The 57,671-nt window shown below is 64.7% G+C and carries 48 protein-coding genes and 1 pseudogene (2 of these 49 cut by a window edge); 28 read left to right on the top strand and 21 right to left on the bottom strand.

All coding sequences use genetic code 11. The features are described from left to right. Positions 1-2,824, top strand: partial view of a DNA polymerase I gene (gene polA / locus AB7M16_RS22070; RefSeq protein ID WP_453945218.1) — the 3' portion only. It extends 269 nt beyond the left edge of the window; the window shows 2,824 of its 3,093 coding nt (coding positions 270-3,093); its start codon lies beyond the left edge, outside the window; the stop codon is at positions 2,822-2,824. Between the two features lie 254 nt (positions 2,825-3,078). Beyond that, positions 3,079-3,714 carry a LysE family translocator gene (locus AB7M16_RS22065; protein WP_453945217.1) on the top strand — a complete coding sequence of 212 codons (636 nt, stop codon included), beginning with the start codon at positions 3,079-3,081 and terminating at the stop codon, positions 3,712-3,714. 170 nt (positions 3,715-3,884) lie between these two features. Here the strand turns inward: AB7M16_RS22065 and AB7M16_RS22060 are convergent, their stop codons facing one another. Continuing rightward, positions 3,885-4,511, bottom strand: a complete 627-nt coding sequence (locus AB7M16_RS22060) for a glutathione S-transferase family protein (RefSeq protein WP_453945216.1) — start codon at positions 4,509-4,511, stop codon at positions 3,885-3,887. Positions 4,512-4,682: 171 nt separating this feature from the next. On the opposite strand from AB7M16_RS22060, the gene pyrE reads away from it, so the two are divergent. Together pyrE and AB7M16_RS22050 are read left to right on the top strand one after the other, a co-directional pair. Then, on the top strand, positions 4,683-5,246 hold the full coding sequence (gene pyrE, locus AB7M16_RS22055) for an orotate phosphoribosyltransferase (protein ID WP_036014130.1): 564 nt from the start codon (positions 4,683-4,685) through the stop codon (positions 5,244-5,246). A 245-nt stretch (positions 5,247-5,491) separates the two neighbouring features. Further along, complete coding sequence (locus AB7M16_RS22050; protein WP_453945215.1) at positions 5,492-6,268, top strand: DUF2865 domain-containing protein; 777 nt, start codon at positions 5,492-5,494, stop codon at positions 6,266-6,268. Between the two features lie 118 nt (positions 6,269-6,386). Here AB7M16_RS22050 and AB7M16_RS22045 read toward each other — a convergent pair whose 3' ends face one another. The 7 genes from AB7M16_RS22045 to AB7M16_RS22015 all read right to left on the bottom strand — a co-directional run bounded on the left by AB7M16_RS22045 (position 6,387) and on the right by AB7M16_RS22015 (position 13,988). Further along, positions 6,387-6,818, bottom strand: coding sequence for a hypothetical protein (locus AB7M16_RS22045; protein ID WP_036041807.1), 432 nt, complete (start codon positions 6,816-6,818; stop codon positions 6,387-6,389). A 267-nt stretch (positions 6,819-7,085) separates the two neighbouring features. Next, positions 7,086-7,757 (bottom strand): ligase-associated DNA damage response endonuclease PdeM, encoded by a 672-nt coding sequence (gene pdeM / locus AB7M16_RS22040; RefSeq protein WP_453945214.1) that lies wholly within the window; start codon positions 7,755-7,757, stop codon positions 7,086-7,088. A 42-nt stretch (positions 7,758-7,799) separates the two neighbouring features. Next, a complete protein-coding gene (locus AB7M16_RS22035; RefSeq protein WP_453945213.1) occupies positions 7,800-10,385 on the bottom strand; it encodes a ligase-associated DNA damage response DEXH box helicase in 2,586 nt (861 codons plus the stop codon). A gap of 77 nt (positions 10,386-10,462) precedes the next feature. Then, the gene (locus AB7M16_RS22030) at positions 10,463-10,828 is read right to left on the bottom strand and encodes a nuclear transport factor 2 family protein (protein WP_172786680.1); all 366 of its coding nucleotides are present in this window, start codon (positions 10,826-10,828) and stop codon (positions 10,463-10,465) included. A 113-nt stretch (positions 10,829-10,941) separates the two neighbouring features. Further along, the gene (locus tag AB7M16_RS22025; RefSeq protein WP_130363611.1) at positions 10,942-11,292 is read right to left on the bottom strand and encodes a RidA family protein; all 351 of its coding nucleotides are present in this window, start codon (positions 11,290-11,292) and stop codon (positions 10,942-10,944) included. A gap of 116 nt (positions 11,293-11,408) precedes the next feature. After that, the gene (locus AB7M16_RS22020; protein ID WP_172786679.1) at positions 11,409-12,329 is read right to left on the bottom strand and encodes an alpha/beta hydrolase family esterase; all 921 of its coding nucleotides are present in this window, start codon (positions 12,327-12,329) and stop codon (positions 11,409-11,411) included. Next, complete coding sequence (locus AB7M16_RS22015) at positions 12,330-13,988, bottom strand: FAD-binding dehydrogenase (RefSeq protein WP_453945212.1); 1,659 nt, start codon at positions 13,986-13,988, stop codon at positions 12,330-12,332. It abuts the gene before it with no gap. A 267-nt stretch (positions 13,989-14,255) separates the two neighbouring features. Here AB7M16_RS22015 and AB7M16_RS22010 point away from each other — a divergent pair, with 267 nt between their 5' ends. The 7 genes from AB7M16_RS22010 (at position 14,256) to AB7M16_RS21980 (ending at position 19,502) form a co-directional block, all read left to right on the top strand. After that, positions 14,256-14,777: a Clp protease/crotonase-like domain-containing protein gene (locus AB7M16_RS22010; protein WP_172786677.1), complete on the top strand. Its 522-nt coding sequence runs from the start codon at positions 14,256-14,258 to the stop codon at positions 14,775-14,777. A 215-nt stretch (positions 14,778-14,992) separates the two neighbouring features. Next, a complete protein-coding gene (locus AB7M16_RS22005) occupies positions 14,993-15,118 on the top strand; it encodes a hypothetical protein (RefSeq protein ID WP_453945211.1) in 126 nt (41 codons plus the stop codon). Positions 15,119-15,142: 24 nt separating this feature from the next. Then, the gene (locus tag AB7M16_RS22000; protein ID WP_453945210.1) at positions 15,143-15,733 is read left to right on the top strand and encodes an SCO family protein; all 591 of its coding nucleotides are present in this window, start codon (positions 15,143-15,145) and stop codon (positions 15,731-15,733) included. A gap of 89 nt (positions 15,734-15,822) precedes the next feature. Then, on the top strand, positions 15,823-16,770 hold the full coding sequence (locus AB7M16_RS21995; RefSeq protein WP_439402073.1) for a transporter substrate-binding domain-containing protein: 948 nt from the start codon (positions 15,823-15,825) through the stop codon (positions 16,768-16,770). A gap of 199 nt (positions 16,771-16,969) precedes the next feature. After that, positions 16,970-17,887 (top strand): sulfite exporter TauE/SafE family protein, encoded by a 918-nt coding sequence (locus AB7M16_RS21990; RefSeq protein WP_172786673.1) that lies wholly within the window; start codon positions 16,970-16,972, stop codon positions 17,885-17,887. Then, a complete protein-coding gene (locus AB7M16_RS21985; RefSeq protein ID WP_212259447.1) occupies positions 17,884-18,654 on the top strand; it encodes a TIGR02186 family protein in 771 nt (256 codons plus the stop codon). The genes AB7M16_RS21990 and AB7M16_RS21985 overlap by 4 nt, the downstream gene beginning before the upstream one ends. 287 nt (positions 18,655-18,941) lie before the next feature. After that, positions 18,942-19,502, top strand: a complete 561-nt coding sequence (locus AB7M16_RS21980) for a group I truncated hemoglobin (RefSeq protein ID WP_453945209.1) — start codon at positions 18,942-18,944, stop codon at positions 19,500-19,502. 152 nt (positions 19,503-19,654) lie between these two features. Here AB7M16_RS21980 and AB7M16_RS21975 read toward each other — a convergent pair whose 3' ends face one another. Next, a complete protein-coding gene (locus tag AB7M16_RS21975; RefSeq protein WP_172786670.1) occupies positions 19,655-20,566 on the bottom strand; it encodes a DMT family transporter in 912 nt (303 codons plus the stop codon). Between the two features lie 109 nt (positions 20,567-20,675). Here AB7M16_RS21975 and AB7M16_RS21970 point away from each other — a divergent pair, with 109 nt between their 5' ends. Continuing rightward, positions 20,676-21,539, top strand: coding sequence for a LysR family transcriptional regulator (locus AB7M16_RS21970; RefSeq protein ID WP_212259444.1), 864 nt, complete (start codon positions 20,676-20,678; stop codon positions 21,537-21,539). A gap of 11 nt (positions 21,540-21,550) precedes the next feature. On the opposite strand, the gene AB7M16_RS21965 is transcribed toward AB7M16_RS21970, so the two are convergent. Then, a complete protein-coding gene (locus AB7M16_RS21965; protein WP_453945208.1) occupies positions 21,551-21,784 on the bottom strand; it encodes a hypothetical protein in 234 nt (77 codons plus the stop codon). Between the two features lie 204 nt (positions 21,785-21,988). Here AB7M16_RS21965 and AB7M16_RS21960 point away from each other — a divergent pair, with 204 nt between their 5' ends. Both AB7M16_RS21960 and AB7M16_RS21955 read left to right on the top strand, forming a co-directional pair. Then, on the top strand, positions 21,989-24,505 hold the full coding sequence (locus AB7M16_RS21960; RefSeq protein ID WP_212259442.1) for a glycogen/starch/alpha-glucan phosphorylase: 2,517 nt from the start codon (positions 21,989-21,991) through the stop codon (positions 24,503-24,505). A 196-nt stretch (positions 24,506-24,701) separates the two neighbouring features. Further along, a complete protein-coding gene (locus AB7M16_RS21955; RefSeq protein ID WP_453945207.1) occupies positions 24,702-25,517 on the top strand; it encodes an acyl-CoA thioesterase in 816 nt (271 codons plus the stop codon). A 196-nt stretch (positions 25,518-25,713) separates the two neighbouring features. Here AB7M16_RS21955 and AB7M16_RS21950 read toward each other — a convergent pair whose 3' ends face one another. The 3 genes from AB7M16_RS21950 to AB7M16_RS21940 form a co-directional block, all read right to left on the bottom strand. Continuing rightward, positions 25,714-27,330 carry a phosphoenolpyruvate carboxykinase gene (locus AB7M16_RS21950; RefSeq protein ID WP_212259440.1) on the bottom strand — a complete coding sequence of 539 codons (1,617 nt, stop codon included), beginning with the start codon at positions 27,328-27,330 and terminating at the stop codon, positions 25,714-25,716. Between the two features lie 285 nt (positions 27,331-27,615). Further along, entirely contained in the window at positions 27,616-30,210 is a 2,595-nt protein-coding gene (locus AB7M16_RS21945) for a CHAT domain-containing tetratricopeptide repeat protein (RefSeq protein ID WP_453945206.1), read from the bottom strand. A gap of 64 nt (positions 30,211-30,274) precedes the next feature. Continuing rightward, positions 30,275-31,024 carry a HugZ family pyridoxamine 5'-phosphate oxidase gene (locus AB7M16_RS21940; protein ID WP_453945205.1) on the bottom strand — a complete coding sequence of 250 codons (750 nt, stop codon included), beginning with the start codon at positions 31,022-31,024 and terminating at the stop codon, positions 30,275-30,277. A gap of 242 nt (positions 31,025-31,266) precedes the next feature. On the opposite strand from AB7M16_RS21940, the gene AB7M16_RS21935 reads away from it, so the two are divergent. The 5 genes from AB7M16_RS21935 (at position 31,267) to AB7M16_RS21915 (ending at position 35,247) form a co-directional block, all read left to right on the top strand. Next, a complete protein-coding gene (locus AB7M16_RS21935; RefSeq protein WP_008542552.1) occupies positions 31,267-31,968 on the top strand; it encodes a response regulator transcription factor in 702 nt (233 codons plus the stop codon). A 112-nt stretch (positions 31,969-32,080) separates the two neighbouring features. After that, positions 32,081-33,877, top strand: a complete 1,797-nt coding sequence (locus tag AB7M16_RS21930) for a sensor histidine kinase (RefSeq protein ID WP_172786662.1) — start codon at positions 32,081-32,083, stop codon at positions 33,875-33,877. Continuing rightward, complete coding sequence (locus AB7M16_RS21925) at positions 33,874-34,398, top strand: HPr kinase/phosphorylase (protein ID WP_172786661.1); 525 nt, start codon at positions 33,874-33,876, stop codon at positions 34,396-34,398. The genes AB7M16_RS21930 and AB7M16_RS21925 overlap by 4 nt, the downstream gene beginning before the upstream one ends. A 133-nt stretch (positions 34,399-34,531) precedes the next feature. Beyond that, positions 34,532-34,933, top strand: a complete 402-nt coding sequence (locus AB7M16_RS21920; protein WP_007597752.1) for a PTS sugar transporter subunit IIA — start codon at positions 34,532-34,534, stop codon at positions 34,931-34,933. Then, positions 34,930-35,247, top strand: a complete 318-nt coding sequence (locus tag AB7M16_RS21915) for an HPr family phosphocarrier protein (protein ID WP_036014186.1) — start codon at positions 34,930-34,932, stop codon at positions 35,245-35,247. The genes AB7M16_RS21920 and AB7M16_RS21915 overlap by 4 nt, the downstream gene beginning before the upstream one ends. Before the next feature lie 124 nt (positions 35,248-35,371). Here the strand turns inward: AB7M16_RS21915 and AB7M16_RS21910 are convergent, their stop codons facing one another. Further along, positions 35,372-36,997 carry a glycosyltransferase family 39 protein gene (locus AB7M16_RS21910; RefSeq protein WP_453945204.1) on the bottom strand — a complete coding sequence of 542 codons (1,626 nt, stop codon included), beginning with the start codon at positions 36,995-36,997 and terminating at the stop codon, positions 35,372-35,374. Between the two features lie 113 nt (positions 36,998-37,110). Between AB7M16_RS21910 and lepA the strand changes: the two genes are divergently transcribed. The 3 genes from lepA (at position 37,111) to AB7M16_RS21895 (ending at position 41,762) form a co-directional block, all read left to right on the top strand. After that, positions 37,111-38,922, top strand: a complete 1,812-nt coding sequence (gene lepA, locus AB7M16_RS21905) for a translation elongation factor 4 (RefSeq protein ID WP_453945203.1) — start codon at positions 37,111-37,113, stop codon at positions 38,920-38,922. 176 nt (positions 38,923-39,098) lie between these two features. Continuing rightward, positions 39,099-40,157 carry an ABC transporter substrate-binding protein gene (locus AB7M16_RS21900; RefSeq protein ID WP_453945202.1) on the top strand — a complete coding sequence of 353 codons (1,059 nt, stop codon included), beginning with the start codon at positions 39,099-39,101 and terminating at the stop codon, positions 40,155-40,157. A 276-nt stretch (positions 40,158-40,433) separates the two neighbouring features. Next, positions 40,434-41,762 carry an IS1182 family transposase gene (locus AB7M16_RS21895; protein ID WP_212257604.1) on the top strand — a complete coding sequence of 443 codons (1,329 nt, stop codon included), beginning with the start codon at positions 40,434-40,436 and terminating at the stop codon, positions 41,760-41,762. A 136-nt stretch (positions 41,763-41,898) separates the two neighbouring features. Here AB7M16_RS21895 and AB7M16_RS21890 read toward each other — a convergent pair whose 3' ends face one another. The 3 genes from AB7M16_RS21890 to AB7M16_RS21880 form a co-directional block, all read right to left on the bottom strand. After that, positions 41,899-42,315 (bottom strand): SRPBCC family protein, encoded by a 417-nt coding sequence (locus tag AB7M16_RS21890; protein WP_453945201.1) that lies wholly within the window; start codon positions 42,313-42,315, stop codon positions 41,899-41,901. Positions 42,316-42,538: 223 nt separating this feature from the next. Next, a complete protein-coding gene (locus tag AB7M16_RS21885; protein ID WP_453945200.1) occupies positions 42,539-43,501 on the bottom strand; it encodes a tetratricopeptide repeat protein in 963 nt (320 codons plus the stop codon). 33 nt (positions 43,502-43,534) lie between these two features. Further along, on the bottom strand, positions 43,535-44,488 hold the full coding sequence (locus AB7M16_RS21880) for a tetratricopeptide repeat protein (protein WP_453945199.1): 954 nt from the start codon (positions 44,486-44,488) through the stop codon (positions 43,535-43,537). Between the two features lie 291 nt (positions 44,489-44,779). On the opposite strand from AB7M16_RS21880, the gene AB7M16_RS21875 reads away from it, so the two are divergent. Beyond that, the gene (locus tag AB7M16_RS21875) at positions 44,780-45,721 is read left to right on the top strand and encodes an ABC transporter substrate-binding protein (protein ID WP_453945198.1); all 942 of its coding nucleotides are present in this window, start codon (positions 44,780-44,782) and stop codon (positions 45,719-45,721) included. A gap of 140 nt (positions 45,722-45,861) precedes the next feature. Here the strand turns inward: AB7M16_RS21875 and AB7M16_RS21870 are convergent, their stop codons facing one another. Continuing rightward, the gene (locus AB7M16_RS21870) at positions 45,862-47,115 is read right to left on the bottom strand and encodes a serine hydrolase domain-containing protein (RefSeq protein WP_453945197.1); all 1,254 of its coding nucleotides are present in this window, start codon (positions 47,113-47,115) and stop codon (positions 45,862-45,864) included. Positions 47,116-47,358: 243 nt separating this feature from the next. Between AB7M16_RS21870 and AB7M16_RS21865 the strand changes: the two genes are divergently transcribed. After that, positions 47,359-48,576, top strand: a complete 1,218-nt coding sequence (locus AB7M16_RS21865; protein ID WP_453945196.1) for an MFS transporter — start codon at positions 47,359-47,361, stop codon at positions 48,574-48,576. A gap of 139 nt (positions 48,577-48,715) precedes the next feature. On the opposite strand, the gene AB7M16_RS21860 is transcribed toward AB7M16_RS21865, so the two are convergent. Together AB7M16_RS21860 and AB7M16_RS21855 are read right to left on the bottom strand one after the other, a co-directional pair. Continuing rightward, complete coding sequence (locus AB7M16_RS21860; protein ID WP_453945195.1) at positions 48,716-49,999, bottom strand: GTP pyrophosphokinase; 1,284 nt, start codon at positions 49,997-49,999, stop codon at positions 48,716-48,718. Positions 50,000-50,253: 254 nt separating this feature from the next. After that, a complete protein-coding gene (locus AB7M16_RS21855) occupies positions 50,254-52,419 on the bottom strand; it encodes an EAL domain-containing protein (protein ID WP_453945194.1) in 2,166 nt (721 codons plus the stop codon). Positions 52,420-52,870: 451 nt separating this feature from the next. Here AB7M16_RS21855 and mepA point away from each other — a divergent pair, with 451 nt between their 5' ends. The 4 genes from mepA (at position 52,871) to modC (ending at position 56,242) form a co-directional block, all read left to right on the top strand. Beyond that, on the top strand, positions 52,871-53,815 hold the full coding sequence (mepA, locus tag AB7M16_RS21850; protein ID WP_453945193.1) for a penicillin-insensitive murein endopeptidase: 945 nt from the start codon (positions 52,871-52,873) through the stop codon (positions 53,813-53,815). Between the two features lie 239 nt (positions 53,816-54,054). After that, the gene (gene modA / locus AB7M16_RS21845; protein WP_453945192.1) at positions 54,055-54,840 is read left to right on the top strand and encodes a molybdate ABC transporter substrate-binding protein; all 786 of its coding nucleotides are present in this window, start codon (positions 54,055-54,057) and stop codon (positions 54,838-54,840) included. A gap of 41 nt (positions 54,841-54,881) precedes the next feature. After that, on the top strand, positions 54,882-55,577 hold the full coding sequence (gene modB / locus AB7M16_RS21840; protein WP_212259424.1) for a molybdate ABC transporter permease subunit: 696 nt from the start codon (positions 54,882-54,884) through the stop codon (positions 55,575-55,577). A gap of 2 nt (positions 55,578-55,579) precedes the next feature. Beyond that, a complete protein-coding gene (modC, locus tag AB7M16_RS21835) occupies positions 55,580-56,242 on the top strand; it encodes a molybdenum ABC transporter ATP-binding protein (RefSeq protein ID WP_453945191.1) in 663 nt (220 codons plus the stop codon). A 234-nt stretch (positions 56,243-56,476) separates the two neighbouring features. On the opposite strand, the pseudogene AB7M16_RS21830 reads toward modC, so the two are convergent. Next, positions 56,477-57,671: pseudogene (locus AB7M16_RS21830) on the bottom strand (potassium/proton antiporter) (it continues 600 nt past the right edge of the window).

Below are 57,671 nucleotides of genomic sequence, written 5' to 3'. Positions count from 1 at the left end.
GAAGCTGCTCCGCGAGATGCCCGAAGACAACCGGCCGACGCATCTGGCGATCGTGTTCGACAAGTCGGAGATCACCTTCCGCAACAAGATCTATCCGGACTACAAGGCGCACCGCCCGCCCGCCCCCGACGATCTCATTCCGCAATTCGCGCTGATCCGCGAGGCGGTGCGCGCCTTCGACCTGCCCTGCCTGGAACAGACCGGCTTCGAGGCTGACGATCTCATCGCGACCTATGTGCGACAGGCCTGCGAGCGCGGTGCCAGCGCCACCATCGTGTCCTCCGACAAGGACCTGATGCAACTCGTTACCGATTGCGTCACCATGTACGACACCATGAAGGACCGCCGCATTGGCATATCAGAGGTGATCGAGAAGTTCGGTGTGCCGCCGAACAAGGTGGTCGAGGTGCAGGCGCTCGCGGGCGATTCCACCGACAACGTGCCCGGCGTGCCCGGCATCGGCATCAAGACTGCGGCGCAGCTGATCACGGAGTATGGCGATCTCGACCAATTGCTGTTCCGGGCCGGCGAGATCAAGCAGCCTAAGCGGCGCGAGGCGCTGCTCGAGAACGCCGAGAAGGCGCGCATCTCGCGGCAGCTCGTGCTGCTCGATGACAAGGTCGAGCTGGACGTGCCGCTGGACGACCTCGCCGTCCACGAGCCCGACGCGCGCAAGCTGATCGCCTTCCTCAAGGCCATGGAATTCACGACGCTGACGCGGCGCGTCGCCGAATATGCGCAGATCGATCCCGCCCATGTCGATGCCGATCCCGGCTATGCCAGCGGCGCCAGCGTGTTCACGACGCTGCCGCCCTCGGACGTCGTGCCCACGCCAGGCACGGGAACCCCGGCGCAGGCCCGGCCGAACCAGCCGAACAAGTCGGCAGGCAAGGAGGACAAGGCTGCGAGCCCGAAGGGTGCGCCGATCTCGCTCGCCGCCGCACGCGAAGAGGCGCTGCGCAAGCTTCCGGTCGATCGCGGCAAATACCAGATTATCAAGACCCCTGGGGAGCTCGACGCCTTCATCGCGCGCATCCATGATGCCGGCCATGTCGCGATCGAGACGAGAGCGAACTCGATCGATCCGATGCAGGCCGATCTCTGCGGCATCGCGCTGGCGCTGGCGCCGAACGAAGCCTGCTACGTGCCGCTGGCGCACAAGCAATCCGGCGGTGGCGCCGGCCTGTTCGATGCCGGCCTCGCGCCGGACCAGGTCAAGCATGACGACGCGCTGCAAGCGCTGCGGCCGGTGCTGGAATCGGCGGGCATCCTCAAGATCGGCTTCGACCTCAAGTTCACTGCCGTGATGCTGGCGCAGCACGGCATCACCTTGCGCAACATCGACGATGCGCTCCTGATCTCCTACGTGCTCGATGCCGGCCGCGGCTCGCATGCGCTGGAGCAGCTGTCGGAGCGGTGGTTCGGTCATGCCATGCTGAAGGAAAGCGAGCTGCTCGGCAGTGGCAAGGGCAAGATCACCTTCGACCAGGTGCCGATCGATAAGGCCGCACCGCTATCGGCCGAAGGCGTCGACATCGCCTTGCGGGTCTGGCGCGTGCTGAAGCCGCGTCTCGTTTCCGAGCACATGAGTGCGGTCTACGAGACGCTGGAGCGGCCGCTGGTATCGGTGCTTGCGCGCATGGAGCGGCGCGGCATCTCGATCGACCGCCAGGTGCTGTCGCGTCTGTCCGGCGACTTCGCCCAGACCGCAGCGCGCGTCGAGGCCGAGATCCAGCAGATCGCGGGCGAGCCGGTCAATGTCGGCAGCCCCAAGCAGATCGGCGACATCCTGTTCGGCAAGATGGGATTGCCCGGCGGCACCAAGACCAAGACCGGCGCGTGGTCGACCACCGCGCAGGTGCTGGACGAGCTCGCCGAGCAGGGCCACGACTTCCCGAAGAAGATTCTGGAGTGGCGCCAGGTCTCCAAGCTGAAATCGACCTACACCGACGCGCTGCCGACCTACGTCAACCCGCAGACCCACCGCGTGCACACCACCTACGCGCTGGCTGCGACCACGACCGGGCGCCTGTCATCGAACGAGCCGAACCTGCAGAACATTCCGGTGCGCACCGAGGACGGCCGCAAGATCCGCCGCGCCTTCATCGCCACGCCCGGGCACAAGCTGGTCTCCGCCGACTATTCACAGATCGAGCTGCGACTGCTCGCGGAGATCGCCGACATTCCCGTGCTGAAGCAGGCCTTCCGCGACGGTCTCGACATTCATGCCATGACCGCATCGGAAATGTTCGGCGTTCCGATCAAGGGCATGCCGAGCGAGATCCGCCGCCGCGCGAAAGCGATCAATTTCGGCATCATCTACGGCATCTCCGCGTTCGGCCTCGCCAACCAGCTCGGCATCGCGCGCGAGGAAGCCTCCGCCTACATCAAGAAATATTTCGAGCGCTTCCCCGGCATCCGCGCCTATATGGACGAGACGCGCGACTTCTGCCGCAACCACGGCTACGTTACCACGCTGTTCGGCCGCAAGTGCCACTACCCTGACATCAAGGCGTCCAACGCCTCGGTGCGCGCCTTCAACGAGCGCGCCGCGATCAACGCGCGGCTTCAGGGCACTGCCGCCGACATCATCCGCCGCGCCATGACGCGCGTCGAGGATGCGCTGGCCGAGAAGAAGCTCTCGGCGCAGATGCTGCTCCAGGTGCACGACGAGTTGATCTTCGAGGTGCCGGACGACGAGGTCGAGGCCACGCTTCCCGTCGTGCAGAAGGTGATGCAGGACGCGCCGTTCCCGGCCGTGCTGCTCTCGGTGCCGCTGCATGTCGACGCACGCGCTGCGAACAATTGGGACGAGGCGCATTGATGGCCTCCTCTTCACCTCTCCCCGCCTGCGGGGAGAGGTCGGATCGCCCTTGCGATCCGGGTGAGGGGGTACAGGTCTATCGACTATCTCATTCGCGGAGAGAAGCCCCTCACCCCAACCCTCTCCCCGTAAGAACGGGGCGAGGGGGCGCACCGAACGCGCAGCGAGCACCTGATTGTCCTCCGTGCAATTGCGCGGTGGCTCGGCGATCCCGCCCATATTAGACCCTCTGCATCTCCCGCACCGGTTCACCCATGCCCCACACCTCCGCTCTGCTCGGCTTTGCCCTCGTCTGCCTTGGCCTCGTGCTCACGCCGGGGCCGAACATGATCTATCTGATCTCGCGCTCGATCACGCAGGGGCCCGCGGCCGGCATCGTCTCGCTCGGCGGCGTGGCGCTCGGCTTCGTGTTCTACATGCTGTGCGCGGCGTTCGGCATCACGGCGCTGTTGCTCGCCATTCCCTTCGCCTACGACGCGCTGCGCTTTGCCGGCGCCGGCTACTTGCTGTGGCTCGCCTGGCAGGCGGTGAAGCCCGGCGGGCGCTCGCCGTTCCAGGTGAGGAAGCTCGCCGTCGACAGCCCGCGCAAATTGTTCGCGATGGGCTTCGTCACCAACCTGCTCAACCCGAAGATCGCGATGCTGTACCTGGCGCTGCTGCCGCAATTCATCGATCCCGCGGCGGGCAGCGTGCTGACGCAGTCAGTGGTGCTGGGCGCGATCCAGATCGCGATCAGCGTCAGCGTCAACGCGATGATCGCGCTCGCGGCCGGCTCGATCGCGCTGTTCCTGGCGAACCGGCCGAGCTGGATGCTGGTGCAGCGCTGGCTGATGGGCACCGTGCTGGCTGGGCTTGCGGTGCGGATGGCGGTGGAAGCGAAGAAGGTGTAGCCGACGTTGCAGGCCGCGCTCGTGTCCCGGACGCGCTGCAGCGCTCTTGCGCTGCTGCGCAGAGCCGGGACCCAGAAGGCTAAGAATAAAAATCGCAGAGGCATGGGCCCCGGCTCTGCAGCGCACCGCTTGCGCGCTGCGCTGCGTCCGGGGCACGAGGCTCTGGCAGGCTAGTCCAGCTTCGCCTCCATGCCGCGCTTCACTCCCGGCCGGGCCATCAGGGCCTCGTACCAGCGCTTGACGTTGGGGAAGTCGGCCAGCTCAACCTTGTGGCGAGGATGGCGCCAGGCCCAGCCCAGGATGGCAAAATCGGCAACCGAGAGATCGCCGGCGACGAAGTCGCGCCCCTCCAGGCGACGATCGAGCACGCCATAGAGCCGGCGCGTCTCGGCCATGAAGCGCTTCAAGCCGTAGGCCCGGTCCTGCTCGTTCTCGAGCGCGATGAAATGGTGCACCTGGCCGGGCATCGGCCCGAAGCCGCCCATCTGCCACATCAGCCATTCGTAGACCGGGATGCGCTGGATAAGCGATTTCGGCAGGAATTTGCCGGTCTTTTCACCGAGATAGAGCAGGATCGCACCGGATTCGAAGATGCTGACGGGCTTGCCGTCGGGGCCCTCGGGGTCGACGATCGCGGGGATCTTGTTGTTTGGGGAGAGCTTGAGGAACTCGGGCGCCATCTGCTCGCCCTTGGTGATGTTCACCGGGATCACCTTGTAGGGCAGCCTCATCTCCTCCAGCGCGACCGAAATCTTGCGGCCGTTCGGCGTGTTCCAGGTGTAGAGCTCGATGGTCATTCCATGTCCTTCCCAAGAGGCGTGCCCCCTGAACTACTCCAGAAGGTTGCACCCTCACAACCGGCGGACCGGGATGGCCGATCCCTGTTGACGGGAGACGCCCCCTCTGGAATGTCGCGCCGGTCGCGGATAAATTCCGCCTCCTCCAAAAACGCTGTTCGAGGGACCGCCGTGTCGAAATCCGCCTCCCGCGCCCGCCTGTTCGAAATCATCCGCCGGCGCTCATTCGGCCGCGGCGAGGTGACGCTCGCGTCGGGCCGCAAGAGCGATTTCTACTTCAACCTCAAGCCGACCATGCTCGACCCCGAGGGAGCGACGCTGCTCGCCGAGCTGACTTACGAGGCGCTGAAGGACGACCAGCTCGATTTCATCGGCGGGCTCGAGATGGGCGCGGTGCCGCTCGCCGGCGCGTTGGCGCAGATCTCCTGGATCAAGGGCCATCCGATCGCGGCCTTCTTCGTGCGCAAGAAACCGAAGGAGCACGGCGCCAAGCTCGCGATCGAGGGCCTGCCCAAGGGCGAGACCTTGGCCGGCAAGCGCGTCGTGATCGTCGAGGACGTCACCACGACCGGCGGCTCGGCGATGAAGGCGGTGGAATCGGTGCGCGAGGCCGGCGCCAATGTCGTGCTGGTGCTGACCATGGTCGACCGCGAAGAGGGCGCCACCGACACGTTCGGTGCGGCCGGCCTGCCGTTCCGCTCGCTGTACAAGGCATCGGAATTTTTGAAGGGGTGAAGGCGGAAATTTCTCCGCCGTCATGCCTCAGTGTGCCCCGGAAGCCACCATCCGTCCAAAGCTGGGCCCGGCCTTAAAGAGGCCACCGCCTCGTCTTGAAACCGCCTCCGCTCAACTGCTCATTTACCATCCCGCTTTATGGTGAATCGTGTGCTGAGACCTCTCGGTCCCAGCCGGTTCAGTAGCGTCGGGTGGAGTAAGCATTGCGTACAGTCATGTCCCATGCGCGCCGGCGGCGTCGCGCGATGCTTGTGGCCGCCATGCTGGCAGCGCCGCTGCTCGCAACTCCGGCTCCGGTTTCGGCCGAAGGCCTGTTCGACTTCCTCTTCGGTGGTCTGCAGCAGCAGCGGCCGCAGCGCGAGGTGCCGCAGCAGGCGAACTCCTACGTAGATCCCTTCAGCAGCCAGCAGAATGCCTCTCCGCAATATGTGCCGCCGACCCGCTCGGCCGCGGCCGGCGGCTCGGGACCTGCCTTCTGCGTGCGCAGCTGTGACGGCAAATACTTCCCGCTGATGCGCGGCCTCGTCTCGCCCGCGCAGATGTGTCAGGCATTCTGCCCTGCCACCGCGACAAAAGTCTATTTCGGCTCCAGCATCGAGGGCGCCTATTCCCAGACCGGCGAGCGTTACGCCGAAAGCGAGAATGCGTTCGCCTATCGCAAGGCGCTGCGCGCCGACTGCACCTGCAACGGCCGTGAGCCGGTCGGCCTCGCTCCGGTCGATCTTGCCCTGGATTCCTCGCTGAAAGCCGGTGACGTGATCGCCACCACCGACGGCCTCGTCGCCTATACGGGCATCCGCGTCGGCAACGACCAGGCTGCGGAATTCACCCCGGTCGCCTCCTACCCCGGCCTCACTGCCCAGGTCCGCGCGCGGCTCGGCGAGATGAAGGTGGCGCCGGTGCGGGCAGAGACGGTGTCGGCGGATGCGCCGGCGTCAAACGAGATCGTGCGCGAGGCACTGCCGGATGTGACGGTGCCGAAGACGACCGCGAAGCCGGCGAAGCGGGCGGGGTTGGAATAAGCCTCACCTGCATCTGAGCCGTCATTGCGAGGAGTCCTTGCGACGAAGCAATCCAGAATCCCTCCGCGGAAAGATTCTGGATTGCTTCGCTACGCTCGCAATGACGGAGTTTGCGGCACTACCTCCCGATGATCACCCCGATCACGTTCGGCGCCGCCAGATATTTCTCCTCGATCGCCGCGCGCGCGGCGGCGCGGTTTTCCGGCGTCAGGAGGCCGCGCTTCTCGGCCAGGATCATCCAGCAGAAACCCCACCAGTCCGTCAGCATGCCCTGATCGCCGACAAGGTCATAGCCCTGCTCGGCCGCGAAGATGCGCGCATGCGCTTCGTCCAGCGTGTCGAGAAACAGATGATCTTCGGGCGAGAACAGATCGTCGCTGACGTCGTCGATGGTGTAGCCCCAGATCGACTGACATACCGCGTTGAACTCGCGATCGAACTGGTCATCGTCGACCCTCTGGCGCCGCGCGGCCTGATGCAGCCGCGACAGCGAGCGCGCGAAATCGGCGATCCGGGTGAGGGCAAACTGGTCGAAGGCAATGGTGGACATGTAGTCCTCGCGGAGTCTGACAAACGCTAGATATTGTGTCGGCTAGATACCGAATCACAATGATATATCAAAGACTTGCTAAAGTGTTCTTAATTTGTTCCAGGTGTATGCGGAATCGAAAGGGGCCGCCCGAGGCGACCCCTTGCCGGTTGCAATCTTGTTCGGGATGAAATCCAGCCCCGGCAAGCGTGACGTTAAAACCGACAACGGGCTTTCGCGATTCCGGAAAAATACCGATCGTACTGCTGTCCTAATTCGGCGGGCGCCTCAATAGCAACGCGACGCCGCAATGGCGTGGACACGGCGGTCGCCGAGGAGATGGGCGACAAAGCCGTTCTTCGGAAAGATCCTGGCGAAGGCGGCGTCGCGGATGCTGAGGCCGCCGGCATAGGCGCCGAACGCAGGCATGACCGCGCGCAACCCGTCGCTGGCGAAGCAGCGGCGCTCCATCGAGCGGCCGCGCGCCGAGACACGCGCCTTCGGATGCAGATGGCCAGCGATCTCGCCGCGTGCGCCGGTCGGCTCGTGGCGGAAGGTGATCGGGCCGATCGCGACTTCATCCGCGATGGTGCCGCCGAGATCGCGCGGCAGCATGGGATCATGATTGCCCGAGATCCAGATCCAGTCGCGGCCGGTCTGGAGTGCGGCCACCGCGTCGCGGTCCTCGGCCGACAAGCGCTCATGCGCGCTGCGGTCGTGAAAACTGTCGCCGAGCGCGATGACTACTCGCGGATCATGGCGGGAGATGACAGCAGCGAGCCGGCCAAGCGTCGCGATGGTATCGTAAGGCGGCAGCAGCACGCCGCGCATCGCGAAGCTCGAGCCTTTCTCCAGATGCAGGTCGGAGACGACGAGCAGGCGCTGCTCGTCCCAGAACAACGCGCCGGAAAGATCGGCCGCGAAGGTTACATCGCTGATCGTGACTCTGGAAAGGCGCATGTCCTCGACATCTCCCGATACCTGCGCGCCTGCCGTCACGTCTTACCCGCTTCTATCCATCGCCTCTTTGACAAGCTCGTCGGCGGCTTCCGCCAAAAGCTCGTCTGCAGCTTCGCCATAAACTGACTCGCGGCCGATTTCCAGCATCACCGGCACGGCGAGCGGGGAGACGCGGTCGAGTTCCCGGTGGGTGATGCGGCCGTGGATGCGCATCAGCATGTCGCTGAGGCGGCGCAAATCGAGCAGGCCGGTGGCGGCATCGGCGCGCGCGGCGCGGAGCAGGACGTGATCGGCCTGGTGCTTGCGCAGCACGTCGTAGACGAGATCGGTCGAGAACAGCACCTGGCGGCGGCTCTTCTCTTCGCCGGTGTGGCGACGCGCGATCAGGCCGGAGATGATCGCGCAATTGCGGAAGGTGCGCTTCATCAGCGCGGATTCGGCGAGCCAGGCTTCGAGATCATCGCCGAGCATGTCAGGGTCGAACAGCGCGTTGAGGTCGATCCGGCCCTGACGGATCATGAAAGAGAGATCGCCGAGCCCCCAGATCGCCACGGCATATTCGTTGGCGACGAAGCCGAGCGGCCGCGCGCGGACGCGCTCCAGCCGCCGCGTCAGCAGCATGCCGAGGGTCTGATGCGCGAGACGTCCCTCGAAGGGGTAGCAGACGAGATAATGCTTGTTGGCACGCGGAAAGCTCTCGACCAGCAGTTCGCGGACCGCCGGCACTCTGCTGACATCCTTCTGCAGCGACAGCCAGTCGCGCACCTGCTCCGGCAAGCCGCCCCAGGCGCGGCCGTCGTCGAGCAGGCGGCGCACGCGCTCGGCGAGATAGGTCGAGAGCGGAAACTTGCCGCCCATGTAGGACGGCACCTTGGGGTCCTTGTCATGCGCGCGCGAGACATAGACCTGGTCCTCGACCAGGGTCTCGTAGCGCACCACCTCGCCCGAGAACACGAAGGTGTCGCCGGGCGAGAGGCCCTCGATGAAGGCTTCCTCGATCTCGCCGAGCAGCCGGCCGCCGCGCGCGATCACGCCCGTGGATCCTGTCCCGCCGCCGCGCGAGCGCACCAGCCGCACCTTCAGCATGTCGTCCTCGACGATGGTGCCGACATTCATGCGGTAGCTCTGCCGCACTTTTGGATTGGCGACGCGCCAGCGTCCCTCCTTGTCCTGCTTGATGCGGGCGAACCGCTCATAGGTCTTCAGCGCGTAACCGCCGGAGGCGACGAAATCGACGACATCGTCGAAATCCTGCCGCGACAGACTTGCGTAGGGCGCTGCGGTGCGGACCTCGCCATAGAGCTCGTCGCTGAAAAACGGCTCGCCGCAGGCGCAGCCGAGCACATGCTGGGCCAGCACGTCGAGGGCGCCCGTGCGCAAGGGCGGCGTGTCCTGCGCATTCTCGGCGATGGCGTCGATCGCGACGCGGCACTCCAGCACTTCGAAACGGTTGGCCGGCACCAGCACGGCGCGCGAAGCTTCGTCGAGGCGATGGTTGGCGCGGCCGATGCGCTGCATCAGGCGCGAGGAGCCTTTTGGCGCGCCGATATTGACGACGAGATCGACGTCGCCCCAGTCGACGCCGAGGTCGAGCGAGGAGGTGCAGACCACGCCGCGCAGCCGGCCCGCCGACATGGCGTCCTCGACCTTGCGGCGCTGGGCGACGTCGAGCGAGCCGTGATGCAGCGCAATGGCAAGACCGTCATCGTTCATGCTCCAGAGATTCTGGAACAGCATCTCGGCCTGGCTGCGGGTGTTGACGAAGACCAGCGTGGTCTTGTTGGCCTTGATCAGCTCGTAGATCTCGGGGAGCGCGTGGCGCGCGCTGTGGCCGGCCCAGGGCAGCCGCTCGCGCGTGTCGAGCATTTCGACCACGGGCGGCGCGGCACCGCCGGCGACGACGATGTCGGCTGCTCGTTCCTTGCCGTCGGGCTGCGGCACCAGGAAGCGCGCCAGCTGCTCCGGCTCGGCCACGGTTGCCGACAGGCCGATCGCGCGCATCTGCGGGGCGAGGCGCCACAATCGCGCGAGCCCGAGCGAGAGCAGATCGCCGCGCTTGGACGTGACCAGCGCGTGCAGCTCATCGAGCACGATGCGCTTCAGGGCAGAAAACAGGAACGGTGCGTCGTCGGAGGAGAGCAGCAACGCGAGCTGCTCGGGCGTCGTCAGCAACACATCAGGCGGATAGCGCCGCTGCCGCTGGCGGCGCGAGACCGGCGTATCGCCGGTGCGGGTCTCGACCTTGATCGGCAGGCCCATCTCGGCGACGGGACGCTCGAGGTTGCGCGCGATGTCGACGGCGAGCGCCTTGAGTGGCGAAATATAAAGGGTATGCAGGCCGCCGCTGCGCTGCACGCTGCGGCCGGTGGAGACGAGGCTCTTCTTCGCGCCCGCGTCTCGCGTCACCGGCTGCGCCGACAGCTCCACCAGCGTCGGCAGAAATCCGGCCAGCGTCTTGCCGGCACCGGTCGGTGCGATCAGCAGGGCCGAGCGGTCCTCGCGCGCCTTCTCCAGCAGTGCCAATTGATGCACGCGCGGCGACCAGCCGCGAGCTGCGAACCAGGCCTGGAAGCGATCCGGCAGCAGCGCGGCCGGCTCGGCCGATGTTTGGAGGATACGGGGCGGCACGGCATGACAGGTAAGCCGTAGGGATGGCTTCGTCGAGGGGGGCCGCCCTCCCCGCCTGCACGAGGAGGGCCCGAGGTCTACGCCCCGGCCGGCACCTGATCGAGAAATCCGGTCACGCTCCTGATCCGGCCGTCCTTGAGCACGGCGAAATCCGTGCCCTTGATCGGGCTGTCGACGCCGTCAGGACCAAGTCCCCACGAGAAGCGGATGTGGTCGCCGTAGCCATTGGGCTCGCCGATCAGCTTGAATTTGAAATCGGGAAAGCGCTGCTGCACGCCTGATATCAGCGCCTCGATGCCGTCCTGGCCGTCGCCCTTCATGAGGGGATCGACATAGCTCGCATCCGTCGTCCAGCTTTCGCTGAGCAGCTCGCGGCGGCGGCCAGCAGTGCGCTCGTTCCAGAGCTCGATGTAGCGGCGGGCGATGGTGACGGGATCGGTCATGGTGCTCTCCTTCGATGGCGCCGTGTTGTCCGGCTGACGGTGACTATCGAAGGTTCACGCGCGTTGATCGATTACCTCGGAGGTCATCAACGCGCGTGAAGTTTTCGCAAAAATTACTTCGCTGCCGTCACCATGATCTCGACGGTGTATTGCGGGGCCGCCAGCTTGGCTTCGACGGTGGCGCGCGCAGGCGTATTGCCGGGCGAGACCCAGGCGTCCCACACCGCGTTCATCTCGCCGAAGGTCTTCATGTCGGTGATGTAGATCGTGGCCGAGAGCAGCTTCGACTTGTCGGTGCCGGCCTTGGCAAGGTGGCCGTCGATCGTCTTCAGGATGTCCTGGGTCTGCTTGGTCACGCTTTCACCGGCCGCGTTATTGGCGACAACGCCGGCGAGGTAGACGGTGTTGCCGTGCACGACGACCTGGCTCATGCGCGGGCCGGTTTCAAAACGCTGAATGCTCATTGGGGATCTCCTGACTGGAATGGCGGCCCTGTCTAGCCCAGCGATTTGCACTGTGCCACCCCCGGTACGCATGCGTTGCCTGCCACGCATGCGTTGGCCGGCAATGCATGCGCCGTTCACGGAAACCGACTGAAGAAGGTCCAGATCGTTTCGGCACCGTCGATGTCGCCATTTTGCGATCCGAGCAGGCTCCTGGCCACTTTTGGGAAGCGGGCATCCGGAGCGAAGCCTGGCATGCGGTGGCCGCCGTGGTTGATGCGATAGAGGACGACGTCGTGCCCCGCCGGACAACGCGAGCCGATCCGCGTCACTGTGGACTGGTCTGCCGGCGCCGTGTCGGGCATGTCGGACATCCCGGCGTCGTCGGTCTCGCAGCCATTCAGCCTGCGCCAGAACGCCAGCGTTTCGTCCGTCGACCAGAATCCGTCTGCAGCAAAATAGCTCGATCCGCGCCCGCCTTCATAAGGGACCAGCGGGTCGGCGGTCCCGTTCATGAGCAGCATCGGCAGCGGCCGCGACGGATGACAGGTGACGGCAGCTTCATCGGTGAGATTCATGATCACACTCGCAGCTGCCGCAAACAGATCGGCACGCGCGCAGGCCAAGGTCATCGCCATGGCGCCGCCATTGGAGACGCCGGCGACGAAGACGCGCTTTGCATCGGCCGTGCCGTCGGCCACCAGCTTCTCGACGAGCTTTGCGATGAAGGCGACGTCATCGGTGCCCGCCGGTGGTCCGCGCAGGGCAGGCCCCGCCTTCGTGCGCGCGTCCGCCCATGCGTTGTTGAGCCCGTCCGGAAACACCACGGCCAGGCCCTCGCGCCTGGCAACCTGCGGCCAGGCCGTCCGCGTCACCATGTCGGCACCGCGCTGGGTCTTGCCGTGCAGCACGATCACGAGCGGTGCGGGCCGCTTGGCCGGCAGCTGCGCGGTGTAGGAGCGTTTCACCCCGTTGACGTCGATCGTATCGGCGGATGCAGCTGAAGCTGCCGCCAATGCAGCGATCAGCGTCCCGATGCACATCCACCGCCGCACCATCTAGCCCACCGCCTTGGCGGCGGCCCGGCCTGCATTGCGGCCCGAGAACAGGCAGCCGCCCAGGAAAGTCCCCTCCAGCGATCGATAGCCATGCACGCCCCCGCCACCAAAGCCGGCGGCTTCGCCGACGGCGTAGAGACCGGGAATGACGCGTCCCTCGTCACCGAACACACGGGAGTCGAGATCGGTCTCGAAGCCGCCCAACGTCTTGCGGGTGAGGATGTTGAGCTTCACGGCGATCAGCGGCCCATGCGCGGGATCGAGGATGCGGTGCGGGGAAGCGGTGCGGATCAGCTTGTCGCCGATATAGCGGCGCGCATTGTGGATGTTCATGACCTGCGCGTCCTTGACGTAGGGATTGGCGATCTCGCGGTCGCGCGCCTCGATCTGCATCCTGATGTGCTCGAGCTTGAGGAGATCGCTGCCGGCGAGCTTGTTCATGGCCGCAACGAGCTCATCGAGCTTGTCGCCGACAATGAAGTCGACACCATGGCTCTTGAACGCCTCCACCGGCGCCGGCGCTCCCTTGTTGGTGGCGCGGCGAAGTGTCATACGCCAGCTCTTGCCGGTCAGATCGGGGTTCTGCTCCGAGCCCGACAGCGCAAACTCCTTCTTGATGATGCTCTGGGTCAGGATGAACCAGGAATAATCGTAGCCGGTCGACATGATGTATTTGAGCTGGCCGAGCGTGTCGGAGCCCGGGAACAGCGGCGCCGGCAGCCGCGTGCCTGTAGCGTCGAACCACATCGAGGAGGGACCCGGCAGGATGCGGATGCCGTGGCGCGGCCAGATCGGGTTCCAGTTCTGGATGCCCTCGACGTAATGCCACATGCGGTCGCGGTTGATCAGCCGCGCGCCGGCCTTTTGAGTGATACCGATCATGCGGCCGTCGACATGCTCGGGCACGCCGGAGATCATGAATTTCGGGGGCTCGCCCAGCCGCTCCGGCCAGTTCTGCCGCACCAGCTCGTGGTTGCCGCCGATGCCGCCGGAGGCGACGATCACGGCCTGCGCCTTCAGCGCGAAGTCGCCGACCACGTTGCGCGAGGAGCTCTTGCCGCGCTCTGCATTATCAGGCGCAAGAACGACACCGCTGACGCCGTCCACCGTGCCATTGGTGATAGAGAGCGCATCGACGCGATGGCGGAATCTGAAGATCAATCGGCCAGACTTCATCGCCTCGCGCGCGCGGCGCTCGAACGGCTCGACGATCCCCGGGCCGGTGCCCCAGGTGACGTGGAAGCGCGGCACCGAATTGCCGTGTCCCATCGCGTCATAGCCGCCGCGCTCGGCCCAGCCGACCACGGGAAAGAAGCGATGGCCCATCGCACGCAGCCAGCCGCGCTTCTCGCCGGCCGCGAAGGCCACATAGGCTTCGGCCCATTGGCGCGGCCAGAAATCCTCGTCGCGGTCGAAGCCGGCGGTGCCGAGCCAGTCCTGCATGGCGAGCTCGTAGGAGTCCTTGATGCCGAGCCTGCGCTGCTCCGGCGAATCGACCAGGAACAATCCGCCGAACGACCAGAACGCCTGGCCGCCGAGCGACTGCTCGCCTTCCTGGTCGACGACCATCACGCGCTTGCCCGCATCGGCGATCTCGGTGGCGGCAACGAGCCCCGACAGTCCCGCGCCGACGACGATGACGTCGGTTTCCTGAGCCATGCGCTTCTCCCCCTCCATGAGTTTCTCCCGGTAATTGCCCGGATTGAAGCCAGCGGTTGCAACTGAGATCAAGGGTATGGCGCGTAAGACCTCGTTAACTTGTTCCACTTTGGGATAGAGACCGGCGGGGTGCAGCGCGAACGCAACACTGGATTTGAATTTGTTTTGGGCCAGCAGGCCTGCCTAGACAAAACCTTGGTTACGACAGACGCTAGCCGTGCATCACCACCGGACACGCAGATTCGAATTCGACTGGGGCGGGGGACAATGAAGTTTCTGACGGGGTTGCTTGCGGCGGTTCTCTTGATCGCGGGCATGGGGGCTTCTCACGCGGTGGTTCGGATCGCGGATGACCGCGGCGGCCGGATTGGAACCTACGTCGACAAATACCAGGACCTCAGGCAATCGGGCGAGACGGTCATCATCGACGGCCTCTGCGCCTCGGCCTGCACGATCGTTCTCGGTGCCATCCCGCACGACCGGATCTGCGTGACCTCGCACGCAACGCTCGGCTTCCACGCCGCCTGGGATTTCGGCGCCAACGGCCGCGCCGTCACCAATCCCGAAGCAACCCAGATGCTCTATGCGATGTATCCCTCGCAGGTGAGGCGCTGGATCGGCCAGCGGGGCGGCCTGACCCCGCGGATGCTGTTCCTGAGGGGCAAGCAGCTCGAGGCCATGTACAAACCCTGCTACCTGGACGCGCAGGCTTCGACGGCCAAGCCGTCGCGCCGGTCGCTTCCGCAGGCGGAGCAACTTGAGTCTGCTCGGGGCCAGCTCCTTCACTGACCTCCGCAGCCTGACGGCCCCCTGTGGCGCTGGCGGCGGCGTCTTGCCTGCTGGCGGCGCCTTGCCTGCTGGCGGCGCCTTGCCCGCAGGCGGCGTAAAGCCTATCTGAAAGCCAGGGAACCGGGGCCTTCGTCCCGATCGTTGTCATGGCTCAACCGCTGCACCCATCACATCGGCTATCGGACAATTCGCCCACTGCCGGGCGGATGCCATCCGTGCTGCTGTGGGCTGGCGCGACAGTCGGCGGTCTCGCCGTGATCGGCGCGCTGGCGCTCTGGTTCCATTATGGCAGCCAGGTGTTCTTCGAAATGATCAGGACCGGCTTCGCCGCCTGCTTCTGACCTGCGACAGGAAGTTTTCCGCCCATGAGCTCCGCCACCCGCCCGCTGGTGATCGCGACCGCCTTCGCCGCAAGCCTCGTCGTCGGGCTCCTGATCATGTTCTGGGCCATGGGCGGGGTCAGCAAGGTGGCGCAGCCGGCCGCGATCGGCGGCCCGTTTCAGCTGACCGACCAGAACGGCAAGGCGGTCACCGACAAGAGCCTGAAGGGCAAGCCGACCCTGATCTTCTTTGGCTACACCCATTGCCCCGACGTCTGCCCGACCTCGCTGTTCGAGATCTCGGAAGTGCTGCGCGCGCTCGGCAAGGACGCCGACAAGGTCAATGCCATCTTCATCTCGGTCGATCCCGAGCGCGACACGCCGGCAACGATGAAGGATTACCTGTCGAGCTTCGATCCGCACCTCCAGGGCCTGTCCGGCGACCCCGCCGAGACCGCCAAGGTGATCAGCTCCTACCGGGTCTATGCCAAGAAGGTCCCGACCAAGGACGGCGACTACACCATGGACCACACCGCGCTGATCTACCTGATGGACCGCGACGGCAGGTTCGTCTCGCCGTTCAATTTGAAGCGGACGCCGGAAGAGGCGGCGGTTGATTTGAAGCGCTATCTCTGAGCCTCACCCTGGCCACAATCGGCGCTCGCGTTCCCGGACGGATGGTCTATAAGGCCCTCCGATCCCGACGAAATTCATTCCTTCGGCCGATGGCTCCATCGCAACAGGCGAAATCGTTCAAATCTGTCCGTGGCTTGCTAACAGGGCTGGCGGCCGGCCTTTGTCTGCTCGGCGGTCTCACCGCGGCGAGCGCGCAAGCCCCCGCCAAGCGACCGCCCGCGGCACCTCAGGCCACGCCGCAAACCGCACCCCAAGCCGCACCCCAAGCCGCCCCGCAGGCCGTGCCCGGGTTCTGGGACCCGCGCCGGCGGCCGGAGCGGCCGGACCTGTCGCGCCTGACCGTGATCCGCTTCCTGACCGAGACCGACTATCCGCCGTTCAACTTTACCGGCGCCGACGGCAATCCGGCCGGCTTCAACGTCGACTTTGCCCGCGCGCTCTGCGAGGAGATCAAGGTCACCTGCACGGTGCAGATGCGGCGGTTCGAGACGTTGGTGGATGCGCTCACCTCCAACCGGGGCGATGCCATCATCGCCTCCATGGCGGTGAGCCCGCAGCTGCGCGCCCGCGTCGACTTCACCGATCCCTATTACCGCGTGCCGGCGCGCTTCGTCTCGCGCAAGGATGCGGTGATGCCGGAGATCCGCCCCGAATATCTCGAAGGCAAGAAGGTCGGCGTCATCGCCGGCTCCGCGCACGAGGCGTACCTGAAGGCGATGTTCACCGACGCCGAGCTTCGTGCCTATTCCAGTGACGATGCGATGCGCGCAGCTCTGCGCAAGGGCGAGGTCGACTTCATCTTCGGCGACGCCATCTCGCTGGCGTTTTGGATCAACGGCACGGATTCGGCCGATTGCTGCGCCTTCTCCGGCGGTCCCTTCGTCGAGAGCCGTTTCTTCGGCGAGGGCATCGGCATCGCCGTGCGCAAGGGCAACGACGTGCTGCGCCAGGCCCTGAACTGGGCGATGTTCCGGATCTGGGAAAAAGGCCGCTATACCGATCTCTGGCTGCGCTATTTCTCGGTCAGTCCGTTCTGATCTTTCGCCTCTCCGCGCCTGCGGCATGGAGTGGGGACGATCGCGGATATCCGCACGCGCTTCTCACGCCCGTTCACCACGCCTGAAATTCCGGTCCCGCCCGCCAGCGAATTCCGCTATTGAGGGACGCGGCAATCGTTCCGTCCTTTCCGCGAGCATTGGCGCGTTCGTCGACCCGTCTCGCCGGTGCGCAGGTTCAATGCAGCTCTACCTCCCGATCGCCGATCTTCCGGTCAACGTCTTCCTGGTGCTCGCCATGGGCGCGGCGGTCGGCTTCGTCTCCGGCATGTTCGGCATCGGCGGCGGCTTCCTGATGACGCCGCTCCTGATCTTCATCGGCATCACGCCGGCGGTCGCGGTGGCCTCCGTGGCAAGCCACATCGCGGCCTCCTCGTTTTCCGGCGCCCTCTCCTATTGGCGGCGGCGCGCGATCGATCCGGCGCTGGCGAGCGTCTTGTTGTGCGGCGGCGTGACCGGCACGACGCTCGGCGTATGGACCTTCACCCAGCTGCGCGCGCACGGCCAGCTCGACCTGATGATCGCGCTCTCCTACGTCGTGCTGCTCACCACGGTCGGCAGCCTGATGTTCTCGGAAGGATTGCGCGCCTTGATGCGGACCCGGCGCGGCGCGGTGCCGCCGCGGCGCACGCACAACTGGATCCACGGCTTGCCGCTGAAGATGCGGTTCAAGCGCTCGAAAATCTACCTCTCGGTGATCCCCGTGCTAATCGTCGGCACCATGATCGGCTTCATCGGCGCCATCATGGGCATCGGCGGCGGCTTCATCCTGGTGCCGATCATGATCTATCTCTTGAGGGTGCCGACCTCGACGGTGATCGGGACATCGATGGTCCTCACCCTCGTCACCATGCTGTTCGCGACCATGCTGCACGCGGCGACCAATCACCTGGTCGATGCCGTGCTGGCGCTGATCCTGATGGTCGGCGGCGTCACAGGCGCGCAGTTCGGCGCCCGTGCCGGTCAGAAGATCCGCGGCGAGCAGCTGCGGCTGCTGCTGGGCTTGCTCATCCTCTCGGTCGGCGTCCGCTTCGCGATCGAGCTGGTGATCCAGCCCTCGGATCTTTTCACCATCCGTGAGCTCGGAGTGAGCGGATGAAGCGCACACTTCTCGCCATGGTCCTTGTCCTGCTGCTCGGCGGCGCTGCGCGGGCCGAGCGGCTGATCGTGTCGGTCTCGAACCACCGCGTCACGGTGACGCCGAACTATTCCGGCGAGGAGCTGGTGCTGTTCGGCTCGGTGGAGAAGGATGCGACGACGCCGGCGGACCGCACGGCCTACGATCTCGTCGTCACCGTGATGGGCCCGCGCGCCGAGATGGTGACGCGGCGGAAGGAGCGCACCTTCGGCATCTGGATCAACACCGACTACCGGCAGTTCCTGCAGGTGCCGAGCTATCTCGCGCTGTTCGCCAACCGCCCGTTCGACGCCATCACCTCGCCCGAGATCGCGCGGCGGCAGCAGATCGGGCTCAACAACGTGCTGCTGACCCAGCGGGTCAGCGGCGACTTTGCCGACGTGGTGCCGAACGATGCGTTCCGCTCGGCTTTCATTCGCCTGCGCACCCAGCGCGGGCTTTATCGCGAAGACGGAAGCGCGGTGACGTTCCTGACCCCGACGCTGTTCCGTACCGGCATTCCGCTGCCCGCGGAGGTGCCGATCGGCACCTATGAGGTCGAGATCAAGCTGTTCGCGAACGGTGCGTTCATCGGCAAGACCGAGACCGCGTTCGAGATCGTCAAGGTCGGCTTCGAGCAGTTCGTCGCGACCACCGCACGGCAGAACGGCCTGATCTACGGCCTCGCCACCGTGGCGATGGCGCTGATGACGGGGTGGATGGCCTCGATCGTGTTCAGGAAGGACTAGGCCGTGTGCTCGTAAGAGGAATGTCCCGAGGGCCGAACGGAAATTCTTGAACCGCCAGCGCATTACTGCTTGTGACCCCGGAGCGGACATTTTCGGAGTCACCTGCCGGCGCATGGGTTTGCATCCCGCGCAAAATTTCTCCGGAACCATTTCCATTCCGAACCATCCGATGGGGAGCACGGCAAATACCGACAAGGCCGCCCGGCACGCAGTGTGCGCACGGCCGCGGTTTCGACGGGACGATGCTGGTGCCGCAATGCCTCACGAAACCCCGTAAGGAGGTACCCATGGCAAGGGCTCGTTCGACTTCCATCAGCAGACGAAGCGTGGTCGCAGGCCTGGCGCTGACAGCCGCCCCCGTGGCCTTGGCTGGAGCCAATCAGGCGCATGCGCAGGCCCAGCAAACCCCTCCGGATCAAAGTCTGTATGAACGACTTGGCGGCGTTTTCGCCATTGCAGCGGTCGTGGATCATTTCAGCGACGCGGTCGTAAAGAACCCCATCGTCGGCCAGAAGTCCAAAAATCCGCAGTTGAGGGAATGGCACACCAAGAATCTGAAACGCTTGCCTGGCCTCAAGTTCATGCGAACACTTTGGGTCTGTGACGTTTCGGGCGGGCCGTTCCAGTTCAAGGCCACCAGGCCGGGGACGACGGCCCTTGGCCTTGAGGAGGCGCACCGGGCCTTGCTGATCTCCCCGGCGGAATTCGACGAGGTCGCAGCTGAACTCGGACGGACACTTGACTTCGCCAGGGTCCCGAAGCGCGAGAAGACCGAAGTACTGGCTGCGTTCGCCAGCCACAAGGATGAGGTCACCGCCGGTTACGTATCGAGAGCCAAGCGCGGTTGAAGCATCGCTATGAGGTCGTGATCAACGGCGTTCATCGGCAAGGCCGAGACGGCGAGCGCAGCGAAGCAATCCAGAGTCCCTCCGCGAAAGATTCTGGGTTGCTTCGCTGCGCTCGCAATGACGATGTTGAGATAGCGGGGCCTCTATCTCGCTCACGACTTCGCCTTCGCCGGCCGCGTCACCAGGTAGATGCCGAGCGCGACCGGAATGATGCCGAGCAGGTCGCGCGCCTCGATGTGCTCGCCGAGCACGAGGAACGCGAACAACATGCCGAGCGGCGGCATCAGAAAATGATAGGCGCTGGCGGCGGTGGCGCCACACGTCTTCAGGAGATGAAACCAGAGCCAGGAGGCGAGGATCGAGCCGCCGAGCACGAGGAAGGCGAAGGCGCCGATCAGGCCCGGCGTATAGTCGATGGCGTGGACATCGGCGAAAATCAGCGCGACTGGCGTCAGCGCGATGCCGGCAGCGAGGTTCTGCACGCCGTTGCCGATCCACAACGACCCCTTCGGCGCGAGTAGCTTGAACAGGATGGTCCCGGCGACGATGGAGGCGAGCGAGGCCAGCGTGAAGACGATCCCGTCCAGACTGTCGGCGCCGACCGACAGGCGATGCCAGACGATTGCCGTCACACCGATGATCCCGAGCAAGAGGCCGCTCGCCTTGCGCCAGGTCATGCCTTCGCCGAGCAGCAGCGCGGCGAGCGCCGCCGTGAACACCGGATTGGCCGACACGATCAGGCCGCCAAGGCCTGCGGAGACCGATTGCAGGCCGGTGTAGCCGAGCCCGAGATAGAGAGCGTTGTTGGCGATGCCCAGCACTGCGAAGACCGCGGCGTCACGCCAGGTCAATGACCAGCCGTCGCCGCGGGCGAGCGTGGCGCCCAGGATCAGGATGCCCGCGAGCGAGAAGCGCGCGGCGAGCAGGATCAGCGGCGGGCAATGGGTGACGCCGATCTTGCCGGCGACGAAGGCGTAGCTCCAGAGCAGGCAGAACAGGCCGATCGCGAGCGGCAATGTGTTGAAGCGGCTGCGCGGGGCGGGAAGCGAGGTGGCGAGCGACATGAGGGCATTCTCGGATGTTTTTCTTCTGCCCTCGATCTAGGGAGGCCGCTTGTCATTTGGAAATTAAATGATTAACTGCAGTCCAGTGGATTTTTCAATGGAGGCGGCGATGCTGGATCTGGAGCTGCTGCGCAGCTTCGTCTCGGTGGTCGAGGCCGGCGGCTTCACCCGCGCCGGCGAACGGGTCCACCGCACGCAATCGACCGTCAGCCAGCAGATCAAGCGGCTGGAGGAGGATGTCGGTCAGGTGCTGCTGCACCGCGACGGCAAGGACGTGCGCCCGACCGAGGCCGGCGAGCGGCTGCTCTCCTATGCGCGGCGGTTGCTGTCGCTCGCCGAGGAGGCGCGCGACGTATTGCGCCAGCCGGGCGGCGAAGGCGCGATCCGGCTCGGCATCCCCGAGGACTTTGCGGCCTACCGCTTGGCAAAACTGCTCGGCGCGTTCTCGCGATCGCATCCGGGGTTGCGGCTCGACGTGCGCGCCGACCAGAGCAAGCATCTCGCCCGCGATCTCGCGCGCGGTGAGCTCGACCTTGCGCTCTACAAGCGCGAGGCCGGGGCAAAGGACGCGATCGCGGTGTGGCCGGAGCGGGTGCACTGGGTCACCAGCAAGAGCCATCCGGTCGATGTCGATGTGCCCTCGGTGCCGCTGATCGGCTTTCCGCTCGGCTGCATCTATCGCGCCGGCGCCATCCACGCGCTGGAAAGCGCGGGCCGCGCCTGGCACACCGCCTACACCTCGTCGAGCCTCGCCGGCATCCAGGCCGCGGTCGCCGCCGGCATGGGCTTGAGCATCCTGTCGGAGATGGCGATCCAGTCCGATCACCGCGTGCTGACCGCAAAAGATGGCTTTGCGCCGATCAACAAGACCGAGGTGGCGCTGATGGCTTCACCGGATGCGAGCCCGGCAACGCTGCGGCTTGCCGATCGTCTCGCGGAGTTTTGCGATGCGGTGCAGAGCAAGGCGGCGTGACGGACCTCCGCTCAATTCGCAGCGGACATCAATTTGCCACCGCACGCGCTTGCGTAGAACTTGCCGCCGCATTGGCGCTTGATCGCAGTGCAGCGGGCTGCGGGCGACGCATTCTGCGGCACCGTGAAGCCGCAGCTGAGGCCGTCGGCGCTGCGACCGGTTTTGCCGGCGGCAAACGCCGCGCTGGTGGCGCTGATGCAGACGACGAGCAGGGCTGCAGTGGCGATTTCGATCAGCAGTCTCATGGTCGTCTCCTCCACACTGATGGCTGAATCTTTCGTAATCTAGCACCGAATCCGGCTTTCTCCGTGCTCCTCCGGGTTCCCAACTCGGCCCGTTCCTTGCATAATTTTGCGCCAGCGGCGTGCACGACCGCCGGGCGTCAGTTCCGGTGCAAGGGGCAGGACGCGTAGATTGGTGAGAGTACTTCGACCTAGGAAGTGACGGCTTTGCAGGATTCATCGTTCCAGCCCAGTTTTCCGGCCCCCGGGCAGCCCATCGACGAACTCGCGCTGGCCGAGATCAAGGGCGCAATCCTGGCAAAGCTGCGCCTTGCCATCGGCAAGGACGCTGGCATGGCGACCAGGCACGATTGGTATCAGGCCGCGGCGCTCGCACTGCGCGACCGCATCGTGCATCGCTGGCTCACGGCCGAGAAGCACAGCTACGACGCGGGCCGCAAGCGCGTCTATTATCTCTCGCTCGAATTCCTGATCGGCCGGCTCTTCACCGATGCGCTCAACAACATGGGCCTCCTGCAGATCTTCGAGGTCGCACTCGGCGATCTCGGCGTCTCGCTGCCGGAGCTGCGCAAATGCGAGCCGGATGCAGCGCTCGGCAATGGCGGCCTCGGCCGGCTCGCCGCCTGCTTCATGGAGAGCATGGCGACCCTGTCGATCCCCGCGATCGGCTACGGCATCCGCTACGATTACGGCCTGTTCCGCCAGATCATCAATCAGGGCTGGCAGCAGGAATATCCCGACGAATGGCTGAGCTTCGGCAATCCCTGGGAATTGCAGCGGCCCGAGGTGATCTACGACATCAATTTCGGCGGCGGCGTCGAGCATGTCGATGACAAGGGCCGCGACCGCGCGATCTGGCACGCGAGCGAGACCGTGCAGGCGATCGCCTATGACACGCCGATCGTCGGCTGGCGCGGCCAGCACGTCAATGCGCTGCGGCTGTGGTCGGCGCGCTCGCCCGATCCGCTCAAGCTCGATGCCTTCAACAAGGGCGATTACGTCAGCGCCAGCGCCGAGCAGGCGCGCGCGGAGGCGATCTGCAAATTCCTCTATCCGAACGACGAAAGTCCGGCGGGCCGCGAGCTGCGGCTGCGCCAGGAATATTTCTTCGTCTCGGCCTCGCTGCAGGATCTGGTCAAGCGGCATCTGTCGTCCGACGGCCAGCTGCGCAGCCTGTCGAACAAGGTCGCGGTGCAGCTCAACGACACCCATCCGAGCCTTGCCGTCACCGAGCTGATGCGCATCCTCGTCGACCTCCACAATTTCCGCTGGGACGAGGCCTGGAAGATCACGGTCGCCACCCTCTCCTACACCAACCACACGCTGCTGCCGGAGGCGCTGGAGACCTGGCCGGTCGAGCTGTTCGAGCGGCTGCTGCCGCGGCATCTGGAGATCATCTATCGCATCAACGTGCAGCATCTGGCGCTCGCGGAAGCGCGCTGCCCCGGCGACATCGACTTCCGTGCCTCGGTCTCGCTGATCGACGAGAAGAGCGGCCGCCGCGTGCGCATGGGCCAGCTCGCCTTCGTCGGCTCGCACCGCATCAACGGCGTCTCGGCGATGCATTCGGACCTGATGCGCGAGACCGTGTTCCACGACCTCAACCATCTCTATCCCGGCCGCATCACCAACAAGACCAACGGCATCACCTTCCGCCGCTGGCTGATGCTGGCGAACCCGAAGCTGACCGATTTGTTGCGCGAGACCTGCGGCGAGGCCGTGCTCGACGATCCGACCCAGCTCTCGCTGATCGAGGCGCGCGCCAGCGATGTCGAGTTCCAGAAGAAATTCCGCAGCGTCAAGCACCACAACAAGGCCCAGCTCGCCCGCCTGATCGGCGAACGGCTCGGCATCAGGGTCGACCCGGGCGCATTGTTCGACGTGCAGATCAAGCGCATCCACGAATACAAGCGCCAGCTGCTCAACGTCATCGAGACGGTCGCGCTGTACCAGGCGATCAAGGACGAGCCCAACGGCAATTGGGTGCCGCGGGTGAAGATCTTCGCCGGCAAGGCGGCGGCGAGCTATCGCTATGCCAAGCTGATCATCAAGCTGATCAACGACGTCGCCGACATCGTCAACAACGATCCCGCGATCGGCGGCAAGCTCAAGGTCGTGTTCCTGCCCGACTACAATGTCAGCCTCGCCGAAGTAATCATTCCCGCCGCCGATCTGTCCGAGCAGATCTCCACCGCCGGCATGGAAGCTTCCGGCACCGGCAACATGAAGCTGGCGCTGAACGGCGCCATCACCATCGGCACGCTCGACGGCGCCAACATCGAGATCCGCGACCATGTCGGCGCGGAGAACATCGCGATCTTCGGCATGGAGGCAGGCGATGTCATGATCCGGCGCAAGCAGGGGCTGGATGCCTCCGACGTGATCCGCAGGTCACCAAAGCTGCAGCGCGCCATCAACGCGATCGGCGCCGGCGAGTTCTCGCCCGGCGATCCCGGCCGCTTCGAATCCATCGCGCATGCGCTGCGCTATCTCGACCATTACATGGTCAGCGCCGATTTCGATTCCTACTACGAGGCGCAGCGCGCGGTCGATGCGCGCTGGCAGGTGGCGCCGGCCTGGACACGCGCCTCCATCCTCAACGTGGCGCGCATGGCCTGGTTCTCCTCGGACCGGACCATCCGCGAATATGCCGAGGAGATCTGGAACGTGCCGGTCAACCCGACCACGCCGCTGCTGCCGAATTTGCGCGACGCCGCGGGCTGATTTTCCGCGGCGTGGATTTCCATTACCAGCGACGTTATTGAACATGGCGGCGCCGACTGTCATATGATGACCGTCAGCGCACCGCTTGTCATTGCGAGGAGCGTAGCGACGAAGCAATCCAGACTGCATCCATAGAGACAGTCTGGATTGCTTCGCTGCGCTCGCAATGACGGCGGCCAGGCATCGAGGACCACCAATGCACGCGAAGCTCCCGCACCCCTTCGACGAGGCCACGCGCGTCACCGCTGGTGACAGCAGCTGGCAGGGACACACCAGCGATGAGTACTGGGCCTTTGTCGGCCCGTTCGGCGGCGCCACGGCCGCGACCATTTTGCGCGCGCTGATCGACCATCCCGAACGCGCCGGCGATCCGCTCGCCGTCACCGTCAATTATTGCGCGCCGATCGCCAAGGGTCCGTTCGACCTCGACGTGCGGCTGGTCAAAGCCAACCGCTCCAGCCAGCATTGGAGCGTCGAGCTCAGCCAGGGCGGCGGCGAAGTCGCAACGCTCGCCACCGCGGTGTTCGCCGAGCGGCGCCCGTCCTGGGAGCACCGGGTGGCGCAATATCCTGAAACAAAGCCGTTCGAACAGACGCTGCCGTTCCCAAAAATCTCGGCATCCTGGGCCAACCAATACGAATTCCGCTTCGTCGAGGGCGAGATGCGGATGGGCCCGCCGAAGGCCGAGCCCGCCAGCACCTATTCGAAAATCTGGATCAGCGACCGCACGCCGCGCAAGCTCGACATGCTGTCGCTGATGTCGATGTCGGACGCCTTCTTCGGCCGCATCTTCCACGCCCGGCGCGAGCTGGTGCCGTTCGGCACGGTGTCGCTGACGACGTATTTCCACACCGACGCCGAGGAGCTCGTGGCTGAAGACATCACGCGCGTGCTGGCGACCGCCGATTCCAAGATCATGCACAAGAGCTACGCCGACCAGAACGCCGAGCTGTGGTCGCCGAACGGCCGGCTGCTCGCGACCACGACGCAGATCGCGTATTTCAAGGCGTAGCTGCTTCCACGGACTCGTCATTGCGAGGAGCCCGCGACAAAATTGCGGAGCAATTTTGCGCTGGCGACGAAGCAGCCCAGACTGTCTCCGCGGAGGGATTTCTGGATTGCTTCGCTGCGCTCGCAATGACGGTGGAAAGATATGGGGCAAACAAAGGGCGGCCTCTCGGCCGCCCTTCTGCATTAAGACCGAGCGCTTACTCCGCCGCCAGCTTCACATCCGGCGCGGCGGCGCGGACCTCGGCGTCGACCTGGGCTTCGAACTTGGCAAAATTCTTCTGGAACATGCCGACCAGCGCGCGGGCGGTCTTGTCGAACTCGTCCTTGTCCTTCCAGGTGTTGACCGGGTTGAGGATCTCCGCCGGCACGCCCGGCAGCGCGGTCGGGACCGCGAAGCCGAAATATTTGTCGGTGCGAAATTCGACGTTGCGCAGCGAGCCGTCGAGCGCGGCGGTGAGTAGCGCGCGCGTCACCTTGATCGGCATGCGCGAGCCGACACCGTACTTGCCGCCGGTCCACCCCGTGTTGACGAGCCAGCAATCGACATTGTGCTGGGCAATGAGGTCGCGCAGCATGTTGCCATAGACGGATGGGTCGAGCGGCAGGAAGGGCGAGCCGAAGCAGGTCGAGAATTCCGGCTGCGGCTCGTTGCCGAGACCGCGCTCGGTGCCGGCGACCTTGGCGGTGTAGCCGGACAGGAAGTGATACATCGCCTGCGCCGGCGAGAGCTTGGCGATCGGCGGCAGCACGCCGAAAGCGTCGGCAGCCAGCATCACCACGTTCTTCGGCTGCGGCGCGCGGCCGGTGCGCGACGCGTTCGGGATGAAGTCGAGCGGATAGGCCGAACGCGTATTCTCGGTCTTGGAGCCGTCGTCGAAATCGACGACGCGGGTGTCGTCGTCGAGCACGCAGTTCTCGAGCACCGCGCCGAAGCGAGTCGAGGCGGCATAGATCTCGGGCTCGGCTTCCTTCGAGAGTTTGATGCACTTGGCGTAGCAGCCGCCTTCGAAATTGAAGACACCGTTCGGGCCCCAGCCGTGCTCGTCGTCGCCGATCAGCGTGCGGTTGGGATCGGCCGACAGCGTCGTCTTGCCGGTGCCCGACAGGCCGAAGAAAATCGCGGTATCGCCCTTGGCGCCGACATTCGCCGAGCAGTGCATCGGCATCACGCCGCGCTCGGGCAGATAATAGTTTAGCGTCGTGAACACCGACTTCTTCATCTCGCCGGCATAATAAGACCCGCCGATCAGGACGATCTTGCGGGTGAAATCGATCGCGACGACGTTCTCCGAGCGGCAGCCGTGGCGTTTGGGATCGGCGCGGAAGCTCGGCATGTCGATGATGGTGAGCTCCGGCACGAAGGTCGACAGCTCGATCGCCTCGGGGCGGATCAGCAGCGTGCGGATGAAGAGCGAGTGCCAGGCAAGCTCGGTGAAGACGCGCGTCTTGATCCGGTAGGCCGGGTCGGCGCCGCCATAGAGGTCCTGCGCGAACAGGCGCTGGCCTTCGGCGTGCTTGAGGAAGTCCTGATAGAGCGTCTCGAACTGCTCTGCGGTGATCGACTGGTTGCCGGCCCACCACATCTTCTTGTCGGTGGCGGCGTCGCGCACCGTGAACTTGTCCTTCGGGCTGCGCCCGGTGAACTCGCCGGTGTCAGCGCAGAGTGCGCCATCGGCGGAGAGCACCGCCTCGCCCGCTGCGAGCGAGTATTGATAGAGTTGCGGCGCACCCAGGTTCCAGTGAACCTGCTTGAGATTCTTTAAGCCGAATTTGTCGGCGCCGAAGGCACCGTTGCGCACGCCCGTCTCTTGCACGAAAAAATCCTCCTAGAACTCGCGACACTCAGCGCGGCCAAGTCTGGCGCCGTCGCGATCACCGTGAATATGGGCCGTTCGGCCTCGGCTGAACGACGTAATACTGATGAACGCTGGCGTTGCCAAGCTGATCCCGCAGGATTTGGTTTATTCAAGGACCGCGCCAAACGTCGCGCATGTCAGCTCTGAATGGCTGCATCGAGAAAGTGCTGATGATCGCGCAACCAAATGCACGTTTGCGCGTTATGCCCGGTTATTGCGACGCACAATCGCGGCGCCGACGCCCTATCTTACCTCACCCTCGCCGATCAGCGCGAACGGCCCCCACATCGCGGGATAAGCGTTGCGTGGCGACGAGGCATCATCGAGATAGGCTAACATCGCGCGGCGCAAAGCTTCGGCACGACCGAGCTTCGGTTCGTTCTTGAGCAGCTCGAAGGTCGATGTGGTCAAGCGGGTCGCAGCCTCCGAATCCACGGCCCAATGCGACACCAAGAGCGCGCGGGCGCCTGCGTAGAAGAACGAGCGCGCCAATCCCGACAACGCTTCGGCACCGGGCTTGTCGCCCGCGATGGTGTTGCAGGCGGATAGCACAACCCAATCGGCATTGAGTTTGAGCTGGGCCACTTCGCTCGCGGTGAGAAGACCATCGTCGAGCTCCGTCGGCTGGTCGGGGATGGAGAGCGCAAGCGAGGGCTCCCCCAATCCCTTGACGTCGCCGGCAACGAGGCCGTGGGTGGCAAAGTAGATGATGCCGTATTGGGCAAGCGCTGCACGCTTGAGCGTCGTTTCGCTGGCGTCGCGGCCGAGATGAATATCGCCCTCAGCCGCGCCGACGTCCCTCGCCACCGCGTTCAATTCATCAGCCGTATCGGGCAGTTGCGGCAGTGCCTGGGCCAGCCGCGCACGATCCACGCCGGCGCCGCGCCAGAAGTCGGCATAGGCGATCGTCGCAATGCTGCGTGCGGCGACCTTGCCGCTCGCGGCGCGCCGGTCGGCTGGCCCTTCGGCCGCAGGGTTGAACACGGGATCGCCGAAACCGGTCATCGGCTTGATGCTCTGATCCCTGCGGGCAAAAGCGCGCAGCGATTTCAGGCTGATCACCGACGGCAGCACCGAGACGGCCTGGCGCCGCAGCAGCCAGGCAGCACTGCGGTAGCCCTCGAGCCGGTCCGGGATCGCAGCCTGCGGCTTCTCCGTGACCAGCAGATGAAACGGCAATGCGGTCAGTGCCGCCGACGGCACCACCAGCAGGTTGCGCTTGTCCTTGGTCAGCGCCTCGACCGGGCCGAGCAGCGCGACATAGAGCTCGTTGGCGAGGGCGAGGTCGAACAATCCCGATTTGCCGGAGGCATCGCGCGCCTTGCCGACATCGAGCCCCCTGCGAAAGGCGGTGACTTTCTGCGTGATCGCGTCCGCTTCGAGCGGAATCTCCTTCCAGTCGACGCTCTCGCGCGTGATCGCGACGACATAGCTCCTTCTGTCGACGACGGAATAGACCACCATCGCCTCGTCGGAGGCCAGCAGCGGTTGGATGTCCTTCACGGTCAGCGGCAGCGGGTTGGAAAGCAAGGAATAGTCGGGAAACTCGACCGCGAGCGTCTTCTGCAATCCGCTACGCGCGCTCGCGATCGCCGCGATCCGCGCGCGGCTGCGCTGCTCGGCCGCGACGTCACGCTGGGCCGATGGCTTCGACACCGCAGCGATGATCGCCTTGTCGAGCGCTTCGGACTCGGCCGCGAGATCCTGATCCTTGCGCACGAGCTCGGCGAGCCGGTCGCTGCCGGCGGCGAGCCGCACCGCGAGCTTGCTCACGGCGGAAGCAGCAGAGGATTGCGAGCCGCGCTGGATCGCACCGAGGGCGTCGTCGAGCGCCTTCTCGCTCGCGAGCAGCGATTGCTGCCTCGCCGCGAACAGGATCGGCAGCACGACACGCAGCTGCGCACGGTTGGCCGCGAGCGTCTTCTGCGCCAACGGCAAGGCGTCCGCCGTCCGTCCCGTCGCCTGCAGGAAATCGGCGAGATTGCTCGTCGAGGTCGCGACATCAGGGTGATCGGGCCCGAGCGCACGCTCGCGGATCGCCAGCGCGCGGCGATACAGCGGCTCGGCATCGGCATAACGCTGCTGGTGCTGGTAGAGCCCGGCGAGATTGTTGAGCGAGCGCGCGACGTCGGGGTGGTCCGGCCCCAGCACCTTTTCACGGATTGCGAGCGAGCGCTTGATCGGCGCTTCGGCATCGGCGTCGCGGTCGAGGTCGCGCTCGACCTGTCCGATGTTGTTCAGGACCGTGGCGACCGCGGGATGCTCGGGACCTGCGGCCTTCTGATAGATCGCGAGCGCACGCCGGAACAGCGGCTCGGCATCGGCAAAGCGCTCCTGCTTCACATAGAGCGTGGCGAGATTGTTGAGGGCCCGGCCGACATCTGGATGCTCGCGCGACAGGCTCTTTTCGCTGACGGCGAGCGCGCGCTTGAACAGCGGCTCGGCTTCAGTGAAGCGGCCCTGCCGCTGATACAGCGCGGCGAGATTGGTCAGTTCGGGCGAGATCAAGGCGGTGTCGAGGCCGAGCGACTTTTCCATCAGCGCGATCGCGCGCTTGTAGACCGGCTCGGCCAGATCGTCGCGGCCCTGCCCGGCATAGACCTGGCCGAGATTGTTGAGCGCCGCAGAGAGCTCGCGCCCGTCATTGCCCTTCTCCAGGCTCGCGACCATGGCCTGCGCCAGGGGCAGCGCTTCCGCATATTTGCCGGCCTGGTTGAGCGCGTTGATCCGCGCCCCCTGTGCGGCGAGGTCGCCCTTTTGGGCGAGGGCCGGGGTAGCCAGCAGGGTGGTGATGGCGAGCGCCAGACCCGCAGTCCATGCCAAACGTCGACGCGTCATGAGCCCTCTCGCTGCGTACCCGACAACCGTCACGGTCATGGGTCGCGGCGATCGGTAGCGGCGTTCAAGCGGTTGCGCCCTGGTCCATCCTCGTGCGCGCCTCGCCAGCGAGGCGGACCAGCATCTTGCGCAGGCCCGTGCCATCCGTCACCCGCTCCGGGAAGTCCAGCCGCAGCGCGGCTTGCCCGTCTTGCATGTCGAGGCCTTCAGGGTCACAGCCAGTACAGCGCCAGTCGCCCTCGGCGGCGCCGAGCAGCTTCGTTGCGTAGAGATTCAGAGCATCGCGATGGTCTGCGTTCATGTGCTCGACGGCGCTCGCCTCCGCCGCCAGCAAGTCCTCGGCGCCGGTGAGGTCGGTCAGGAATTGCTCGGGCTTGAGGTCGACGATCCGGCCGAAGCCGGCGACCAGATGGGTTCCCGTGGGCCGGATCCGGAAGAAGGAGAAATCCTTAAAGGAAACAAAGCCTTCCGCCGAGGGATGGGCACTGAGATACCGTCGCTGGAGCAGATCCTTGTCGGAATCGGCCTCCTCGGCCCGGCCCGACAGCATGATCCGGGCGCCTTCCAGGGGATCGCCGGCCACGTGCTCGTCCAGCATCAGCGAGACCCTGCAGTCCGCGAGGATGTTCCTGGTATGCACGGCAAGGCGCGAGATCAACAGGATCGGCGAGCCGTCGGGATGACTGGCGAGATTGACCAGGGAACAATAGGGATCGCCGCTGCCGGTCATCAGCGTCGCCAAGGCCCCCTGCCGGGACCGCCTCAGCAGCGATCTGGCGAGCCTTGCGGGGTCGAAATCGGGGGTCGGTTGCATCGGCTTTCTCAGCTCAGGTGGTTGCAAGGTGGGCCTTTTTTCGGGTAAACGGGGGCCCGGTTATGGGTCGAGACGCGGCGAATCTGCCGTGTCTCGTGGAACTTGGTCACACTTCAGCCCAGCTTGCATTGCTCGGTGACAAGGTTCGAACGCCACTTCGGCACCCATGTATGCGGCGCATCACTGGATCGCTCGCCGTTTCAAGCCACGACCCAAACGGAAAGCAGAAAGCAGAGAGGCTCATGCCCACAATCGCTTTGGTCGACGACGACCGCAACATTCTCACATCCGTCTCGATCGCGCTGGAAGCCGAAGGCTACCGTATCATGACCTACACCGACGGTGCCTCCGCACTCGACGGTTTCCGGACCACCCAGCCCGATCTCGCCATCCTCGACATCAAGATGCCGCGCATGGACGGCATGGAGACGCTCCGCCGTCTCAGGCAGAAGTCCGACCTGCCGGTGATCTTCCTCACCTCCAAGGACGAGGAGATCGACGAGCTGTTTGGCCTCAAGATGGGCGCCGACGATTTCATCCGCAAACCGTTTTCGCAGCGTCTGCTGGTCGAGCGCGTCAAGGCGGTGCTGCGCCGCTCGGCGCCGAAGGACCCGACCGTCGCGCCGAAGGAGAACGACGCCAAGGCGCTCGACCGCGGCCTTCTGCGCATGGATCCGGAACGCCATACCTGCACCTGGAAGAACGAGCCGGTGACGCTCACCGTCACCGAATTCCTGATCCTGCAGGCGCTCGCGACCCGGCCCGGCGTGGTGAAGAGCCGCAACGCGCTGATGGACGCCGCCTATGACGACCAGGTCTATGTCGACGACCGCACCATCGACAGCCACATCAAGCGGCTGCGCAAGAAGTTCAAGGTGGTCGACAACGAGTTCGAGATGATCGAGACGCTCTACGGCGTCGGCTACCGTTTCAAGGAAGCCTGAGGCGCACCCTCCAGCGCGATCGAGAGCATCTCCGGTTCTCGTTCCATCGGGACGAGGATCGCTCTAGGATGCGGGGACCTTCGCACGGGCCGTCCTAACGCGGGCGTAAGCATTGCTTGACCGAACGCAGCCTGAGCCTAACCAGAGCGCCGGGGATCTCGCATCCGACGGCGTTCAGGAGCACGTTGCCGACGACAAGCCGCAAGGCTTCCGGCCGCTGAACTGGCTGAAACGCGCCGGGCAGTTCTTCTTCGCGCTGTCCTTCTCGAGCCTCACCCGCCGCATCGTCTCGCTCAACCTCGCCGGCCTCGTCGCGCTGGTGGCGAGCATCCTGTACCTGTCGCAATTCCGTGCCGGCCTGATCGACGCGCGCGCCCAGAGCCTCCTGGTCCAGGCCGAGATCATCGCCGGCGCGATCGCGGCCTCCGCCACGGTGCAGACCAACGCCATCACCATCGATCCCGATCGGCTGCTCGACCTCAAGCCGGGCGAGACCTATGGCGGCTCGGACGAGTATTCGCCGCTGGACTTCCCGATCAATCCGGAGCGCGTCGCGCCGGTGCTGCGCACCCTGATCTCGCCGACCAAGACGCGCGCCCGCATCTACGATCCCAACGGCAGCCTGCTGCTCGACAGCCGCAACCTCGAAAACGTGCTGCGCTTTCCGCTGCCGCCACCGGCCGAGCAACCCGGCATTATCGAGCGCGGCAAGGTCGCGGTGCGCACCTGGCTGAACCGCGGCGACCTGCCGCTCTATCGCGAGCTCGGGCCCGAGAACGGCAATGGCTATGCCGAAGTGGGCGACGCCCTGCAGGGCCAGAAGCGCTCGATGGTGCGGGTCAATGCACGCGGCGAGGTGATCGTCTCGGTCGCGGTCCCCGTGCTGCGCTCGCGCGCGATCCACGGCGCCTTGATGCTGTCGACGCAAGGCGACGACATCGACCAGATGGTCACCGCCGAGCGCCTCGCCATCCTGAAGGTCGGCGGCGTCGCCGCCGCCGTCATGATCATGCTGTCGCTCCTGCTGGCGAGCACGATCGCGGGTCCCGTGCGCCGGCTCGCCGACAGCGCCGAGCGCGTCCGCCGCCGCATCAAGGCCCGCATCGAAATCCCCGATTTCACCCGCCGCCGCGACGAGATCGGCCACCTCTCCGGCGCGCTGCGCGACATGACCAGCGCGCTCTACAGCCGCATCGAGGCGATCGAGATGTTCGCCGCCGACGTTGCCCATGAATTGAAGAACCCGCTGACCTCGCTGCGCTCGGCGGTCGAGACGCTGCCGCTGGCGCGCAACGAGAACAGCCGCGCGCGCCTGCTCGAGGTGATCGAGCACGACGTCAAGCGGCTCGACCGGCTGATCTCGGACATCTCCGACGCCAGCCGCCTCGATGCCGAGCTGCAGCGCCAGGATGCGATCCCGGTCGATTTGCGCCGCCTGCTGACCACGCTGGTGTCCGTCGCCAATGAAACCAAGCTCGGCCACGACGTCGCGGTCGAGACACGCTTCGAGGGCCGCAGCCCGACCGACACCTTTGCCGTGAGCGGCCACGATTCCCGGCTCGGGCAGGTCGTCTCCAACCTGCTCTCCAACGCGCAATCCTTCTCCGAACGCGGCAGCAAGGTGCGCCTCACCTGCCGGCGCGTGCGCTCCGAGATCGAGATCGTGGTCGACGACGACGGCCCCGGCATTCGCGAGGACGCGCTGGAGCGCATCTTCGAGCGCTTCTATACCGACCGTCCGCATCAGGGCTTCGGCCAGAATTCCGGCCTCGGCCTGTCGATCTCCAAGCAGATCGTCGACGCTCATGGCGGACGGATCTGGGCAGAGAACCGCCCTGGCCCGCCGGACGCCGACGGCACTCCGACGATTGCCGGCGCGCGCTTCGTGGTGAGGCTGCCGGCGCTATGAGCGACGGCGGGCCCAGCGTTCACGCCTCCGCCGTCAAGGTCGGGACACTCGCCGTGCTGATCCGCGGGCCCTCGGGGTCCGGCAAGTCGCGGCTTGCCTTCGATCTGATCATGGCCGGACGCTCAGGCGTTGTGGAAAGCGCCGTTCTGGTCGGCGATGACCGTGTCCATCTGGCGACACTCGGCCATGAAATTGAGGTCCGCCCCGCGCCTCGCCTGGCCGGCCTGATCGAGATCCGGGGCCTCGGAATCCGCCGCTGCGACTTCGTGGAGCATGCGACCGTCGGTCTCGTGGTCGATCTGGCCGCCGCGGACGCCGAGCGGCTGCCGCCGGCCGAAGCTCTGAAAACCAGCATTTTTGGTGTCGAAATACCGCGAATCCCCGTTGCCCGCGACTATTCGCCCCTTCCTCTGGTTGTTGCGGCCTTGACCACTACCAAGAGTTCATCTTCCGTTAACCCTTCAGGCGATTGTTTGAAGGGAAATGGTAACCATATGAACCCCACTATCGCGACCGAATAGACCGGCGCAGCTCCCCTCATACATCCGTATAGATTCAGGGAGATACGCAACATCCCCTCTTGCGCGGGGGCTCTGGATGGTCAAAGTGGCGCGTTCGTGCGGTGCACCAAAAGCGCCCGCGAGGAGTTTTCCGATGATTGGTCTAGTACTTGTGACCCACGGGCGCCTTGCCGACGAATTCAAGGCGGCGCTTGAGCATGTCATGGGCCCACAAAAGCAAATCGAAGCGATCACGATCGGCGCCGAGGATGATTCCGATCTCTGCCGAAGCGACATCATCGAGGCGGTCAACCGCGTCGATTCCGGCGACGGCGTTGCGATCCTCACCGACATGTTCGGCGGCACGCCGTCGAACCTGGCAATATCCTGCATGAGCCGGCCCAAGGTCGAAGTGCTCGCGGGCATCAACCTGCCCATGCTGGTGAAGCTCGCCAAGGTGCGCGAGGAGCGACCGCTGCCCGACGCGATCGCGATGGCGCAGGAAGCCGGCCGCAAATACGTCACCATCGCCAGCCGCGTGCTCGCAGGCAAATGAGCGAGGAGGCGCCACAAGCCGCGACCGGCGTGCCCGCGGGCGCGATCTCCAAGGATCTCCTGATCATCAACAAGCGCGGCCTGCACGCGCGCGCCTCGGCGAAATTCGTCCAGGCGGTCGAGCGCTTCGACGCGCAGGTGTGGGTCACGCGCGGCGGCGAGACAGTCGGCGGCACCTCGATCATGGGCCTGATGATGCTCGCAGCGGGTCCCGGCACGACGATCACGGTGGCGGCGGCAGGCACCGACGCTGAAGCCGCGCTGGCGGCGATCACGGAGCTCGTGGAGAGCAAGTTCAACGAGGAAGGGGTCTGAGCCACGCGCTCGGCACCGTCGGGTGGGCAAAGCGAAGCGTGCCCACCACATCTCATGATCATTGAAAGTTCGTGGGCGCGGCGCTTCGCGCCTTTGCCCACCCTGCGGCACTACGGCAGCCCGCCTACTTCGCCGGCGGCGCGATGTAGACGCTCCAACTCATGGATGGGCCGGCCTTGCCGCTCGTGAAGCGGCGCGTGCTCATCACCATGCGCTCGGCATTCGGCGCAACCTCCGACACCCATTTCTCGAATCCAGGCAGGCGGCCATCGGTCGGATCGAACACGCCGATGAAGCCGTATCTCCTGACGTCGTCGAGCGACGTCAGACCCGAGCTCCACGGCTCGTTCGGCGTGAAAGCTGCGGGGTGATCCGGGCTGTAGAACACCATCGGCTGGATCGACTCCATGGTGCCGGCAACGACCGCCCAGCGCGAGGCAAAGCGCATGTGCCATTCCTGAGTCAGCTTGCGCGCCAGTTCCGAGCGCGCGCCGTAGGTCGCGGTGTTGCCGGCATTGGCCTCCATCTCGCGCGCGGCGATGAGGGGCGAGGCCGCAAGCGTCGCGGCGCTGAGCACGAGCCAGATCGCTGCGATGTTGAACAGCGCGGCGCTCTGCACGCGCAGCGTCGGCATCGCGACCAGCGCGAGCGGGACCAGGAAGAACAACGAGATGCCCCAATCGGTCTTCATGTAGATGCTGAACACCAGCGCGCCGAGCGGCGGGCCGAAGGCGACGATGAGCTGGATGATCCAGACGTTCAGCGCCTGCGAGACATTGACGCCTGCATTGGCGCCGCGCGACCAGGCGCGCGTGACGATGCGCAAGGGCGCTCGCAGCAGCAATTTGACCCAAGGCGGCACCAGCGCCATGGCGAGTGCCGCGAGCGCCACCGGCAAGGCCAGCAGCGCGAAATTGTGCAGCACATAGCCCGCGACGAGCTGATGCACCTGGCTCTTGTCCTGCAGGCTGTAGGTGTCGCCGGCATAGGTCAGCGGCACGAAATGCGCATCCGCCAGCCAGACGATGTGCGGGATCATCGCCGCCACCATCGTGGCGATCGCGACCCACGGCGCGGGCGACGACAAGAAGCGCAACCGGTTGGGATGGATCAGCGCGGCGAGCCCGATCGCGCCGATCATGGTCAGCACCCAATATTTGGTCATCAGCGCCAGCGCGCCGGCAAGCCCGAGCAGGATTCCGGATTGCCAGCTCCGCTTCTCGAATGCGTTGAGATAAGCGAGCACCAGGAGCGGCAGCGTGACGAGCTGGAGCAGGTCCGGATTGTACTTGAAGCCCTTGAAATTGAAGATCGGGTAGAGCGCGATCATCACCGCGACCAGGAACGCGCGGCGCGCATCGACCACGCGCAAGGCGATCAGCCAGCAGAGCACCATGCCGATGCTCACCGTTGCCATCGCCAGCGCATAGGTCGCCCAATCCGCCGCCGGGAACACCGCGAACCAGAGGCCGGCCACCCAGCCCGACAGCGGCGGGTGCTTGCCATAGCCCCAGAGGAATTTCTGGCCCCAGCCCCAGGCTTCTGCGACGTCCATGTGAACGTCCTGCGCCGCCTTCAGATTGATCAGGATGAAGGTCCACAGCACCGCATGCAGGATGGCGAATTGGATCACCAGCCACAGGCGCGCCTCGGGGCGGACCGCGCAGGCAACCAGGAAGGCCCGGAAGCGGTCGTAACTCAAGCGGGTCTTTGCCCGCGTTCTGGAGGAGGGAAGAGAGGTCGTGGACATGGGCCGTGCGTAGCGCGTTTTGGCCCCTCATGGAATCAGCTTGGCGTGAACAAAGGCCCTGAAAATACAGCAATATGGTTGCCGCACGGGGATGTGAGTGGTATCCCGCGCCCATGACGACCGTCCCCATTTCCAACATCCGCAATTTCTCCATCGTCGCCCATATCGACCATGGAAAATCGACGCTGGCCGACCGCCTGATCCAGATGACCGGCGGCCTTTCCGACCGCGAAATGGCGGGCAAGGAGCAGGTGCTCGATTCCATGGACATCGAGCGCGAGCGCGGCATCACCATCAAGGCGCAGACGGTGCGCCTCGCCTACCGCGCCAAGGACGGCAAGGATTACATCTTCAACCTGATGGACACGCCCGGCCATGTCGACTTCGCCTACGAGGTCTCGCGGTCGCTGGCGGCCTGCGAAGGTTCCCTGCTCGTGGTCGACGCCAGCCAGGGCGTCGAGGCGCAGACGCTCGCCAACGTCTACCAGGCGCTCGACAACAATCACGAGATCGTCCCGGTCCTGAACAAGGTCGACCTGCCCGCGGCCGAGCCCGAGAAGGTCAAGCAGCAGATCGAGGACGTCATCGGCATCGACGCCTCGGATGCGGTGATGATCTCGGCCAAGACCGGCCTCGGCGTCCCCGACGTGCTGGAAGCCATCGTCACCCGCCTGCCGCCGCCGAAGGGCGACCGCGACGCCACGCTGAAGGCGCTGCTGGTCGACAGCTGGTACGACGTCTATCTCGGCGTCGTCGTGCTGGTGCGGATCGTCGACGGCAGCATGAAGAAGGGCCAGCGCGTGCGCATGATGGGCACCGGCGCCGCCTATGACGTCGAGCGCGTCGGCTTCTTCACGCCGAAGATGCAGCAGGTCGACGAGCTCGGCCCCGGCGAGATCGGCTTCATCACCGCCGCGATCAAGGAAGTCGCCGACACCCGCGTCGGCGACACCATCACCGACGACAGGAAGCCGGTCGCCGAGATGCTGCCGGGCTTCAAGCCGGCGATCCCCGTGGTGTTCTGCGGCCTGTTCCCGGTCGACGCCGACGACTTCGAGACGCTGCGCGCCGCGATGGGCAAGCTGCGCCTCAACGACGCCAGCTTCTCCTTCGAGATGGAAACCTCCGCCGCGCTCGGCTTCGGCTTCCGCTGCGGCTTCCTGGGGCTTCTTCATCTCGAGATCATCCAGGAGCGGCTATCGCGCGAGTTCGATCTCAACCTGATCGCGACCGCGCCGAGCGTCATCTACAAGATGAAGCTCACCGACGGCCAGGAGATCGAGATCCACAATCCCGTCGACATGCCCGACGTGGTCAAGATCGCCGAGATCGACGAGCCCTGGATCGAGGCGACGATCCTGACGCCCGACGAATATCTCGGCAGCGTCCTGAAGCTGTGCCAGGACCGCCGCGGCGCGCAGAAGGAGCTGACTTACGTCGGCTCCCGCGCCATGGTGAAATACGACCTGCCGCTGAACGAAGTCGTGTTCGACTTCTACGACCGCCTGAAGTCGGTCTCCAAGGGCTACGCCTCGTTCGACTATCACCTCACCGACTACAAGCCGGCCGACCTCGTCAAGATGCAGATCCTGGTCAATGCCGAGCCGGTCGATGCGCTCTCGATGCTGGTCCACCGCACCCGCGCCGAAGGGCGCGGCCGCGCCATGGTCGAGAAGATGAAGGAGCTGATCCCGCCGCACATGTTCCAGATCCCGATCCAGGCGGCGATCGGCGGCAAGGTGATCGCGCGCGAGACGGTGCGCGCGCTGCGCAAGGACGTCACCGCAAAATGCTACGGCGGCGACATTACGCGTAAGCGCAAGCTTCTGGAGAAGCAGAAGGAAGGCAAGAAGAAGATGCGGCAGTTCGGCAAGGTCGACATCCCGCAGGAAGCCTTCATCGCCGCGCTGAAGGTGGACAGCTGAGGCGACGCTCGGGACGGGCTGGCCCGGGCTCCGAGGCCGGCAAACAAAAAAGCGCGAAAACAACCCCATGCACAGTAGCCGCCCCCTTGGCGGCACTGTGCTTTTTTCGATTTTACGAAGTCGGCTTGCTCCGTCGGGCAAAACAGGGGTATGGTGGCATCATCGCAGCAGGCCGGATGAGCCAGCACAATCGTCCATCTGCATTTTTTAAAGTACCGATCATTGCATTCATGAACGGAGCTGTCATGCAGCGACGCGAGCTTCTCGCACTGATCGGTGCCGCGGCGGCCTGGTCACCCCTTGCTCGCGCGCAACAGCCAAAGAAAGTCCCCCATATTGTCTTCTTGACCACCGGCTCGATCGAGCAAACCCGCACTTCGGTGGCTGCCTTTCAGCAAGGACTACGCGAACGCGGTTATACCGACGGCGAGAATATCATCGTAGAGCTTCGAGCAGCCGATTCAAAGGTCGAACAACTCCCGGCGTTGGCGAGTGACCTCGTCCGTCTGAATCCTGCTCTTATAGTTGCAGCGAATTCGCTTGCTGCGCGCGCCGTGCAGCAAGCCACCAAATCGATTCCTGTTGTTGTGCCAGTTATGGGCGACCCAATCGAAGACGGACTCGTTGCCAGCATCGCCCGACCAGGAGGTAACATCACCGGACTGACCTTCATCGGCCCGCAGCTTGTTCCCAAGCGGCTCGCGCAATTGAAGGAAGCTTTGCCCATGGCGTCTCGGATAGCAGCGATTTGGCACCCGGCTGCATACGGCAAGTCTACAATTCAAGGCATGATCAGCGGTGCGGAGTCAGCATCAAAAACCGTAGGCGTTCATTTGCAACTCATTGCTGTCCAAGATCCTGACGGGCTGGGCGAGGCGTTTTCCGCGCATGCGGGCGCGCGCGCCGATGCATTCTTCCTATTTCCCAGCCCGATGTTCTTCATTGCACGCAAGCGCATCGTCGAGCTCGCCGCAGAACATCGGCTGCCGCTTTTTGCCATTGGCAAGGAATTTGTTCAACTCGGTGCGCTACTGTCCTACGGAGCGGATATCATCGACTTGAACCGGCTATGCACTGATTACGTCGATAAGATCCTCAAGGGCGCCAAGCCCGGGGATCTGCCGGTCGAGCAACCGACCAAGTATGAACTATTCATCAACCTCAAGACTGCAAAGACACTCGGGATCGAAGTTCCTGCTACATTGCTGGCCCGCGCGGACGGGGTGATAGAATGATTTCACCGATGCAAGTCGATGCATTCAAGCCCGCGGACGGCCGGTCTTTTCGTCCCGTTCCCGACGTGTTGACCAAGGCCGCGTGAGGTCGGTTTCGTCAAGTTCGACGGCTTCGTAGGGTGGGCAAAGCGAAGCGTGCCCACTGCCTGTGTGCCGTCGGGAAGAGTGGTGGGCACGGCGCTCGGCGCGCCTTTGCCCACCCTACGAGACTGTGAATCTTTTGTACCGCGCGTCAGACGAATGTGATTCTCTGGGCAGACTGATCTGCTGGAGAGGATGATGGCTGACGACGGACTTTTTGGTGAATTGCCGGAGCAGTCGGCACGAACCGAAGCGGTGCCGCAAGGCGCACCTCGGCTGCGCGAGCCTGTGCGCAATCAGGTCGAATTGCGAGCGGTCGATATCGACAGCCTGATCGGGCAGGATCATCCAGCGCGGGTGATCTGGGCTTATGTCGAAGGGCTGGACCTGAGCGAGCTGGAAGATCGCGTCAAGGCACGGGAAAACAGGCCGGGCCATCCGGCGCCATCGCCACGGTTGTTGCTGGCGCTTTGGCTGTACGCCGCGAGCGATGCCGTTGGCAGCGCGCGGGCGCTGGACCGGCTCTGCGACAGCCACGACGTCTACCGCTGGCTCTGCGGTGGCGTGTCGTTGAACCATCACGGGCTGTCGGACTTCCGGGTCGGCTGTGCCGACTTGCTCGACCGTTTGCTGGTTGAACATCTGGTGGCCCTGAACGAGGCAGGGCTGGTCGATCTGGAGAAGCTGACCCAGGACGGGGTGCGGATACGAGCGAATGCCGGGACCGGATCTTTCCGGCGGGAGGCGACGCTGGATCGGCAGATGGCGCAGGCCGAGGCCATTGTGGAAGAGCTCAAGCGCGAGGTCGATGCGGACCCGGAAGCCAGCAATCGGCGGATCCGGGCCGCCAAAGAGCGGGCGGCGCGCGAACGCAGCGAGCGGGTGCAAGCCGCGCAGGCCGCGCTGGCCGAGATCAAGCGCAAGCGAAAACAGCTCGACGACAAGGGCGGCAATGGCAAGAAGCCGAAGGAGCCTCGGGCCTCCACCACCGACCCGCAGGCCAGGGTGATGAAGATGGCCGATGCCGGCTTCCGTCCGGCCTATAATGTGCAGGTGGCTAGCGCGGCTGGCGAACTGATCGTGGTCGCGATCGATGTCGACAACAGCGGCTCAGATCGTGGCTTGATGCGCCCGATGCTGGAGCGAACGCGCGCTCGGCTGAAGCGCTTGCCACGCCGCTACCTCGCCGATGGCGGGTTCTGCACTGGCGACGACATCGAATGGGCGCATGGCGAGGGCATCGAGGTTTACTGTCCACCGCCCCAATCCAGGAGCGGTGTCGATCCCTTCTTACCCCGGAGCAGCGACGGTCCTGGCATAGCGGCCTGGCGTGCTCGCATGGCCAGCGAAGCCGGCAAGGCACAGTACCAGGCCCGTACCATCTGCGAATGCATCCATGCCCGCTGGCGCAACTGGGACCTCAGGCAACTGACCGTGCGCGGCATCGAGAAGGTCCGTGCCGTCGTGCTCTGGTACGCCCTCACCAACAACATCCTGCAAGGGCATCGTCTCGCAAAAGCATAGATAACCAACAGCCTGACGCCGCCGGCTTCCCCCATCAAGGGGCGATACCACCCCTTGATGCCGAAGCCGAAACAAAACGAATTGGCTCACAGGCTCTACGAAAGCTGTGCTCGCCTTCGCTTCTCGCGGCGGATCATCACGGCATTTTCTTCTTCGCCTCGACGTAGCGTGCAAAATTGTCGAGGATCGCCTGCCAGCCACTCCGCTGCTGCTCCTCCGAGTGCGTGGTCTCGGCGTCGAAGACGACGCGGACGACAACGCCTTTTGCGCCGGGCACGAACTCAACCTCGGCCTTGCGATCACCGAACGCGTATTCGATCCGCTTGTGCTCGACAATCCTGGTGTAGGTGCCGGCGAAGTCGAAGCCCATGCTGCCGTCCTTGGCTTCCATCCGCGACGAGAAGTCGCCGCTTTCCCGCAGGTCGACCGTCGCCTTTGTCGTATGCCAGTCGTCGGACGGCGAATTCCATTTCACGATGTCGGCAGGCGTCGTATAGGCGCGCCAAACCTGATCAATCGGGGCTGCGACGCTGGTTTCGACGGTGATCCTCATGGGTATTGCTCCAGTTTTCGACTTTGACGGCTCGAGTTGACGAAATCACGTCGCGTGTGCCGGGTCATCTCCGGCATGTCCGGGGCGTGTCCACCCAAGGACGATCGAGACCAGCCCATGCCGACATGGTCCGGCCGTCAATTCGCTAAGAAAGTTAGAGCCAACCAAATTGTGTGCTGTGGGGAAGATGGCAGACGCGTCGCTTGACCACCCTGCGCGCTCTTCAGATCGGCCTTGTCTTCCCTCGAATGGCCATCGCCCGTTTCAGGGCCTGCTCGGCATCGGCGTGGCGACCTTGATTGTTGTAGAGGCTGGCGAGGTTGTCGAGGACGCCAGCAAGATCCGGATGATCAGGGCCGAAGGTTTTCTCGAAAATGGCCACCGACTGCTTGAACAGCCGCTCGGCCTCGGCGTTGCGTCCCTGACGCCCGTAGAGCGCACCGAGATTGTTCAGCGCTTGCGCGATGTCGGGATGATCGGAGCCGTACGCCTTCTCGGTCACGGCCATCGCCCGCTGCAGCAGCCGCTCGGCATCGGCGTAGCGATGCTGCTGGGTGTAGGTATCGGCCAAATTGTTCATCAGCACCGTGGCTTCGGGATCGTCGGGGCCGAGCGCTTTCTGCAGCACGGCGAGGCCCCGCTCGAACAGCGGCTCGGCCTGATCGTATCGGCCCTGGCTGCTGTAGACGGCGCCGAGATTGCACAGCGGCAACACGATCGACGGATCGTCGGAATCGAGCACTTTCTCGCCGATGGCGATCGATCGCTTCAGGAGCGGCTCCGCTTCCGCGTAGCGTCTTTCCGCGCGGTAGAGATCGCCGAGATTGTTCAGCACCATTGCGACTTCCGCGTGATCCGGACCGAGCGTCTTCTCGCGGATGGCCAGCGCGCGCTTGTACAGCGGCTCGGCAACGGCGTATTCGCCGAGATTGTGATGGATCGTACCGAGGTCGCTCAGCGGCATCGCGACGCGCGCATCGTCAGGGCCGAACTCCCTTTCGTGAAGGGCCAGAGACTTCTGAGCCAACGGCAAGGCTTCCATGTATTTCCCGGCCCGATAAAGCTCCTTCATCTGCCGCGTCAGCGCGTCCGTCTCGTCCTCTTCGGCATGGGATGGCACGCCGAACGGAAGGATCAAGGCAAGCGCCGTGACTGCAACACGGATCGATGCTTTCAGAGCCTTCATCGCGCCTTCCCTCGTCGCATCCTGCGCTGCTCCTCAGATCGGCCTTGTCTTGCCCCGGATGGCCATCGACCGTTTCAGGACCTGCTGGGCATCGGCATAGCGGCCTTGATACTTGTAGAGACCGGCGAGGTTATCCAGAACGCCGGCGAGATCCGGATGGTTGGGGCCGAGGGTTTTCTCGAAGGTGGCCACCGACCGCTTGAACAGCTGCTCGGCCTCCGCGTTACGGCCCTGACGCCCATAGAGTGCAGCCAGATTGTTCTGCGCCTGCGCGATGTCGGGATGATCGGGGCCGAACGCCTTCTCGGTCACCGCCATCGACCGCTTCAGCAGCCGCTCGGCATCGGCATAGCGATGCCGATTGATATAGGCGTCGGCCAAATTGTTCATCAGCACCGTCGCTTCGGGATCGTCGGGGCCAAGCGCTTTCTGCAGCACGGCAAGGCCTCGCTTGAACAGCGGTATAGCCTGATCGTACCGGCCCTGATGGCTGTAGACCGCGCCGAGATTGCTCAACGCCGGCACGATCGACGGATTGTCGCTCCTCTCGTTGATGGCGATCGAGCGCTTGAGTAGCGGCTCCGCTTCCGCGTAACGCTCTTCCGCGCGATAGAGATCGCCGAGATTGTTCAGCACCATTGCGACCTCAACATGATTCGGACCGAGTGTCTTCTCCCGGATGGCCAGCGCCCGCTTGTACAGCGGTTCAGCAACGGCATATTGGCCGAGATTGTAATGAATCGTACCGAGGTCGTTCAGCGGCATCGCGACGTGCGCATCATCAGGGCCGAACTCCTTCTCGCGGAGGGCCAGCGACTTCTGGGCCAGAGGCAGCGCTTCCATGTACTTCCCGGCCCGATAAAGCTCCTTCATCTGCCGGGTCAGCGTGCCCGCCTCGTCCTCTTCGGCATAGGATGGCACGCCGAACGACAGGCTCAAGGCAAGCGCCGTGACTGCAACGCAGATCGATCCTTTCAGAGCCTTCATCACGCGTTCCTTGGTCGCGGTTCTCACCGACATACGCGACGTTGGTGCAGCCGGAAGGCGGAATGGTTCAAAGTCCTCGCCTGGGCGCCCCCGGCCAGGGGCACAAGACAGATCGGGGTGTTCCCTCCGGCCATGTCTCTGATCCAGGCGTGCTGCCGGCGACGCCTCGCTCGGTATCTGGCCCGTGATCCTGGTGGGACGGCTTACGAGCATTTGGAGCATGCTATATTCTTGCTATCGCACGGCAGCTTCGAGCGAGGTCACATGCGACGGCGCGGATTCATCGGGCTGATGACGGGAGCAATCGGCTGGCCGCTCATCGCACGCGCCCAGCAGTCTTCCGCAACGCCGCGCGTCGTCCAGTTGGGACCGGTCGAAGTTCCCGCGCAGATCGCAGCAACCAAAAGGCTGCTTGCAGAGCTTGGTTACGTCGAGGGGCGGATTCGACTCGAGTTTCGCCACGCAGCCGGAGATGCCGACGCACTACCGGCGCTCGCGCAGGAGATCGTGCGGGATGGCCGGGTGGACGTGATCATCGCAATCAGCACACCTGCCGCTCTCGCGGCCTACAAGGCAACGCGAACCATCCCGATCGTGACCCTTGCTGCCGTCGATCCAGTCGCGTCCGGACTGGCCGACAGCCTCGCCCGCCCTGGTCGCAACGTGACCGGCATCGCGGTTTTCTCGGAGGAAACCACTGCAAAGCGGATCGAGCTCATGCGGGAGATCCTCCCCAAGGCCGTCCGCCTCGGAACTGTCACGACAAAGGTGTCGAGCGGTGCACAGAGTCTCACGCCTGTTCTGGAGGCCGGTCGCAAGCTCGGCTTTCAGGTTGAAGCCATCAACATCGATGATCCCGCAAGCATCGGGACGATGCTGAGCGCGGACAACCTTGCCCAATTTGACGGTCTTGTTTTCGTTCCGGACGTCGTGCTCAGCGGCCACCAGGCCGAAGTCATCAGGCTGGTGAACCTGAGCGGGAAGCCTGCGATCTTTGCTTCACCCGATTGGGTCGCGAACGGCGCCTTCATGTCGTTCGGCCCCGACTTTGCAGACGCAGGGCGCCGCCTGATTGCGCAGGTTGATCGCGTTCTGCGGGGCGCAAAGCCGGGCGACCTGCCTTTCGAACGACCCACCAAGTTCGACCTCAGGATCAATCTCCGCATCGCCAGGGCGCTGGGTCTCGACCTGCCCGCAACTGTCGTCGCCCGCGCCGACGAAGTGATTGAGTAACCATCTTACCCGGGCACAACCGCCCTGCCCCTCGCCCGGTAAGCCATCATCCCTGCTGCGAAGCATCAACAAGACAAAAAGCACGAAGAAACGCATGAAGGTGATGCAGGCGTGCGTCTGCACGCCCGATCCCTGATCGATCATTGCCCGAGTTGTTGGAGCACAGCAGACCACAACGCGAGCGGCTCCCTGAGCGCTCCGGGTTCGTTCGGCTTTTGGCGAACGGCCGTGTGCACCATGACGAGCTTGGAGGCCGGATCGACCAGGATGAGCTGACCGCGAATGCCGAGCAGGGCAAATCGGCGCTGCTCGCCGGGGAGGAGCCACACCTGATAGCCATAGCCGAAATAGCGCGTGGCCACGTGCGGGGCGAGATGGCCGTCGGCCGGCCGCACGGTCGTGGCATCCAGCAGCCACTGCCGGGGGATCAGCTGCCGGCCTTCCCAGGCGCCGTCATGGGCGAGCAACCGGGCCAGGCGCGCATAATCGCGCAAGGTTGCGTTGAAGCAGCAAAAGGCGATCTCCTGCCCGCTGCCGTCGATCACCCAGGAGGCGTCCGCCTCGGTGCCGATGGGATCCCAGATCCGGTCGTGGAGATAATCGGCAACCGGCGTGCCGGTGGCGACGCGCAGGACCAGGCCGAGGATCTCGGTTTCAACGCTGGCATAGTGAAATTTGGTGCCTGGCGGTGCGGTTCGGGTGTTGAACTGCGCGACGATGGCGGCGGGATCTTTCGGCGGGCCGGCGAACAGGGCCCGCCCAAGCCGGGCGATGTCGTCGTTACCGTCGTAGACTTCCGAGAATTCGACGCCCGACGACATGTTCAACAAGGCGCGTATGGACGTGTTGCCATATTCCGTGCCTGCAAGGCCGGGAACGTAGGTCACGACGACGTCATCGATCGACTTGATCCGTCCCTCCGAGACCGCGATCCCGACCAGCATGGCCACCAGCGTCTTCGCCATGGACTGCGAGACAAAGCGGTGGTGATCGGTCCGCGCATATTGATAGTGCTCGTAGAGGATGGTGTCGTCCCTGGCGATCAGGAGTCCCGTCGCCGGGTTGCGCTTGAGATAGTCCGCGATGCCGAGCTTTTCGGTACCAAAACTGTAGGTGATCGACGGCTCCGGCGCGCGCTTGAATTGCCAGGCCGTCGTCGCGCGAGCGACCCGGCGCGAGGGATAGATCTCGCCGAAATGGCTGTAGCTGCCGACGAGCCTGTCGAGCGGGGGAGCGGCTCCCCGCGTGCCGACCGGATAGCCTTCCGCCGCGCCGTAGAGCTCGGCATCGGGACCGCTGTCCGAAAAGACCGGCCCCGGCTTGGCGGGCGCGCTTCGGACGTCCTGCGCGCATGCCGGGGCCGTCCAGACGGCGGAGGCGAAAATGACGGACAAAAAAAGCCTGCGGCACCCGCGTGGCCTGCACAGCGCTCCCCGGATCATTGCACTTGCCTCCTCGCACGTTCGTTTGTGTGTGCGCTTATGAGAACAACATCGCAGGCCAGTGACGCGCGGCATGCTATCACTACGAGCAGACGGTGTCAGCCGGCGGTGGCCACCCGCCTTGCTCTCGCCGGGCAGATAAGTCACCATCCATCCCGCGCACCATCAACAAGAGCAAAAGCGCTGAGGAAACGCATGAGCAAGCCGTCAAGCTTCGACTATGGCTGGGTCGTTGTCGCCGCAGGTGCGCTGATGACCTGCATCGGGTTCGGTACGATGCTGTCGCTGGCGGTGTTCTTGCAGCCGATCTCCGAGGCGATGGGCTGGTCGCGCGCCGGCGTGTCGGCGGCCGCGACGCTGGATTTCCTCTGCATGGGATTCGCCGCATTCCTATGGGGCACGCTGTCGGACCGGTTCGGCACCCGCATCGTGGTGCTCTCGGGAAGCGTTCTGCTGGGACTAGGTCTCGTCACCGCGAGCCAGGCCGCAAGCTTGTGGCAATTCCAGCTCTGCTTCGGTGTGCTGATCGGGATCGCCGTGGGCAGCTTCTACGCGCCGATGATGGCGCTCGCGAGCGCCTGGATCGAGAAGAACCGCAGCCTCGCCGTGGCGCTGGTGTCCGCCGGCATGGGCGTGTCGCCAGTGACGGTCGCGCCGGCCGCGAGCTGGCTGATCACGGCCTATGATTGGCGCACCGCGATGCTGATGATCGGCTGCGCTGCCTGGGCGCTGTTGATCCCCGCCTGCTTCCTGGTGCGGCCGGCGCCGTCAGCCGCGGGCTCCGCAACGACGGACGCGACGCCGGCGGTCGAGATGAACGCGGCGCAGGCGCTGCGCACGCCGCAATTCATCGCGCTCGCAGCGGCGCATTTCGCCTGCTGCGCGGCGCATTCCGGCCCGATCTTCCACATGGTGTCCTATGCGATGGTCTGCGGCATCGCGCCGCTCACGGCGGTGACGGTCTATAGCGTCGCCGGCGTCTCAGGCCTCGGCGGACGATTGCTGCTGGGCGCGCTGGCCGATCGCATCGGCGCGAAACCGGTCCTTGTCGGCGGGCTGTTCGTGCAGGCGATGTGCATCGCGACCTATCTGGCGGTGGCGCAGCTCGGCGAGTTCTACGCGTTGTCAGTCGTGTTCGGCCTCGCCTATGGCGGGGTGATGCCGCTCTATGCGGTGCTGGTCCGCGAATTCTTCGGCGCGCGCATCATGGGCACGGTGTTCGGTGCGGTCTCGGCCTTCGCCAGCCTCGGCATGGCGCTCGGGCCCTGGGCCGGCGGGATCGTGTTCGACACGTTCCAGCAATACACCTGGCTGCACGCCGGCTCCTTCGCGATCGGGCTTGCGGCGGTCGCAGTCGCACTGAGCTTCCCGACGAGACGGCCATCGCTCGATCTTGGCCGCGCGACGGCGTGACACCTGCGGGAAGTCGATCGTTATTTCGACGGCACGCCTTACGAGGTCCGCATGACCCACACGGAAGCGAACTCCCTCCTATACATAGCTGCTCCGGAGGCCACATCATCCGCCGGAGGCGTATTCCAGTAGCGAGCCGCTAAATCTCTATGCCGTTGGACGCAAGCCAATTGATAAACGCCTCTCTCTGTTGGGGATACAACATGTCCTCAAACTTCTCTTTATCGAAAGCGTAGAGCACATGCCGTATTTCAGTGAATGGATTGATGTTTATGTCCTTCTTTCGCTGGTCTTGCTTAAAGTTCCAAACACGATTGCGGTATTTTGAGATCGCCTCCTTGAGCGAAGCCAAGGAAAAACCTTGGTTCATATTCTTTATTTCGTCGACGAAACCATCAACGGCCTCAGGATCAAAGCGATATTTCGGATGAAACTTCTTCATCATCGCCAAAAAAGAGAACGCGTCGAGCGCGGCATCCTGCAGAACCGGAGCATCTGCATCTTCGCGCGCTGTCGCTTGAATCAAAGCGATCTCCGTTTCTGCGTTCAGCGCCGAAAATTCCTGGTCTGCCAATTCGAACAACGCGGCCAACCGAATTATTCGCCTCTGCAACGAAGGAGGAGATTGTCTCTTGTATCTCAGCTTGTGCTCAACTTCACTCCATGCATCTTGCACGATCGATCTGAGCTGAAGCTCGACGCAGATCTCTTCAAACTTTGAGTATTCGGGGAAAGCAAGCCGATCGCGCTTGAGTCTAATATCGAGGTGGAGCCCCTTATACCCAAACGACCGAATGTCGCTCAAAAGGACTTGCGTCTTGTCCGTGACTGAGACGATGTCGAAATTTGCACGAATGATACTTTCAATCTTTGGTATGTCGGTCTCGTAAAGACAAATTACGCGAACACCTATTTGATCGGTGATGTAGTCCTTGATGTGATACTCATCTTTCTTTTCCGCTTCGTTGCGGTACTTAAGACTGAATTTCTTGATACATTCATCGCGGTCTTTGATACGTGATATTACCTTTGGCTGTTCAAAGTCATCTACATCTGTCAACTGCGCAATCAGGTTGCGAAAAGCCTTCTCGGCAGAAGCAAACAATTGAGAGTTGCGTGCGAAGTACTCTTTGAACTCGCTTTTCTTGGCTTCGAATAATTGCGACTGGCCATCCGACGCAATACCGATCGCATCGTCAAAGGGAAGCACTTCACTATTCATAATAGCCTCAATGAAACGTACTGCAACCAATTCAGGATATACTCTTCCCCTAGTTGCATCAACAGTAAAGGGAACTCTTTCGAACGGCCCGAGGCGCAGGAGGGGACAGATTTGGAAAAGCAAACTGAAGGGACCTCCACAATCCAAGTATAGCCTTGCATCATGTGCGAATGGCAATCCGGTAACAATGATCCCCTTCAAGTAGCCGCCATCGATGCTGATCCAGCGGGCAACGGCCGACGCTGGGCATTGAGAACACTCTCACCGGGAACGCGCTCTATCCGCTCCACCGAAGCCTGGGCGCCGAGACTCCTGTGACGCGTCCATGCAGATGCTAGAGGGATCGCGAAGGCGGATGCATCAACGAGTGGAGAGGCGCGCAGAAGACACGCTCGCGCGAGTGGGGGAGGTGAACGAAGAGCGCGGCACATCTCTTCGTGCCGAGGTGACGCTGGTCACGCCACCAGCGCGGCGTCCTCGTCACCGTCGATGCCGCGTTGTGCGGCCAGCAGGCTGATGATCTCCGCATTCGGCCGGGCCTTGCTGAACAGGAAACCCTGGCCCTCATGGCAGCCTTCGGCGCGGAGGCAGCTGAGCTCGGCCTCGGTCTCGACGCCCTCGGCGGTAATGGTGACGCCAAGACCTTTGCCGAGGCTGACGATGGAGCGGATGATCGCCTGGGCCTCGCGGTTGGCGGCGAGATCGCGCACGAAGGACTGGTCGATCTTGATCTTGTCGAACGGGAAGCTGCGCAGATAGCTGAGGCTGGAATAGCCGGTGCCGAAATCGTCCATGGAGATGCGCACGCCGAGCGCGCGCAGCGCATGCAGCGTCGCCAGCACCTGCGCGCTCTTCTCAAGGAGCAGCGTCTCGGTGATCTCGAGCTCGAGCCGCCGCGGCGGCAGGCCGGAATGCTTCAGTGCGTCGGTCACCATCGAGAGCAGATTGCCGCTGCGGAACTGGAGCGGCGACAGGTTGACCGCGACGCGGACGTCGTCGGGCCAGGTCGCGGCATCGAGGCAGGCCCGGCGCAGCATCAGCCCGCCGAGCGGATTGATCAGGCCGGTGTCTTCGGCAACCGGAATGAACTCGGCCGGCGACACCATGCCGCGCTCGGCATGCGGCCAGCGCACCAGCGCCTCGAAGCCGGTGATGCGGCCGCTCGTGAGGTCGATCAGCGGCTGGTAGTACGGACGCAGCACGTCGTTCTGGATCGCGTCGCGCAGCTCGACCTCGATCTTGCGGCGGCTCTGCGCCTTCGCATCGAGCGCGGCCTCGAAGAAGGCGAAGCTGCCGCGCGCGTCCAGCTTGGCGCGCGACAGCGCCATGTCGGCGCTCTTGAGCAGCTTTTCGGAATCCTCGCCGTCGCCCGGCGCCATCGCAATGCCGATCGAGGCGCCGATGACCACGGAATGGCCGTCGAGCAGATAGGGATCGGCAATGGCCGCCAGGAGGCGCTTGGCCAGCATCACCGCGTCCTCGGGACGCGCCAGCCCGCTTTGCACGATCGCGAACTCGTCGGAATTGAGCCGCGCCAGCGCGTCCTCTTCCCGCAAGGTGGAGCGCAGCCGCTTGGCGACGCCGCGCAGGAGCTTGTCGCCGACCGCGTGCCCCAGCGTGTCGTTGACCGCCTTGAAATTGTCGAGCCCCAGCATCAGCAGCGCGACCTTCTCGGTACCGCGGCGCGTGTGCAGCAGCATCTCGTCGACCTGCTGCCGCAGCAGGCTGCGATTGGGCAGGCCGGTCAGCCCGTCGTGCTGGGCCATGAAGGCGAGCCGCGCCTCGGCGCGCTTGCGCTCGGTGATGTCCATCAGCGCGAGCAGCACCGCGGGCCGCTCGGCATAGGTCAGCTCGCGGGAATAGATCGCAAGGTCGATCAGCGCGCCATCGGCCTTGACATGCTTCCAGGTGCGGCCGGCCTGCTCCTCGCCGGTCTCATCGACGGTCCAGGGCGGCTCGCTGTCGAAGGCCTGCAGGGAGCGGATCTTCAATCGCTCGAACTCGGCCCGGCTATAGCCATAATGCGCGACCGCGGCATCGTTGACGCCGAGGATGCACTCGTCGTCCAGCGCGCAGACGATCATGGGCACGGGATTGCCGTCGAACAGCAGGCGGAACGAGGCCTCGCGCTGCTTGAGCTCGGTGATGTCGACGCGCAGGCCGACGACGCCACCGTCATCGGTCAAGCGCTCGTCGATCAGGATGACGCGGCCGTCGGACAGCTTCTGCTCGTGGCGCGCGCCGGGCTTGTAGAGCTTTTGCAGGCGCTCGGCGATCCAGGCGTCCTCGTTGCCGACGGCCTCGGGATAGTCGCCGCGTGCGACGCCGATGCGCAGCGTGTCTTCGAGGCGCGCGCCTTCCTCGAACAGATCGGCGGTCTTGCTGTAGATCTCGGCGTATTTCTTGTTCCAGAGGACGTAGCGGCCTTCGGCATCGAGAAACACGATGCCTTGCGGCAGGATATCGATGGCCTGGCGCAGGCGCTCATGGGATTTGCGCGCGTCCGCGATCGCGGCTTCCGCCTCGGCACGGCTGCGCAGGACTTCGTCGCGTTCGGAAAGGGCACGCGAGGCGCGCGCGAAACGCGACTTGCGCGCCTTCTGGCCGGCACGGGCAAGCACGCTTTGCTTTCGCTTTCTTGCTTTTCGAGACCCCAAACTCAACTTCACTCGTCCCAGTCGCGCCCAGCGGCCGCAAGCTTTGGGGCAAGTGTCTGAAAAAAAAGTAATCTTGCCCGGACGCGGTCCGCACGCGCCGGCGATTGCTGCCTGTTTGCGCGGCGCGGCGAGCGGCTGCAGGCGCCATCAGACTGAGTGTGGCGTCGCAATCAATGAGCGATCCGGTGCAAAATTGCGCGCGCGCCTGAATCCGTTCCGAAACCGCGCGCGATTGCATGCCAGCCGCAAGTATTCCCCGCTCAACGCACGAATTTTGGTCAATGCAGGATACGGTTATTGCACCGTTAAGAAACGGCGGGTCGAGACGCGATTCGGGCGAGCTGCGGTGAGCCGGCGGCGGGCTCAGCGCCTCGTTCTTAACCCTGGTGCAGCATTGGGCTATAAGAGCGTCAGCATGAGTCGCCGCGGCATCACCCTCCTCCTGCTCTCGTTCGTCTGCCTGGGCGCCGGTAGCGCGCTGGCCCAGGACAAGGGCAGCATCACCCCGAAGCCGCTGCCGCCGCTCGCCAATCCGAACGACCCCGATCTCGCCGCGAAGGAACTGTTCGCGCGCAAGCTGCTGCCGTCGAAGGGGCCGACCCATGTCATCGGCTCCTACACCAAGGGCTGCATCGGCGGCGCCGAGCAGATGCCGGTCAACGGCGATCATTGGCAGGTGATGCGGCTGTCGCGGAATCGCAGCTACGGTCATCCCGACATGATCGCGCTGATCAGGCGGCTCGCCGCCAAAGCGCACAAGGACGCGGGCTGGCCCGGCATCCTGGTCGGCGACATCGCGCAGCCGCGCGGCGGGCCGGCGCTGTCGGGCCATGCCAGCCACCAGATCGGTCTCGACGCCGACATCTGGCTGACGCCGATGCCGGACCGCCGGCTCTCGCGCGAGGAGCGCGAGGAAATGTCGGCGGTGATGATGGTGCGCCCGGACCGGCTCGACATCGACCCCAAGGTGTTCACACCAGGCCACGCGCTGGTGCTGCGCGACGCGGCGCGGGAGCCCGCCGTGCAGCGCATCTTCGTCAACGCCGCAATCAAGAAGGCGCTGTGCCGCGAGGCCAAGGGCGATCGCGCCTGGCTGTCGAAGATCCGCCCCTGGTGGGGGCACGACTACCACTTCCACATTCGCATGCGCTGCCCGGCGGGGGCCGGCGAATGCGAGGGCCAGCCATCACAGGCCGAGGACGAAGGCTGCAAGCCCGCCGATCTCGCCTACTGGTTCTCCGACGCGGTGCTGCACCCCAAGCCGCCGCCCGAGCCGCCCAAGCCGAAGCCGCCGATGACGCTCGCGCAGATGCCGGCAGCCTGCAAGGCGGTGCTGCATGCAGGCGACGCCAAGCCATAAGGTAAGCTGCCGCGGAATGCACCGCCGTCGTCCCGGGGCGCGAAGCGAGCCCGGGATGACGAACTCAGTTGCCTTTGACGTGGCGCCGCGGCCTGCTATGTTTGCACTGCGATATCCCCGCCGGCCGTAAGCCGTCGCAAGGGACCGTGGAACAGCGCTTCCGCCCGTCGCATCTGTCCGACCCAACGCAGATTTTGCGCGTGCACCTTGCGCGCGCGAGCTCGCACGGAGCGCATCCCATGTTTCGTCTATCAGGACTTTTCGCCGCCTTGGTCATTCTCGCCGGCACGGCCCTCGCGCCCGCCGCGGCCGAGGACAAGACCATCACGGTGTTCGCTGCCGCCTCGATGAAGAACGCGCTGGACGAGATCGACGCTGCCTACACCGCCAGGACCGGCGTCAAGTTCAGCGTCAGCTACGCCGCAAGCTCGGTGCTGGCCAAGCAGATCGAGCAGGGCGCGCCGGCCGACGTGTTCGTTTCCGCGGACACCGACTGGATGGACTACGCGATCTCCAAGAAGACCATCAACGAGCCGACACGCGTCAACCTGCTCGGCAACAGCATCGTGCTGATCGCGCCGAAGGATTCCAAGATCGACAACGTGACGATCGCGCAAGGCTTCGATCTGGCCAAGCTCGCCGGCGACGGCAGGATCGCGACGGGCGACGTCAAGTCGGTACCGGCAGGGAAATATGCCAAGGCGGCGCTGGAAAAGCTCGGGGCCTGGCAGGCCGTAGAGTCGAAATTCGCCATGGCCGAGAGCGTGCGCGCGGCGCTGACGCTGGTCGCCCGCGGCGAGGCCGTGCTCGGCATCGTCTATTCCACCGACGCCAAGGTCGAGCCGGGCGTGAAGATCGTCGGCACCTTCCCGGCGGATTCGCATCCTGCGATCATTTATCCGGTCGCGGTAACCAGCACCGCCAAGCCGGAGACGAACGACTATCTCGCCTTTCTGCGCTCGACGGCGGCCAAGACCATTTTGGAAAAATACGGCTTCAAGTTCCTGATCAGCCCGACGACCTGATTCTTGCAAACCTGATTTCTGCGACCCGATATGACGACTTGATGTTCGAGATCTCTCCCGCCGAATGGACGGCGATCCTGCTTTCGCTCAGGGTCGCCGTCATCGCCACGCTGGTCGCGACGCCGTTCGGCATCGCGCTGGCGTGGCTGCTCGCGCGACGCGATTTCTGGGGCAAGTCGATACTGGACGCCTTGGTGCACCTGCCGCTGGTGCTGCCGCCTGTGGTCACCGGCTATCTGCTGCTGCTCAGCTTCGGTCGCAAAGGTCTCATTGGCGGCTTTCTCGCCGACCATCTCGGCATCGTCTTCGCGTTCCGCTGGACCGGTGCTGCGCTCGCCTGCGGCGTGATGGCGTTTCCGCTTCTCGTCCGCCCGATGCGGCTGTCGATCGAGGCGATCGATCGCCGGCTCGAGCAGGCCGCCGAGACGCTCGGCGCAGCCCCGTGGAAAGTGTTTTTCACGGTGACGCTGCCGCTGGCGCTGCCGGGCGTGCTCGCCGGCATGGTGCTGGGCTTTGCCAAGGCGATCGGCGAGTTCGGCGCCACCATCACCTTCGTCTCCAACATTCCCGGCGAGACCCAGACGATTTCGTCGGCGATCTATTCGCTGATCCAGACACCGGACGGCGATGCCGCTGCGGGAAGGCTCGTGATCGTCTCGATCGTGCTCGCGATCGGCGCGCTGATCGCGGCCGAGTGGTTCGCCCGCCGCGCCACGCAGCGGCTGCACGGGAATTGACCATGCTGCGCGTCGACGTCGAAAAACAGCTCGGCGAATTCTCGCTTCACGCATCCTTCAGCAGCGAGGGGCGTGTCATCGGGCTGTTCGGCGCCTCGGGTGCCGGCAAGAGCTCGCTGGTCAACATGATCGCCGGGCTGCTGCGGCCCGATCGCGGCACCATCACGATCGACGGCGAGATCGTCGACGACACCGCGGCGGGCATTCACGTGCCCACTTACCGCCGCCGCATCGGCTACGTGTTCCAGGATGCGCGGCTGTTTCCGCATCTGAGCGTGGCGCAGAACCTCGACTATGGGCGGCGGATGAACGGACTTGCGCCCGATCCGGCGCAGCACAAGCGCATCATCGAGTTGCTCGACATCGGCGCGCTGGTTGATCGCCGCCCCGGGAAGCTGTCCGGCGGCGAGCGCCAGCGCGTCGCGCTCGGCCGCGCGCTGCTGTCGAAGCCGCGCCTTCTGCTGCTCGACGAGCCGCTCGGCGCGCTGGACGAAGGCCGCAAGCTCGAGATCCTGCCCTATCTGGTACGGCTGCGCGACGAGGCCAATGTGCCCATGGTCTATGTCAGCCACGACGTCGCCGAGCTGCGCCAGCTCGCGACGCAGATCGTGATGCTGAAGCAAGGGCGGGTGACGTCATTGGGCGGGGTGAAGGTGCTGACGTGAGGGCCCGTGGCCCATCCCTTGCGAGCGTAGCGAAGCAATCCAGAGACTATCCGGGGCGGCAGTCTGGATTGCTTCGTCGCAAGAGCTCCTCGCAATGACGAGTGCTTCGCTGGCTTTGTCCTGCCAACCACCAGACTTCGTAGGGTGGGCAAAAGCGCTCTTCGCGCGCCGTGCCCACGTCGTTCCTGCTGGTGGGCACTGCGCAAGGGCGCCTTGGCCCACCCTACTGCAGCGTCAGACTCCCGCCACCGAGGACCACAGCTCGGCGAGCTTCTTCCGCAGCGCCTGGGTGCGTGTCGGCGGCGGCGGCGTCTCGTCATCCTCCGGCAGGCGCAGGCCGACGACGTTGACGCGGCCACCGGAGATGCTGCGGGCGACCAGCACGATCTCGTCCAGCGCGAGCTCGGCGCCCTCCTTCGGCGCGCGATCGAGATGGACGTCGAAGTAATCGGCGAGCGTGAGCTTGCTCTCGTCCTCGCTCACCTTGACGCCGTAGATCTCGGCGAGCTCGGCGAGCGTGTGCTCGCCGGAGACCATGAAATCGCCGAGCAGATGCGGATCGGGCGCGGTGCTCGGCTGCATGTCGACGAAGAAGCGGTCGAGCGACTCGGCCTTTTCCGGCGGCGCCAGCAGATAGATGTAGTCGCCCGGCGCGATCGGGTCGGCTTCCGTTGGCGTCAGGATGTTCTCGTTGCGGATGACGAGCGTCGGCTTGGACCAGGACGGGATCAGACCGCGGCGGAAATACAGGCTCTTGGGCCGCACCGGATAGCCGACCAGCTGCTGCTCGAGCTGGCCGGGCAGATCGAGCTCGACGCGGCGCGGGCCGCGTTCGGCGCGCGGCAGCGCCACGTGCAGCTTGCGGGCAGCCGGCGCCAGGGTCCAGCCTTGCAGCAGGAGCGAGATGATGACGACGACGAAGGCGACGTCGAAATAGAGATAGGCCTTGGACAGGCCGACCAGCATCGGGATCGAGGCCAGGAAGATCGCGACGGCGCCGCGCAGACCAGTCCAGGCGATGAAGATCTTCTCGCGCCAGTTGAAGCGGAACGGCGACAGGCACACGAACACCGCGAGCGGCCGTGCCACCAGCATCAGGACGAGCGCGACGGCGACCGCCGGCAGCACGCTGGGCCCCCAGCCGGCTCGGCGAGACCAGAAGGCCGAGCAGCACGAACATCACGATCTGCGCCAGCCAGGTCGCGGCATCGAGGAAGGTCACCACCGAATTATGGGCGCGGGTCGGCCGGTTGCCGATGATGATGCCGGCGAGATAGACGGCGAGGAAGCCGGAGGCGTGCATGATCTGCGAGCCGCCGAAGATCACGAGCGCGCCCGTGGTCACGAAGGGCGCATGTAGTCCCTGCGGCAGGGCGACCTTGTTGAGCGCGATGACGACGAGGCGGCCGCCGAACACGCCGACGACGGC

The organism is Bradyrhizobium sp. USDA 372, assembly GCF_053629095.1.
This window is presented reverse-complemented; position numbering and strand designations above follow the sequence as displayed.

Excerpts from the sequence above, each read along its gene's own strand:
- AB7M16_RS22065 (WP_453945217.1), top strand. The coding sequence starts at position 3,079 with ATGCCCCACACCTCCGCTCTGCTCGGCTTTGCCCTCGTCTGCCTTGGC.
- AB7M16_RS21910 (WP_453945204.1), bottom strand. The coding sequence starts at position 36,997 with ATGTCCACGACCTCTCTTCCCTCCTCCAGAACGCGGGCAAAGACCCGC.
- AB7M16_RS21970 (WP_212259444.1), top strand. The coding sequence starts at position 20,676 with ATGCTGGATCTGGAGCTGCTGCGCAGCTTCGTCTCGGTGGTCGAGGCC.
- modB (WP_212259424.1), top strand. The coding sequence starts at position 54,882 with ATGTTCGAGATCTCTCCCGCCGAATGGACGGCGATCCTGCTTTCGCTC.
- AB7M16_RS21875 (WP_453945198.1), top strand. The coding sequence starts at position 44,780 with ATGACGGGAGCAATCGGCTGGCCGCTCATCGCACGCGCCCAGCAGTCT.
- pdeM (WP_453945214.1), bottom strand. The coding sequence starts at position 7,757 with ATGCGCCTTTCCAGAGTCACGATCAGCGATGTAACCTTCGCGGCCGAT.
- AB7M16_RS21935 (WP_008542552.1), top strand. The coding sequence starts at position 31,267 with ATGCCCACAATCGCTTTGGTCGACGACGACCGCAACATTCTCACATCC.
- AB7M16_RS21990 (WP_172786673.1), top strand. The coding sequence starts at position 16,970 with ATGCAGCTCTACCTCCCGATCGCCGATCTTCCGGTCAACGTCTTCCTG.
- AB7M16_RS21915 (WP_036014186.1), top strand. The coding sequence starts at position 34,930 with ATGAGCGAGGAGGCGCCACAAGCCGCGACCGGCGTGCCCGCGGGCGCG.
- AB7M16_RS21985 (WP_212259447.1), top strand. The coding sequence starts at position 17,884 with ATGAAGCGCACACTTCTCGCCATGGTCCTTGTCCTGCTGCTCGGCGGC.
- AB7M16_RS21975 (WP_172786670.1), bottom strand. The coding sequence starts at position 20,566 with ATGTCGCTCGCCACCTCGCTTCCCGCCCCGCGCAGCCGCTTCAACACA.
- AB7M16_RS21895 (WP_212257604.1), top strand. The coding sequence starts at position 40,434 with ATGATGGCTGACGACGGACTTTTTGGTGAATTGCCGGAGCAGTCGGCA.
- AB7M16_RS22045 (WP_036041807.1), bottom strand. The coding sequence starts at position 6,818 with ATGTCCACCATTGCCTTCGACCAGTTTGCCCTCACCCGGATCGCCGAT.
- AB7M16_RS21885 (WP_453945200.1), bottom strand. The coding sequence starts at position 43,501 with ATGAAGGCTCTGAAAGCATCGATCCGTGTTGCAGTCACGGCGCTTGCC.
- AB7M16_RS21945 (WP_453945206.1), bottom strand. The coding sequence starts at position 30,210 with ATGACGCGTCGACGTTTGGCATGGACTGCGGGTCTGGCGCTCGCCATC.
- AB7M16_RS21965 (WP_453945208.1), bottom strand. The coding sequence starts at position 21,784 with ATGAGACTGCTGATCGAAATCGCCACTGCAGCCCTGCTCGTCGTCTGC.
- AB7M16_RS21880 (WP_453945199.1), bottom strand. The coding sequence starts at position 44,488 with ATGAAGGCTCTGAAAGGATCGATCTGCGTTGCAGTCACGGCGCTTGCC.
- AB7M16_RS22000 (WP_453945210.1), top strand. The coding sequence starts at position 15,143 with ATGAGCTCCGCCACCCGCCCGCTGGTGATCGCGACCGCCTTCGCCGCA.
- AB7M16_RS22015 (WP_453945212.1), bottom strand. The coding sequence starts at position 13,988 with ATGGCTCAGGAAACCGACGTCATCGTCGTCGGCGCGGGACTGTCGGGG.
- AB7M16_RS21995 (WP_439402073.1), top strand. The coding sequence starts at position 15,823 with ATGGCTCCATCGCAACAGGCGAAATCGTTCAAATCTGTCCGTGGCTTG.
- AB7M16_RS22020 (WP_172786679.1), bottom strand. The coding sequence starts at position 12,329 with ATGGTGCGGCGGTGGATGTGCATCGGGACGCTGATCGCTGCATTGGCG.
- AB7M16_RS22060 (WP_453945216.1), bottom strand. The coding sequence starts at position 4,511 with ATGACCATCGAGCTCTACACCTGGAACACGCCGAACGGCCGCAAGATT.
- AB7M16_RS21940 (WP_453945205.1), bottom strand. The coding sequence starts at position 31,024 with ATGCAACCGACCCCCGATTTCGACCCCGCAAGGCTCGCCAGATCGCTG.
- AB7M16_RS21925 (WP_172786661.1), top strand. The coding sequence starts at position 33,874 with ATGAGCGACGGCGGGCCCAGCGTTCACGCCTCCGCCGTCAAGGTCGGG.
- AB7M16_RS22050 (WP_453945215.1), top strand. The coding sequence starts at position 5,492 with ATGCTTGTGGCCGCCATGCTGGCAGCGCCGCTGCTCGCAACTCCGGCT.
- lepA (WP_453945203.1), top strand. The coding sequence starts at position 37,111 with ATGACGACCGTCCCCATTTCCAACATCCGCAATTTCTCCATCGTCGCC.
- AB7M16_RS21920 (WP_007597752.1), top strand. The coding sequence starts at position 34,532 with ATGATTGGTCTAGTACTTGTGACCCACGGGCGCCTTGCCGACGAATTC.
- AB7M16_RS22030 (WP_172786680.1), bottom strand. The coding sequence starts at position 10,828 with ATGACCGATCCCGTCACCATCGCCCGCCGCTACATCGAGCTCTGGAAC.
- modC (WP_453945191.1), top strand. The coding sequence starts at position 55,580 with ATGCTGCGCGTCGACGTCGAAAAACAGCTCGGCGAATTCTCGCTTCAC.
- mepA (WP_453945193.1), top strand. The coding sequence starts at position 52,871 with ATGAGTCGCCGCGGCATCACCCTCCTCCTGCTCTCGTTCGTCTGCCTG.
- AB7M16_RS21865 (WP_453945196.1), top strand. The coding sequence starts at position 47,359 with ATGAGCAAGCCGTCAAGCTTCGACTATGGCTGGGTCGTTGTCGCCGCA.
- AB7M16_RS21900 (WP_453945202.1), top strand. The coding sequence starts at position 39,099 with ATGAGCCAGCACAATCGTCCATCTGCATTTTTTAAAGTACCGATCATT.
- AB7M16_RS21955 (WP_453945207.1), top strand. The coding sequence starts at position 24,702 with ATGCACGCGAAGCTCCCGCACCCCTTCGACGAGGCCACGCGCGTCACC.
- AB7M16_RS21980 (WP_453945209.1), top strand. The coding sequence starts at position 18,942 with ATGGCAAGGGCTCGTTCGACTTCCATCAGCAGACGAAGCGTGGTCGCA.
- modA (WP_453945192.1), top strand. The coding sequence starts at position 54,055 with ATGTTTCGTCTATCAGGACTTTTCGCCGCCTTGGTCATTCTCGCCGGC.
- AB7M16_RS22025 (WP_130363611.1), bottom strand. The coding sequence starts at position 11,292 with ATGAGCATTCAGCGTTTTGAAACCGGCCCGCGCATGAGCCAGGTCGTC.
- AB7M16_RS21890 (WP_453945201.1), bottom strand. The coding sequence starts at position 42,315 with ATGAGGATCACCGTCGAAACCAGCGTCGCAGCCCCGATTGATCAGGTT.
- AB7M16_RS22010 (WP_172786677.1), top strand. The coding sequence starts at position 14,256 with ATGAAGTTTCTGACGGGGTTGCTTGCGGCGGTTCTCTTGATCGCGGGC.